The organism is Bacillus sp. N1(2025), from assembly GCF_053470005.1.
In genome coordinates, this window is sequence record NZ_JBLTJB010000004.1 from 111,981 (window position 1) to 166,007 (window position 54,027).

Sequence of the window (54,027 nt, forward strand, 5' to 3'; positions counted from 1 at the left end):
CTGAAAACGGGAACTTATCCGTAAATAAAAGCGGTGAATCGGTTCCGTCCGCTGCAACCGGCCATTGCAGTGAATTGTAGCCTTCGAGACGTTCGTAAGTGACGCCTGCATAGAGCGGCGAAAGCATTGCCGCTTCTTCCATAATGTCTGCCGGATGTTCATAGTGCCAATCAGCGCCCAGACGGTTGGCGATGTCCGTAATGATCTGCCAATCAGGCTTTGAATCTCCCAGCGGTTCAAACACTTCGTAAAGGCGCTGCACCCTTCGTTCCGTATTCGTAAACGTCCCTTCTTTTTCAAGGCTCGGGCTTGCCGGAAGCACGACATCGGCGAACTCGGCCGTACGCGAAAGAAAGATATCCTGCACAACGAAGAAATCCAGCTTTTCAAATGCGGCATGAACATGGTTAATATTGGAGTCGACAAGCCCCATTTCTTCTCCTTTTAAGTACATGGACTTCAGTTTTCCTGAGTGGATGCCTTCGATCATTTCATGATTTGTCATTCCGATTTCTTTCGGCAGGTCTGTTCCCCAGCCCTGTTCATACTTTTTGCGGGCTTTTTCATCCGTTACTTTTTCATAGCCGGGGAAGCTGTCAGGCATACTGCCGAAATCACTGGCTCCCTGCACGTTATTATGGCCACGAAGCGGATATGAGCCTGCGCCGGGCTTGCCGTAATTTCCGGTCACGAGAAGCATGTTGGAAATGGCCGTGCTCGTATCACTTCCTCCGATATGCTGGGTGACCCCCATCGCCCACAGTGCGCACACGCTGCCGGCTTCATGAATCATCCGGGCCACTTTGATTAGGGTATCCTTGTCCACACCGGTATGTTTTTCCGCATATTCCATTGTATAAGGTTCAAGACTTTTCACGAATTCATCTAATCCGTTCACTCTCTCATTCAGAAATGCAGTATCCGCCAAATCGTGATCAAGCAGATATTTCGATACGGCATTCAGCCAGACAATATCTGATCCGGCACGCGGCTGGAAAAACACATCGGAGCGCTCGGCCATTTCATGTTTTCGCAAGTCAGCGACGACGAGCTTCTGTCCGTGCAGCTTATGAGAACGTTTAATGCGTGTGGACAGGACGGGGTGAGACTCAGACGTATTTGAACCGATAATCAGCACGAGCTCAGCTTTTTCTATATCTGTAATCGATCCTGAATCACCGCCGTATCCGACCGTTCTGAACAATCCGGCCGTGGCGGGAGACTGGCAGTAGCGTGAGCAGTTGTCGACATTATTTGTGCCAATGACAGCTCTTGCAAGCTTCTGCATCACGTATGATTCTTCATTCGTGCATTTGGAAGATGTGATAAAGGCAAGTGCATCCGGGCCGAAATGTTCTTTTATATCGGTAAATTTATCAGCGATCAGCTGCAGCGCTTCATCCCATTCCGCCTCCCGAAACGAGTCTCCTTCCCGGATAAGCGGTTTGGTAAGGCGCTTTTCACTATTGACGAAATCCCAGCCGAATTTCCCTTTCACACACGTCGAAATGCCATTTGCGGGCGCCTCGGCCTGAGGCTCAACCTTTAAAATGTCTCTTCCTTTCGTCCATATATCAAAACTGCAGCCGACACCGCAGTAAGTGCATACGGTTTTCGTTTTTTTGATTCTTTCATCCCGCATGGCCGATTCCATGTCCGATATGGCCAAAATCGATCCGTACCCGGTTTCGACCCCTTTTGTGATGTCAATCATCGGCCGAAGCGTCTCTTGGTTAATGCCTGTTAAATACCCCGCTTCGCCTTCCATGCCTTTTTCCATCATGGCATTGCACGGACATACGGTCGAGCAATGTCCGCAGGAAACACATGATGATTCATTGATCGGCACATCCTGATCCCAAATGACCCGCGGGCGTTTCCTCTCCCAATCAATGCTTAACGTTTCGGTTACCTGTACGTCCTGACAGGCTTCGACGCAGCGTCCGCATAGGATGCACTGATCGGGATCATATCGGTAAAACGGATTTGATTCATCTTTAGGATACGGTTTTTGATCGAACGGAATGCTTTGATGATTGATTTTCATTTCCTTTACGGTATTATGTACTTCGCAGCTCCCATTGTTGTAATCACAGACCGTGCAGTACAATTCATGGTTGTGCAAAATGTTGTCCATGCCGATAATCTGCGCTTTTTTCACATCGGACGAAAGCGTATCGATGACATCTCCGTCCTTTATTTGCGCGGAACACGAACGCACCAGTTCCCCGTTAACATTGACGATACAGGTATCGCACGTTTCAATCGGCCCGAGACTCGGATGATAACACACGTGCGGCACGTCAATTGAACTATTGTTCAAAAGCTGCAAAACGGTTTGACCGTCCCGAGCTTCCATTTCAACCCCATTGATTGTAACCTTCTTTGTATCAGCCATTTTCTTTTCCCCTTTCTGTACCCCTCTATACATCCTCTATGATTCCCAACCGGCCTTTCACTAAAACATCTCGTTTATCTCAGGAAACATGCGGGTATGAGCGGTAAAAAGGAGGCGTTCACATATGTTGAAGAAAAAAACACTCGCCACGGGATTATCGGCAGTGATGCTCACGGGATGCGCATTCGGCGCAGAAGCATTTTCGGTTACACAGCCCGTCCATGCCGCAGCCGCTTCAAAAACGGAAAACCAACGTGCACAAGAACTGGTGAACAGCCTTTACCAATCGGCGTTTAAAGGGGAAATGCCGCAAAATGTGAAAGGCCTGAAAATCAACCAAAGCACAAGACAGGACGTTTACGATAAAATCGGCGAGCCGGAACAAAAAGCAGACAGCCGCAATCCATTTGATTTATACAGCTGGAACATGGGAAACCCCGGTTATGGATTTTCCTATCATAAAAACGGAAAAATCTCGGAAATACGCTATTTCGGAACAGGGGTCGAGCGGCGCTTAAACCTCGGAAGCGTCACACCTGACGTCTTAAGCAAACAAATCGGCAGCGCTGACAAAATCCTGACAGTGCCAAAAACGGGCGAAACAGATTACGTCTACCATACGGGGCAGTATGAGCTCCGCTTCGTCATCGGCAGTGACCAAAAAGCAGACCATGTCAACCTAAAAGCCAGATAACGCAAAAAAAGCGGCCTCCCGGGCCGTTTTTTCATAGACAGCTTCTCCGTCGTTCCTTACAATACATGGGAGTACAAAAAAAGGGGAACAGTGTGAAGTGAATAGACATCCATTGACATACGGAATATGTACTGTTTTTATCATCGCCCTCGGTTTGCTGTCCAGAACCGCATACATCACCGCCCTATTGCCCGGCATCATAAAAGCTTATTTAGGAGATGCCTTGTGGGCGGCAATGATTTTTACAGGATTCGGGCTTTTGTTTCGGCACATCCGGACGGAAACAGCCGCATTTTTGAGCCTCTCGTTTTGCTGTCTGATTGAATGCAGCCAGCTGTATCACGCGCCTTGGATTGACGCAATCAGAAGCAGCACGCTCGGCGGGCTGATCCTCGGCTGGCAATTTGTCTGGAGTGATATTTTCGCCTATACCCTCGGGGTATGCGCCGCCGCATTTTTAGAATGGGCCGTAAAAAGAAACCGCCAGTCCCCTTCATAATCGGAGCATGCCGCCGATATGAAGGGATAAGGAGGTGGAAGCTATGGATATCCCTGCGTTATCAATCGCTATGCACCAAGCATCTCTGGCGCAGAATGTAAATATCGCTTTAACAAAAACGGTCATGCAGCAAGCACAGGCTGCGGCGGAAGAAACAGTGAAAATGCTGCCGTCCCAGCACCCGACTGCCGGACATTCAATTGATGTGAAAGTGTAAAAAAAGATGCCGGATGATAACCGGCGTCTTTTTTTTGCCCGTTGTACGTACACCATACCGGGCATACAGGAATAAGGTAAACGGAACCAAACATTTGAAAAGGAGGTTTTCCTCTTGTACGATCCTTTCTATCATGAATACACAGCCGAGAGCCACGAACGGGTGCCATATCATTATCCGCGGCCGCCTTATTATTTCCCCAGACCGTATCCATACTATCCGCGGCCGCCTTATTATTATCCTAGACCATATCCATACTATCCGCGGCCGTATATCCCGTTCTATCCTTGGTATTAATGTTTGAAAAGAAATGACTGCAGACAGGAGGCTTCCCCTGTCTGCTATTCAACTTTGACCGACAGGATATACGGGAGGGCTTGAACTTTTTCCATTACCGCCGCTTTCCCGCTTTTGCTTTTCACCCTTCCCTTCACTTCAAGCACCGCCTTATTCAATTCATAGGACGTAATAAGAATTCCTTTTTCCTCAAGAGAAGTTAAAATATCATGCATGACGGCTTTCTCCTCAATCCTGAAACTGACAGACAAAGAATGCGCCGCCGGTTTAAACAGAAAATTTAACAGTTCAAGCCCGATTAACGCCAAAATCGTGCCGCTGATGCCGATGACATACATACCCGCCCCGATCGTCAGCCCGATCCCAGACGTAGCCCAAATCCCCGCGGCCGTCGTAAGCCCCCGCACGACATGCCGCTGCAAAATAATCGTGCCGGCTCCTAAAAATCCGACGCCGCTGACGACCTGCGCCGCCACCCGGCTCGGATCAAAGGACGTATGGCTGTTGGATAACAAATCAAAAAAGCCGTATTTGGAAACGATCATCATCAAGGCGCTGCCGACGGCCACTAAAAAATGCGTCCTCAAACCGGCTTCCTTCGCCCTGAATTCTCTCTCCAATCCAATAAGAGCCCCAAGCAGACCCGCAACCGCCAGACGAATCACAAAATCAAGTTCCATCCGTCTCTCTCCTTTCCTTATCTTCTTACCCGCTTTTTATCCCCCGTATCTTTTTCAATCAGCACAGGACTGCCCAGCTGAAAAAAAACTGCATTTGAATATATACTTTGGTTCTTTATCATATTGTCAGTGCTCTTATTTATATGCGGAAGGTATGAAGTTGACGTTTCTAAAATAAGGAAAATAACTTATTGAGAGTATATTAAACAAGTTTATTCGTTGAAGCTGCGGCCGCTTGTCTCTTCCAATCTTCTAAAAACAGAACGAATGCCGCTCCCTCATGCTCAAAAATTGCTTTCAATCCGCAAAAATATATCGTAATATAAGATATAATCTCAATAAACGATGTAAGGTGGATGATGATGTCAAACGAAATCATGCGATTAAATGACCTCTGGACAGATATTTACTACCGGCTCCGTTATCAGCACCATGAAAAAATCACTCACCAAGGTGTACGGATTCTGCAAGTCATTCAAAAAGAGAAGGCAGTCGGAATAAAAGACATTGCCGAAGCGATTCAAGTATCACATAATACCGCTTCGGAACATATAAAGCGGTTACTGCAGAAAAAGTACGTTTATAAAACCAGAAGTGTTGAGGATGAGCGGAAAGTCATTTTAAAACTTACCAGTTTGGGGGCGGATGTCCTTTACCGGCATTCCGGTCTTGATGAAGAAAAGCTTAAACAGCTTCTTTTTGACAGCATGAATCATGAAGAAAGAACACTTGTCTTAAAAGCATTCAGTTTGATGAAGGAGCGTGCTGAAGATGTTTACGATCGTTAAAATCATTGTCTCCGCTGCTATTATTGGGATTATCACTGAAATATCAAGAAGAAGCCCGAGTTATGGAGGTATTATAGCGGCTTTACCAATTGTCAGTATGCTGAGCATGGTTTGGCTGTACATCCAAGGCGAAACGAAGGAGACATTAAGTCATTTTGCATTCAGCGCGGCTTCCGGCATCCCCTCCACAGTCATTATGCTGGTCATTATCGGCATCGCCCTTCGCCATTCACTGTCTTTCATTGCCGCATCAGGGCTTGGACTTACAGGATGGCTGGTTTTCTTGTATGCTCAGGATTTTATCGTAAAACATATAAACAGTCAGCAATAAGAATCTTAGCGCTTGTTTGTAAATACGAGGAATTTAAAAAAACAGGGATACCCCTGTCTTAAAAGTGACTCCGATTAAAAAGCGAACCCCCTTTCTTCACGAGAAGCAGACACCGCCGAACACAAAAACATCCCGTGTTGCGAACGGAGTCCGCAGCCTGTACAGCCATATCGGCATAAAAAACCGGCTGATCTCTCAAACAGAATGTCCGGCAATCACCTCAAAAAACGAGGTGAAATCTGTCAGTATCCCGTCATCCGCCAGCTGCTTTTCTTCAAATAGCGCGCGGTTTTTTCCGAGCGGGTCAATGGCCATAATCTTGCCTGCACCTGCTTTTTTCGCCGCTGTGAGCCCCGAAAAGGCATCTTCAATGACTAGGCAATCTTCAGGTCTGAGGCCTAACTTTTCCGATGCGATGAGAAAAATATCCGGCGCCGGTTTTCCGGGGAAGCTCCCGTCATCAAACGTGACTTTGTCAAAATCAAACCACCGATCCAACTGAAAGACGTCAAAGTAAAACTCGACATTTTCCTTTACCGTAGCCGTGGCAATGGTCATTGGCGTTTCTGATTTTTTCAGATGGTTCAATACGCCGGTCAGTCCCTTCGTCAGCTTTAACTCATCTTTGTTTTCAAGGCATAATTCTCTGTAGTAGGCTTCTTTTTCAAAAGACAGCTTCTTGATTTCTTCATTTGTTAAATCGCCGGAAATAAAATACGTCAGGATTTCACTGTTTGTTCTCCCGTGAATGTTAACGAAAATCTCTTCATCAGAAATGGTTTTCGGCGCGTATTTTTTCACCATGAAAAACCATGCTTTTTCGTGCAGATGCGAATCTTGAAACATCGTGCCGTTAAAATCAAAAATAACCCCTTTCATTGAACCGCCCGCCTTTTTTATTTTTTTGCGATTTTGACATCTACATATTGCTCGTAATGAATTTGAACATCTTTCATCACTTTATCATCCGTAATCAGATAATCCATATCATGTAAGTTATAGAACACGTAAAAATCTTCCCGGTTGAATTTTTTATTATCCGCCAGCAAAAATTTCGTCCGCGAATTATTCAGCGCGATTTGATGAGCTTCCCCTTCTTCAATGCTGTAAGAAGAAATCTCATCATTATGTATGCCGTTGGCGCTGATGAAGGCTTTCGTAAAATTGAATTTCTGCAGATTGCCGTTCACGATGGGCCCGACGAAGGCACCGGTATTTTTTCGGAAATCGCCGCCAATCAGGATGGTATCCGCAGTGTCACCATGTTTTAAAATATCAAATACGGGATAGTTGTTTGTGATAATCCTGATTCGCTTATGCAGCAGGTGTTTGGCTAAAAGTTCAATCGTCGTGCCGGGCCCTAAAAAAACGGTATCGCCGTCATTTACATATGAAGCTGCGAGTTCCGCGATCTTCCCCTTCTCATCCATTTGAACACCCAGTTTTTCATTATGCGATAATTCGTGATCAATGGAATAAGATATGCTCTGTGCGCCTCCGTGAATACGTACGATTTTTCCGGCCTTATCCAGCTCGTCCAGATCTCTTCTCACTGTCATATCAGAAACATCCAGTTCATCGATAATATCACTCACCGTAATAAACCCCCGCGAGTTTACGATATCGATGATTTTTAAAAGACGCTCTTTTTTTAACATGTTCAATCATCCCCTCAACTTTACACACAATCTAACACACCGCGGCTATCCGGTCAACAAAAACAAACACTAACAAACAACATAATCAACATATAAAACAACGAAAAACTTATATAACCCCTATGAAAACAGATTTTATTTCTTTATGAAGCTATTGACAACAAAAATGTATGCGTTTACTATTAAACAAAAGATAACAATTACAAACATTAACAAACTTCAATTCACACATTGGCGAAGGAGGATTCAGTAATGCTCAAATTACCTCATGACTTTATTTTCGGCGGGGCGACTGCGGCATATCAAGCGGAAGGCGCCACAAAAGAAGGCGGCAAAGGGCCTGTGGCCTGGGATGAATTTCTTGAAAAACAGGGAAGATTCAGCCCTGATCCGGCAAGTGATTTTTACCGCCAGTTTCCGGAAGATATTAAACTATGTGAAAAATTCGGAATAAACGGCATCCGCCTTTCTATAGCCTGGACGAGAATTTTCCCTGACGGCACGGGCAAAATCAATCAGGAAGGTGTTGATTACTATCATCGTATTTTCTCAGAGTGCCATAAACGCAACGTCACCCCTTTTGTCACGCTGCATCATTTCGATACACCGAAAGGATTATTTGACCAGGGAGATTTCCTCAACCGCGCTGCAATAGAAGCGTTTGTCAGCTATGCGGAGTTTTGCTTTAAAGAATTCAGCGAAATCAGATATTGGAGCACGTTTAACGAAATTTATCCCACAGCCACCAACCAGTATTTACTCGGGGTTTTCCCGCCATCTGTTAAAAGTGATATCACAAAAGTCATTCAATGCCTCCATCACATGATGGTAGCGCATGCGATGACCGTCAATCTTTTTAAAGACGGCGGCTATCCGGGAGAAATCGGTGTCGTCCACTCATTGGAAACAAAATATCCCGCCAGCGACTCAGAAGAAGACCGCCACGCCTGTTTTCTGGATGACGCGTTATCAGTGAGATTCCTCCTCGACGCCACCTACCTCGGCTATTATTCTGAGGAAACCATGCGGGCTCTGGATGAAATCTGTGAGGCAAACGGCGCTTCATACAAGTTTTCAGACAGTGACTTTGACGTGATGAAAAAAGCTTCAACGCGCAATGATTATCTCGGCATCAATCATTATCAATGCCATTTCGTCAAAGCGTACGACGGAGAAACCGTTATTCACCATAACGGAACGGGCGATAAGGGCACTTCGGTCTATAAAGTAAAAGGAATCGGCGAAAGAATTTACAAAGAAGGCCTGAAACGGACCGATTGGGACTGGCTCATTTATCCTGAAGGCATGTATGACATGCTGATGCGCATCAAACGGGACTATCCGCAATATAACAAAATGTACATTACCGAAAACGGCATGGGCTATAAAGATGAGTTTGAAGACGGCATCATTATGGATAAGGCAAGAATCGACTATTTAAAAGTCTATTTAGAAGCCGTCAGTAAAGCGATTACCGACGGAGTCAATGTAAAGGGGTACTTCTTATGGTCCTTAATGGATTTATTTTCATGGACCAACGGCTACAACAAACGTTACGGTCTTTTTTACGTCGACTTTGACACCCAAAAACGATATCCGAAAGAATCGGCCTACTGGTACAAACTTGTAAGTGAAACAAAAACAATCATTTAACGATCATACATGGTGAAAAGAGTCTCTTTTCATCATGTGTGCCGTCTTTAGGAGGTTTTTTTCATGACAAAGGAAGAATTGCAGATGCTCGGTTTTGAAATCGTCGCCTATGCCGGCGACGCCAGAAGCACTTTATTGAAAGTCCTGAAAGAAGTCCGTGCCGGAAACTTCGAAAACACGGAAGCAGCATTGAAAAGCGCCGATGAAAATTTAACCCTCGCCCACAATGCGCAAACGAAAATGTTAGCTGAAGAAGCTGACGGCAAGGACATGGAATTAGGGTTTATTTTCGTTCACGGTCAGGACCACTTGATGACAACCCTTTTGCTCCGTGATCTTATTCAGGATTTTATAGAACTCTACCGAAGCCGCCGATAAGGAGTGGAAAAATGAACGGTATCATCAAGCAAATCGAAAAGGGAAAACCGTTTTTTGAAAAAATCTCAAGAAACATTTATTTAGGCGCGATCCGCGACGGCTTCTTAACTGCCATGCCTGTTATTTTATTCGCCAGCATTTTTATCCTCACCGCCGCTGTGCCGGAAGTGTTGGGTTTCACTTGGCCTAAAAGTGTTTCTGAATGGCTTTGGAAAGTTTATAACTATTCAATGGGCGCCCTCGGTCTGATCGTTGCGGCAACAAGTGCGAAATGCCTGAGTGAATCAATGAACCGAAAAATGCCGAAAAACAAAGGGATCAACCCCGTTTCAGCGATGCTTGCTTCAGTCGTCGGGTTTCTCATTTTAAGCGTCACTCAAATCGACGGCGGATTCTCCACGGAATACCTCGGCACAAAAGGTCTTTTAGCCGCTTTTGTATCCGCTTTCATAACAGTGAACGTTTACAGATTCTGCGTGCTGAAAAATATTACGATTAAAATGCCGAAAGAAGTACCGGGTACCATTTCACAAACATTTAAAGATGTTTTTCCGTTCGCTTTTTCCGTTTTGGCCATGGTGATCGTTGATTTATTGATCAGGAATACGCTGAACGTATCTTTTGCAGAGGCTCTCTCCTCTCTCTTATCGCCGTTTTTTACCGCCGCAGACGGTTATCTGGGGATTTGTGTCATTTGGGGAATGATGGCGCTGTTCTGGTTTGTCGGCGTTCACGGTCCTTCTATTGTGGAACCGGCCATCGCAGCTATTATTTACGCAAATGTGGAGGCGAACCTTCAGCTTCATAATGCCGGTGAGCAGGCGTCCAACGTGCTGACCGTCGGACTCGGGAACTTCGTCGGCACAATGGGAGGGACCGGCGCAACCCTTGTTGTTCCGTTTATCTTTCTTCTTTTCGCGAAATCCAAGCAATTGAAAGCAGTCGGAAAAGCATCCGCGGTTCCGGTGTCTTTCGCAGTAAACGAACCTCTGCTCTTTGCTGCGCCGATCATTTTAAATCCTTATTTTTTCATTCCGTTTGTTGTAACGCCGATGGTGAATGTCTGTCTGTTTAAATTTTTCGTGGATGTCATCGGAATGAACAGTTTTATGTATGTTCTTCCGTGGGCCACCCCGGCGCCCGCCGGCTTGATTCTCGGAACCGGCATGGGGCTCTCGGCTTTTGTGCTGACGGCTGTATTAATCATTGTCGATTTCCTGATATACCTGCCATTCTGTAAAGCTTATGACAAAGTATTAGCGGCGAAAGAAGCCCAACACACCGAGCCTGAAACCGCGCCGCAAACATTACAGCCCGCCATGGCCGGCGCCTCCGAAGACGCGTCCTCCGTCATCAGCACAAATCTTCAGGAATCCTCATCCTCCTTGGAACACAGCACCAATGTGTTAGTGCTGTGCGCCGGAGCGGGAACGAGCGCCATGCTTGCGAACGCACTGACAGAAGGAGCCGAAGAATATAACGTGCCGATTACCGCCTCAGCAGGCGCCTACGGATCCCATTACGACATCATGAAAGACTTCGATATGATCATTTTGGCTCCGCAGGTCGGCTCTTATTACGATGACATTAAAGAAGATGCGGACCGCCTGCAAGTGAAACTCATCGCAACGAAAGGAGCGGAATATATCAGCCTCACCAGAAATTCACAAAAAGCCATTCAGTTCATACTGGAGCATACCTCAAAATAGAATCGGAGGTTTATCATGGATGCCAAACTTTTAAAATCAAGATTCGAAGACATTTTCAAGAGAAGTAACGGAGAACTGTTTTTCGCACCCGGCCGGATCAACCTGATCGGGGAACATACGGATTATATAGGCGGCCACGTTCTTCCATGCGCGATCACGATCGGAACTTATGCCGTATGCGCAAAACGCGGAGATCACCAGATCCGGTTATACTCAGAAAACTTTCCTGACAGCGGCATTGTCTGCCTTGATCTTTCCGCCACAGCATACAAAAAAGAAGACGGCTGGGCCAATTATCCGAAGGGGATGATCCATTACCTTCTTAAAGTCGGCGGCCAAATAGACAGCGGAATGGATATTCTTTTTCACGGTACGATTCCAAACGGAGCCGGTTTAAGCTCCTCCGCTTCTATTGAAATGTTAACAGGTTCCATTTTAAGAAAGTTATTCAGCCTGGATGTTTCCGATACTGAACTGGCGCTTATCGGAAAAAGAGTCGAAAATGAATTTATCGGCGTGAATTCAGGCATTATGGATCAATTCGCAGTGCAAAAAGGCAAAAAGAACATGGCCATTCTGTTAAACTGCGATAAGCTTGAGCACGAAATGATTCCGGCTGCTTTTAACGGATATAAAATCGTCATTATGAATACGAACAAGCGCCGGGAGCTGGCGGCTTCAAAATATAATGAACGCCGCAGCGAATGTGACGAGGCTCTTTCAGAACTGCGGCAATATCGGAATATCGCCTCACTTGCGGAATTGACGGGAGAAGAATTCAACGAACTCGAATCCCTTCTCTCCTGTGAAACTTTGCGTAAAAGAGCCCGGCACGCGGTCAACGAAAACGAGCGGACCCTCTCAGCCGCGGAGGCTCTCAAATCGAATGATTTGAAAACGTTCGGCGAGCTGATGAATGCGTCCCACCGTTCTTTACGCGATGATTATGAAGTGACCGGTGACGAATTAGACGCGCTGGCTGAAGCAGCCTGGAAAGAAGGAGCACTCGGAGCGCGGATGACGGGCGCGGGGTTCGGCGGCTGCGCCATAGCCATTGTGGAAAGTGAAGAAACCGCCGGCTTTATCCGGGCCGTTTCATCTCACTACCGCAGCAGGACAGGTCTTGAAGCTTCTTTCTACATCGCGGATATAAGCGATGGCGCGGCTGAATGGAGGGAAAAATAAATCATGGCGATTCTCGTTCTCGGCGGAGCCGGCTATATCGGTTCTCATGCGGTTGATCAATTATTAAACAAAGGATTTAAAACGATAGCTGTGGATAATCTCCAGACAGGCCACCGGAAAGCTGTTCATGAAAAAGCAGTTTTTTACCATGGAGATATCCGTGAAAAACCGTTTCTTCGCTCTGTGTTTGCGAAGGAGAACGTAACAGGCGTTCTCCATTTTGCCGCTCAATCCCTTGTCGGCGAATCAATGAAAGACCCTCTTTCATATTTCAATAATAATGTGTACGGTACGCAAATTACGCTGGAGGTCATGCAGGAATTCGGAGTGAAACACATTGTGTTTTCTTCATCCGCCGCTGTATACGGCGAACCTGAAAAAGTGCCCATCACAGAAGACATGCCCGAAAAGCCGGAAAGCGCATACGGCGAATCAAAACTCATGGCAGAAAAAATGCTGAAGTGGTGTGAAACCGCCTGCGGCATAAAATATGTCTCGCTTCGGTATTTTAACGTTGCCGGCGCGAAAACGGACGGTTCCATCGGAGAAGATCATCATCCGGAAACCCACCTTATCCCTATCCTTTTACAAACCGCGCTCGGTCAGCGCGAGGAGGTTTTGATATTCGGCACTGACTATGATACAAAAGACGGCACGTGCATCCGCGATTATGTCCATGTTTCCGATTTAATCGATGCCCATATTCTCGCTCTGGAATATTTGCAAAACGGCGGAGACAGCGGCATTTTCAATTTAGGATCAAGCAGCGGGTTTTCCGTATCAGAAATGGCGGAAGCGGCCCGGCAAGTGACCGAAAGAGACATAAAAGTAAGAGCGGCCGCAAGAAGACCCGGTGATCCAAGCACCCTCATCGCTTCCAGCGATAAAGCGCGGAACATTCTGGGCTGGAATCCGAAACAAACGGACATATCGGAAATCATTGCGTCAGCATGGAATTGGCATCGGCAACATCCAAACGGATACAAGGACAAATGAAATGGAGGCGGCGGTCATTGAAGTTTTTGAATCAGTGACAGGGTTTCTGAAAGAAAGCACTGTCTTAGGCGACATAAATGAAACAGATGTGATTTATACAAGAAACAGACTTCTCGATCTGCTCGGACTGACGGATTATGCAGAACCGAAACATATCAAGAAACAAAACAGGCTCCACTATTTGGACGAAATGGTGAAAGACGCGGTAAAACGGTCAATCATAAACGATACACCGGCTGAAAGAGACATGCTGGGAAGCAGAATCATGGACGTGATCACACCGGCCCCTTCTCTGATCAATGCCGCATTCAGCAAATTGTTATCAGATTGCCCGAAAAAAGCAACAGATTACTTTTACCGACTGAGCCAAAACAACGACTATATTAAGACGCGGGCCATTCGAAAAAATATCGTGTACCGCTCACCAACACCTTTTGGGGAATTGGACATCACCATTAATTTATCAAAGCCCGAAAAAGACCCTAAAGACATCGCCGCGGTAAAAAACAGTCCGGAAAACCGGTATCCGAAATGCCTGCTTTGTATGGAAAACGAGGGGTATGCCGGAACACCGCATCACCCCGCCCGTTCAAATCACCGCATCATCAGGCTTGACTTAGCGGGAGAACAGTGGGGGTTTCAATACTCCCCTTATGCGTATTACAGCGAGCATGCCATCTTTCTATCAAGCGTGCACAAGCCGATGAACATCAGCCGCGACAGCTTCAGAAGGCTTCTGGCCATAACGGAAATCTTCCCCCACTATTTCGCGGGATCAAACGCAGACTTGCCGATCGTAGGAGGTTCCATTCTTTCTCACGATCATTATCAAGGCGGCGCCCATGAGTTTCCGATGGCAAAAGCGGGTTCCCTCTACCCTTTTCATATGCGTCATTTTCCAGACGTTCAGGCCGAAGCCGTGAAGTGGCCGGTATCAGTGATCCGCCTTCGCGCAAAAGATCCGGATTTGCTGACAGATGCCGCTGCGTATGTTTTTGAAAAGTGGCGGGAATATTCAGACGAAACCGTCAGCATCATCGCAAAGACAAATGAACCCCATAATACCGTCACTCCAATTGCCAGACGCAGGGGAACGGATTTTGAAATCGATCTCGCTCTCAGAAACAACCGCACCTCCGAAGATTATCCGGATGGCATTTTTCACCCGCATCAAGATGTCCATCACATCAAAAAAGAAAATATCGGTCTGATTGAAGTGATGGGACTCGCCGTTTTACCTCCCCGCCTGAAAGATGAGCTGGCAGAAGTGAAAAAGTATGTACTGAATGAACCTCATGACATCAAAGACATTCATCTTCCGTGGGCCGAAAACATCAAAGCGGATGAAGACGTGACACCGGAAAATGCAGCCGCTGTTTTACAAAAAGAAACCGCGAATGTATTTTTACGCGCGCTGACCGATGCAGGCGTTTTTAAAATGACACCCGAAGGAATTCAGGCGTTTCAGCGTTTCACGACGTTATTGGAGAATGGCAGCTGAAACATTCAGAGTGAAATCAATCAACAATCTTTTTTATCAGGAGGTATTGTGATGTTCAAAAACCGATTGAAACGTGTATTTGTAAACGCAATCTGTCTTTCTCTCATTTTCACTGCTTTTACATTCTTTGAGAAGTCTCCTAAAGCAAAAGCGGATGCCCCGTTTGCCTATGGCGCTGATATAGGATGGCTGAAACAAATGGAGGACGAAGGTGTGCGCTGGCTGGATGACGGCGGAAAACAGAAAGATGCCTTGCAGATTCTTAAAGATCACGGAATAAATGCCGTGAGACTGAGAGTGTTTGTGAATCCGCCAAGCAGCTATTATTGGCTGAAAGACGGCACAACATGGACCATGCTCGGCTATAGTGACAAAGCGGGCGTACTTGCGGCGGCCAAAAGGGCAAAAGCGTTAGGAATGAAGGTAATGGTTGACTTCCATTACAGTGATGTGTTCGCTGATCCCGGCCACCAGATCAAGCCGAACCAATGGACCGGCTATTCAAGCAGCCAGCTGCAGGCAGCCGTGTATAACCATACGTACGATGTCATGAAAGAACTTAAAAATCACGGCATCTCCCCTGATTGGGTGCAAGTAGGGAATGAAATGAATTCAGGAATTTTACTGCCCGACGGCAGCACGAACGATTTCAGCAAATTGACCGCCTTACTGAACAAAGGCTATGACGCCGTGAAATCCGTCAGCCCGGCCACCAAGGTCATCAGCCATTTGGCACACGGCACGGACAACAGCCTATTCAGATGGTGGTTTGATCAATTCTTTAAAAACGGAGGAAAAACCGACATCATCGGCGTTTCGTTCTATCCCTATTGGGAGGGTAAGCCGTACTGGGAGCTCACCGGCCAATTATCATCTAATTTGAATGACATCGCCTCACGCTACAACAAGGAAGTCATGGTGGTTGAACTGGGCGGAGATGAAAATAATCCGAAAGATTCCTACTGGACCATAAAAGACACCATAAAACTGGTGAAAGCGGTTCCGAACGGTAAAGGAACCGGCGTATTTTACTGGGAGCCCGAGGCTCACTCCAGCGTTCTGTCAGACGCGTATCCATTAGGCGCAACCGCCAAAGTGTCTAAAAACGTCTTGAAATACACAACCGCAATCGACGCTTTTCATGACGCCGCAACAGGAAAATGATTGATGCGAATCTCAAGCAGGCTCTTTTCGCAGCCTGCTTTTTTATAAGGCTGTAGAGTTGGCCTGTTATGAAAAAGAGCAAGTAACGAATACGGAAAGAAAAATACCCGAAAACCCACGTTTCGGTTAAAAAGCCGCTTTTTAAATAGAATACTTCTTCTGTTCCCCCTCCTTCTTATTTCTGCGCACTATCTCTCAGTTCCTAAATAATAACTTTACGATTGTTGAAAAAGAAACAAAAATTTTATAATATTGTGTAAGCACCACCGAGCAGGAGGACGGGACATGGACAAAAAAGAACAGCTCCTCACGGATTTCAGGGACTTTTTTAACAAGATGGTGTGGCTGAATAGGCTGAAGATGGAAGAAAGCCTTAAGGGGCATAAACCTTCTGAAGTGCATTGCATCGAATTCATCGAAAAAATTGAAGACGCCAATGTGACAAAACTTGCGGAGTCTCTTTATATGACAAGAGGCGCCATAAGTAAATTAACGAAGAAGCTTATCAATAAAGGCCTTATCGAAAGCTATCAGAAGCCGCTTAACAAGAAAGAAATCTATTTCAGGCTTACCGAGCAAGGAAAAGTCATTTATAAAGTTCACGAGGAATTGCACAAAGAGTTTCAAGAACGCGACAAAATCGTGTTTGAACAAGTAACTGATGAACAATTTGACACAATGCTGAACTTCGTGGAAACATACAGCAGGCATTTAGATTCAGAAATAAAGAAACTTGGTGCAGACATGAAATCGGAATAAATATGAATAAAACCATAGGCAGCCCTGCTCCATGAAAACGGGCTGCCTTTTTATATCCCTCTTATTGTTGACAAAGAAACAAAATCACTCTATTATTTTGTTGACAAGGAAACAAAGACAGCGATTTTGAGAGGAGAATAATATGTCAACACATAAAAGAAAGGAACTTCGGCTGCCAAAAGAAGTTCTCACAGCCGCCTGGGCTATTGCACTGGGAGCAATCGCTCCAATGCTTGACTCTACGATGGTAAACATCGCCATCGACAAACTGACCAAAGACTTCAACACGACATTGGATACCATTCAGTGGTCCGTTACAGGCTATGTCTTAGCACTTGCAATTGCAGTACCCGTATCCGGCTGGCTTATGAATAAATATAACGGTAAGAAAGTCTTCATCGGCTCAGTCATCGCCTTTGGTGTCATTTCTGTTTTTGCGGGAATGAGCCGTGACGTTTCCAGCTTCATCGTCTTCCGTTTGCTTCAAGGATTCAGCGCCGGTATTATGACTCCGCTTATGTCAACACTCTTGGTTAAAACGGCAGGTCCGGAAAACCTGGGAAAAGTGATGGCAATCGTCAGCACCCCTATGATCTTCGGCCCGATCTTAGGACCTGTCATCGGAGGCTTCATCGTCCAAGGCGCTTCATGGCATTGGATTTTTTACATCAACGTGTTCATCGTTTTGATTGCCGCACCGCTTATGATGAAAACCATTCCAGACTTTGAACCATTCAACAAAGATCGTAAACTCGATATTTTCGGGATTATCAATTTGTCATTAATGAGCGCGGCATTGATTTACGGTATTACGAAAGCGGCGGATCATGCATCATTTAACAATAGCGACACCATTTTATGGGCGGGCATCGGTCTTGTTTCAGCAGCCATTTATCTTGTATATAATCTGATCAAGAAAAACCAAACCGTGCTGCCTATGAATTTGTTTGCAAACAAAAGCTTCTTAGCATCTTCGATCGGGTTGTTCTTAGCGAATGTTGCCATCATGGGGCCGATGTTAATACTTCCGCTGTTTTTTCAAAACATTCGTCAGTTCACGGCAGTCGGAGCAGCACTCGCTTTAATCCCTCAAGGAATCGGAATGCTCGTGACTCGTCCGCTGATCGGAAAAATGATTGATAAGATCGGTGCGAAATACGTGGTTACGGTCAGTCTTGTTCTTTCGCTGATCGGATCTATCCCGCTTATTTTTATCACCGATAACACAAGTATGATTTGGATTTCCGTCGTATTATTTATCCGCGGCACCAGTTTTGGAGGAATGATGCTCCCATTAATGAGTGACGCTTATACAGGCCTTGACAGCAAACAGCTTCCGGAAGCGGGTGTCGGTATTCATATGATTGAAAACCTCGGTTCCAGCTTTGGGTCAGCTGTGATCGCAACCGTTACCGCAACTGTCATACAAGGATTGCAGCCGACGATTCCGAACAGTTTAAAAGGCTACCATGCCGGGTTCTTAGTATCCGTCATCATCCTTGCGGCCATCTTCATTCCAAGTCTGTTCCTTACCCATAAAAAGACTGCGATATAAAGAACTTTTTAAAGTAAAAAACCCTTGCGCAGCAAGGGTTTTAGTGAACGAAACTGATGATTGCTGTTGACAGAGTCGGCCAACAATAGACAAAGCCTTTTACTCATTCACATTGCTTTTCATTAACCATTCTACTTCCGTTAATTCTTGTTTTTGAACGTCTTTTGTATGTTTTTTCGTAAAATGGACTTTAACAGCTTCTTCGTTTTCCCAAATCTCCCAAAGCATGATTTTGCGTTCTGATGGTTCGAGCGGATGAGCATGGAACTGAATACAGCCTTCTTCTTTGTTCGTTTCTTCCTCAAGTTTTTTGAATTCCTTCATTATTTCATTAAGGTCTTTATCACTGATGATTTTTAAGCATGCCGTTATGTAATGCATCGAAATTCCCCCTCTTCCCATCTTTTTATGGCTTTACATTATAACATCGAAACCGGCATACCGCATTCTCAACATATAAAAAACCGTCCATAAAAAATGAACGGCAATGTTTATTTAAGGGCATTTAGAGCGACTTTTGCAGCCTCAGCGATAAGAGCATTATTATAATTGGCATCTTCCGTAAACCGGTTTGACAGGATTGCCAAAACAATTGGGGCTCTGTCAGGCGGCCAAACGATCGCAATGTCGTTTCGTGTGCCGTAGCTTCCGGCTCCGGATTTATCGCCGACTTCCCATCCTGCAGGAGCGCCTGCCCGAATCAGTTCGTCGCCGGTAGCGTTGCCCCGCATCCAATCCGTTAAGATCGTGCGCTTGTCAGTCGTTAGAGTGTTACCCAAAGCGAAAGTCTTAAGATCAGTTGCCAGTGCTTTTGCGGTGCTTGTGTCACGACGATCCCCGGGAATCGCCGAGTTTAGATCCGTCTCGAATCGATCAGCTTTCGTTACATGATCCCCGATCTGTTTCAATGACTTTTCAAAACCTTTAGGGCCGCCAAGCTGCTGCAGCAATAGGTTCCCGGCGGTATTATCGCTGTAACGGACAGCGGCTTCTGAGATTTCTTTCAGGCTCATGCCTGTATCCAGATGTTTTTCTGTGATTGGAGAATATGTAACTAAATCGTCTTTGCTGTAGCGGATGATGGCATTAAGTTTTTCATTTGAGCTTTTCTTCAGAACAGCAGCTGCGGCCAGAACTTTATAGGTTGATGCGTAAGCAAACCGTTCATTCGGCCGATAGGCGATTGTCTTGTTTGAACCTGTATCAATCGCATAAACCCCAAGCCTGGCATCAAATTTTTTCTCAAGCTGAACAAATTTCTGATTCGTTATACAGCTTGTCATTTTTGTGTTTTCTATAGACTTCGCTTCAGCATGCGCTGAGCCGAATAAAGGATTGAAACCAGTAAAGCTTAAACATAAAAGTCCAATGCATATTCCAAATTGTATTCCCGCTTTATTTTTCACGTTCATCAGGCCTCCTCATTAAAATGATTTTGTATACATCTTCTAATTAACATTACAAACAGGATGAAAGTCAATATATTTCCTGTGAGATGTTGTCCATGACAGTTAGGAAATCAGCTGAAAATTTAATTGAAAACACCCCTGAATCTCTTCAATGGATAGTGTTTCTTCCGGCAGATATTTCGAGAAAAACCCGTGTGATACAGCGTTTGGTTTCTTGCCGGAGCCCCCTCCGCTGTTTCCTAATGCGTTTTTGCTGCCGGGTTGCCCGCCTATTTTTGTGTGCATCTTTTCCTTTCCCAACCATGCCGCTGTTTTTACGATTTAATGGTGTTCACTGACACCCCATATTTCTCGGCAAGATCCTTGTATTTCATACCTTTGACGTAATCCTTATACGCCTGAATATGCTTTTCAGCCATCTTCATTCACCGCCGCGCCCCCTTCTGATTCGTGTTTGTTTTTGAAAAGATATTCCCTCTAAACCGCCGCCGCACTCAGACCGTTAACCGCCAATTGTTTTTCTGAGATTTACCGGAATCAGTTTACAGAGAATATAAAAAAGACACCTCTAAGGTGTTTTTAGAGGTGCTATGTGATTTTGTGATACTTTCTATATAACTTCAGATAAGTTTTGGAGGTACTATCTAAGAAAACCAAAAAATGTTTGTATTTTAGGTAATACGCCTCTTCGAAATAAATTTCTGCTCCCTCACCTTCCAAAAACAGCCCCCAAATATGTAAATCATCCGCCTCTAAAAGATGAATATTCTCTTCAATTAGAGGCTTAACCAAATCAATGGCAGTCCCAAGCGCTGAAATTAGGTTCCCGTAATGGTTCATTATTTTTACGAAAAATATCAGCTAAATCTAAGCTATCATAAACTTTTAATTTAATAATATACAGTTTATTATATAATAATTTCAACTTATCCTTTTCTAATAGCTGAACATGACTTCTTTTCTCTTGCCAAACTTCCTTAATTAAGGTTATGCCGGTAGTAAAAAGTATGGTAAAGGCGGAGGCGAGAATCGGAATACCTACTAATTTAAAAACATCTATCAAATTTACACCTTCTTGAATTTTATTAAATCACTTTAATTCTTGAGAACAAAAATTTGATTATCTATTTTTCCAGTTCTCCGTTCTGACTCATTAAAATCCATTTTGCAAAATTTCAGTTTCTCATTCGTTTCCATTACAATTTTTATAACAATCTTATAAATATAATCCAACTCCGTTTTTTGGAACACTTCTAATTGAATCTCATCAAGATCTTTTTTTGTATAATATTCATGACAGTACCTGTATCCTACTGCTAGTTTTAATAATTCTTGTGATGCATATTGTTTATTTCTCATGATTAGCGCAATTATATTTTTTTTGTCAAACCTAGTTATCGCGGTCTCTACATCTTCTCCTATTACTTTTTCTTCTCCTGTAACCAAATTGGTTTGTATTTTTTTAATTCTTTTAGCCAATTCTATAAAGGGAACCTCCTTCATAGAATTCAGCTCATCAATGTGATGAAACTTCCTTAAAAACTCCGATTGACATACTATCGCATAAAGTTCCTTATATAACTCATTAAGCTGCTTATAGTAATGATCTCTTTTGAATTGTTTTATACTTACCATGAAATCAGTTTTATTTTGAACCAATTTAAATAAAATGTTAACTATAAGCGTTAATATAGCGGTAGCTATCGCAAGGCCTAAACTATCTGCTAAATCCATTATTTCACCCCTCTCCCTCTTTATTATCTGCAAAAGAGAGTGACAATGGAACCACTTGCGAAATTTGTCGAACGATTTAATCAGTTTACAGAAAACATAAAAAGCACCCCGAAGGATGCTATAGACTCAAGAAATTAGACTTATTAATAATTCTTGGAAGTTGTCCTTTTCTAGAACTGTCTCTTTTCTATCACTTTTTGACCTATTATCAACAAGTAACCATGTCCCCTGTCGAATTTCTAAATAGAGATCACTTACAGGTACAGTCGTTCCTCCTAATACGAAGCGGACTTTAATTTCATCTTTCTTCTCAAAGTCTTTCATAGGCGAAACTATCAGTATCTTTTTTTTCTCAAAATGAAGGACAAGACCGATTACATCTTCATACAATCCAAATTGATGGTTTGAATCATCGAATTTGACGAAACCATTATTTTTTGTCTCTTCAAGCCACAGCTTCATGGAACTTATGACACTTCGAAATTTTTCTAAGTTGTTATCCTGTGTTAGCTGGATAATATTTTGCGCATTTTCTTCTTCTCTTTTTTTATCTGCTAAGAAATCAGTTAACTTATCACTCATCTTTTCACCTCCCACCTTATTATCGGTTAAGGATATGATAAAGGAATTATTCGCAAAATTTGTCGAACGAAAGTGTCTTTCATAAATAGGTGGTAACCGTAAGACAAAAAGGCAACCTATTGAGTGCTTGAGGATTCGTCCTGTTTATTTTGTTTTTTTAATTCTTCATATTCATCTTTACATTCTTCGAGTATATCTTTTAGATAGTTCCTTTTATCAATTTTTCCAGCCATTCTGTACAAATATAAACCATATCCGATTGCAATAATTAGAAAACATAAAAAAACATAGAACACTGCCACTTGAAAAACAGGTGAGTAATCTATTGATTTTGTAAGACTTAAAAATTTTTCTTTACTTAATTTTTCTTCACCTAAATAACTTCTTAATAGAGTATTGTAGAAGGTAAGAGTTACAGTTATTAATGCTATCGCCATTGTTGCTACAATAGATAACAATACTGCGAAAAAAGTAAAAGGAATGTTATAAATAGGTTGACTATCTTTGGCACCTTCAATTGACGACTTCGTCCTACGCAACATTCTCTCTATATCGGTTAAATCGTGATCCATTACTATTGACTTTCTTAAGTCTGCTTGTTCATCAAATGTTAAATTGTAAATTTCCCCATACCTGTTTTCCAAATATTTTTTTACATATTTTGATTTCCCAAACTCTCTAGTCATTTTTTTCGCCTCCCATATTATTATCGGTAGCCAGGGAGCGTATTAGAAGCTATTGCAAAATTTGTCGAGAATTCCCTAGTATAAAACACCCTTATGACAGGGAGCTCATTTACGCCTATGTTTTTGAAAATCCAAAATATCCTCTTTCAGAAAAAGCCTGTCCCGAGGCATTTCTTTCATCGGCTCGAATTCCCCGTTTTTAACTAACTGGTTTATGTATTGACGAGTGAAGCACAATATTTCAGCTTCGCTTGTATTAACGATTTCCTCATTTAAGAACCGTTTGATTGCATCACGTTCTTTAAGATTGTACGTTAACATCATCCTCTTTGAATTCCCTAAATTGTAATGGTAAACAACACCATTATACCTATAACAATAGTATTCTTTAAAGATTTTTTGAAAACCTTTCTTATGTTTCAATAAATAAACAACCTATTCATGCTAAACAGAATAGGCTGTGATCTGCTCTATTTTTCATTTTCATGCGGGAACGCTCAATATTCTTCTGCATAGTTCCTTTTTTAACCCCTAATAACTGCGCTATCTCTTCGAATGACATGTTTTGCACAGCATGCGTCTTTTCACTTTCTGTGAGGACGGAAAGGGCGTCAGCGATTCTTTCCTTATCCCAATCACTTACCTCTCCCTCAGCTTCTTGAACGATTGCGTATTCTTCCGGCAGCGCATCAATTAAGCGCGGATTAGCAAGAATCTTCCTTTGGTCTCTTCTGTCAGCGCCTCGGCATGCGCCGAGCTGTCTTCCGTTCTGCAGTTTCTCTTAAAGCTCGTTTGTATTCAATGATTAAACCTTGCATTCTAATTCCTCCCCTTATTTGCGCTTAAATGCGCCGCCCTTGCCTCGTTTAAGTGTTTGCATGTTCGTGTTCATCATTTGTTGCCAGAAACGATCTGAGCGCTCCTGCGTGTTTTTATTGGGCTTTTTCTTTTTCTGCTTCATGTCATCTCTCCGCTCAAATAAAAAACGGACACCAATCAGAGCACAGTAATTCTGTGCAATGATCAGTGCCCGCAGGCTTTCCGTCTTGGACTTATTTAATTTGGAACTTTTTTTGATGGCGAATGATTTTTCTCTGATATATTTGAAATATTTAATTTCCCAGGATCAATTCCCATCAAATTAAAGGCTAATTGAGCCTGTACTAATGAACGCAATTTTTCATCTTGAATTTTACCAGCTAAGGCTATGGATTTATTACGATTAGAGTTTTCCATTAGATTATCGTGGTATTCTTTAACCCGTATACGTAACTTTTGTGACTCCTTTAAGAACATAAGTGAAATCCCCTCAAAAATTAAACTTCCTATGACGCTAATTGCACTATTGATAGTGTTATCAGAGCCAATAGAAAAAATGATAATACCTATTAAAAGGATAAAACCCACTATTGACATTGTTAGACCAGCATAGAACTGCAAATTCGAATGAGTAGTTGCTTGTTGTTCATATATATCCAGTGTCTTTTCATCAGATTTTACTTCATGTTCTTCTTTCACTACATTTTTTTGTTTTTCCGGCTCTGGATAGCCTAGTTTAGAATCTTTAACGACTGTTGAATTGCTTAGTAAATCTTTTTTGTCGTTCTTAGCTTTTTGAATTTCCTTCAAATACATCAATTGCTGTATATATCTTTCTTCACGTCTGTTCTTTATTGATGTCACATATGAAAGTAAAACTGCAGTAATTGTGATAAATAAAGTCATAACAGAAAGAAGTATTACTGATGAATTTTCACCGAATACAGACAAAACATCCTTCAAACCATTTTCCTCCTGAAACCGATTATTTACAGTAAATCCTATTTTATCATATCGGCTATATTAGGATTTAAATCAAGTGAAGAATGAAGAATTTATATCAGCTTTAATTATGATCGCCTATCTCTTTTTCTCTCTATACTTATCAATATCTTGAAAAAACGCCGCGGCCGTGAATGCGATGATTGCTCCTATAAACGTGATGTTCGCTTTCATGTCCGGTCTGTATTCGTACTGGAAATAAAACCAGAATCCTACCCCCCTCAGCCCCAAAACTATTCTCAGCGCCATCGAATCCCCCTTATTTGATTTGACAATTGACTGATTCAAATGTTCCGATATAGTTCCCCTTGCCGGAGTCCAGCCGAATGGCATAGGTCCCCTTTCCGGTCTTATTCCAGATTGTTTTCACGTTGAATAATTTCAGAGGCGTTGCCGTTTTATAACTGCCCCGCTGTGCTTCTAGTATATGTCGGAGAATCCGTGAACACCCGGCCGCTCTACACGGATTCATTTTGCCAGCCGGACCAAGCCGCGGAAGCAGACGGCTCAATGGCCGCCGCTCCCGTTAGTAATACCGCTGATAGAATTTTCCTTGTTATTGCTTCCCCTGTTTTTTGTATTCTGCGATTTCCTTAGGGGTAGCCTTCCGGACTCCGTCTGCGTCTGTCCTGTTTGCCACTTGAACGCCTTCCATGTTTTTTATCTCGCTGACTATTCCCAAATGCTCTAAATACACATGATCACCAATCTTGAAACGATTCTGTTTGGCCCGCTCCTCGGTCATGCTCCTGTATTCAGTCGCGGCTTTCATTTTTAATTCAGCCAGACACATTTGACAAAGTGTTACTGTTACAGAATTGCCGTTAAAATCAGTAAACGAAACCGATCTGACAGATTCCTTTTCCGGGTGCATCGTGCATGTTTTCTTCATAGGTGATGGCCGTGTAAATTCAATCATTCCGCTTCCTCCTCAAAAAAAGTCTTTTCGTCCCTCTCACTTAACTCCGGATGAACGGGAAGTTCCATACACTCGCATTTCGAACTGTCACGACACCGCCATCTGACGGATTTTCATACATCCTTCATAGCTGTAAGCCTATATTCCTTTATATTCCCAATGCTTGCCGTACTTCCCTGTTAGGATGAAGTTTCTAAAGCTGTTGACCAGTTGCCGCATGTTGGTTCCATGCGAAAAGCCGTATCCCAATTCATACGGGTGAATTTCAGCCCTCTCATATGTGTGCATGCTTTGTAAAGGAGGTGCATCACATGATGTTCTAACAACCGATTCAACCTGAACAAAGTGATTTAGTCGACAAAAAGATTGCCGAGAACAAAAAGAACTGTGAATCTAAAAACAATTGACCTTTCTGAATATGAATTGCTAGTCAATGCATATTCCAAATTAATAAGATAAATAAAAAAGACCCCTTCACAGTTAATGGTGAGGGGGTTATTTAGTAAGTAGCCGATATTTTTATTGAACTCCAAATGTCTGCATCTCAATAGTGTCTGCAGATATACTTTTTCTAGTTTGAAATATTTAAGCACGGATAAGGTAACAACTGAATTAGAGATGCAAAGATGGATTGAAGAGGTGATGATTTTGCCGCCATGTTAATATACAAATATTTAATTAAAAAGGAAAAGAATTAAACTAGGGGTTAGATGTTTCAAATTAACGTACTTCAGAGCTATGGAGAAGAATCATAAAGTACTTGCTTAATTCAGATTCTTCGATTTTGTAAGTACCCTGCAAGAACCATTTTCTTTTGTTCTCCGCACCTTTTTATTCACACCCAGCAACTCGAGCAAGGTCGTCTTCTTCCTAAGTTATTAAAAAAGAGATGTGTTTTTTGGAATAACTACAAAACGCACTGGCCAAAAAGGCCTTGTATGATGACACGCCAATACGCGCATATTCACTGTTTAATCAAAATGAATTATTGTTGATTGTTGCGCGATTATTTGTTGCAGCCCTTTTATCATTAGTCGGAGTTAAAGCGATATTAAGCAAACAAAAACTGTCTGGATATTTACTGTTTGGAACAGCAGCTTTCTTACTCGTTGTAAACGGGGTGAAAATCATGATTTAATTTAATGTTTTAATTATAGGAATATTGAATCCCAGAACCAAAAAATTAACGCGGCTACAATACTCATAATGTAGTACTCAAGGCTTCTGAATACGGTAAGAACGTTTGGGGGATAATCAAAAAATCAGAACAAAAACACAGCTAAAAAGGCTACTGCAATATAAATTAAAAAATTGTTCAAATTGAATTTTCTAGGCCTTCTTCTTAGCCACACCAAAGAGACAGCAAACACCAAGTAAGTGATTAAAGCATAAAATCCTATGATGCCAATAGTGACTAATGCGATTGCCATAAAGCCAGAGTAAACAACATATACAGACCAAAGATTAGGCCATATGACAAACTAGAGATTATCAGAGTATAAACATAACTGTTTACCATTTTATTAGATAGCAAGTTTATCCTCCCGTCTTAGAAAAACCTATAACTTTGAAGAACTTTACTTAAGCCAAATAGCTTTAGCAGCATCTATTACTCTAGATTTTTCATCAAGATATACATATTTTCTATCCCACTCGCTCTTTCTCCAAGCCTCTTGGTTTGCAAATGATGGTTTAATTGGTTGTGGGTACTCGTCCTTTGACCAGTCGTCTTCAATATGATTCAACTTAGGGTCATTATCATCGTAATATTTATACCAACCAGTAATCATTTTTAACATTATTGTCCCACCTACTGTCCTTTAAGATCGTAGTTTGTCATTCATCTTTTTTTAAAAAGGCTGAGAATTTTTTTAAATATGTTGTCTTGTTTCCCTTTCAATTCACTTTTGGATTCTTTGCTTAACGGTTGTTCCTTTTGCTCTTTTTCATAGCTTTCAAATAAAATGCCTTCTTGATCCTTCCATCCCCCTGTTTTCTTTGGTTGCAAATCGACAGGAGTATTTGAGATTTCATATGTTTCATTTTTCATATTATCTTTATTATCATTTTCTTTATTTTCAACCACAAACGTTGCCTTACTCTTTTTATTGTCAAATGTCTTATTATCATTTCTTACAATTATTTTTGATGGATCATTTTTTATGTTACTTGTTTTCGGTTCATATTCGTAAATTCTATATTTAATGTCTATATCTTTCACTAATACTCTAATAATGTTACTGTCTTTATAATTACCTAAGAAAGAACCCTTTACAATAGCCATTTTTCGACTTTCTTTATTTCTATCCTTAATCCAATTTAAAAGAAACTTTAATGTCCTCTCGAAGCCAGATTTCCCATTACCTCGTTGAACTAGCATTATACGCTTAGTATCTTTTTGTTTATTTGCAGTTGGATACAAATAAACATATCCCTTATTTTCTAGGGTACCAATATCTCGAATATCAAGGAACCCTTCAACTAAAAAAGTATTCCCAGAAGCCATATCAGTCCAAGCTTTGTTATAGTCATCAATAGAGTAATATTGATTATTTGCTTTCAATTGACTCTTTACATAATTGATTACTTCACGGTTACTGCAGTTTAAAAATTCAACGAAATCAGTCACAAACCTTATGTACTCTACATTTATTCCTACAGTAGGTTTCCTAAGAGTATTTTTCAGACCACTTCGGTAATTGTAATTCTTTTTCTCATCACTACCGAAATTCGATACTCCTTGTTTTATAGGTGAAAAGATATCGCTGTTATCAATTTTTATGACAGTTTTCTCTTCTCTAGATTTCCCTTTTATTCTTTCTCTTAAGGGTATATATGGTGTGCTATATCCGCAATCCAAAGCATGTTCTTCTCCTGGTAATAGAGAGAAAAATCCCTCTTTACGATTGACTACCTTTAGCTTTGCATAGCATTTAGATTTGAAATAGTTTTTGCAATAAAGTGTATAACCTATCTCTTTCTTAATATCTCTTTTGATTAATGCTTCCTTTGGATCTATCGGCTTTGCTTTTCCATTTTTCATATAAATTGCATCATACATAGAGTCACTACTTTGCCCCATATCCACCCTCCGTTTCCCTAAACAACATGGATTCTATATAAAAGAATGATTTTATGTACACCTAGAAAATTTGTAGTAATTTACTTTTGTTGTAAATTTAGTATATAACGATCACTTTAAGTGTTCGATATCTTTTTAATCTTTTTTGTAAATCAACAGCTCATGCAGCTCAATGTCTAAATATGTACAGACTTTATCAAGTAGATCCCTTGGATACCGCTCCATTTCATCATGATAAAGCTTCCTAACTGTGTTAAAACCATGGTCAATATCATTGGACAGCTTTCGAATACTGATATTCCTTTCGTCTATTATCGGCTTTAAATTTGATTTAATCAATTTAACTACCCCACATTCATTATGTATGATCACTTTAAATTATCATCATATACATAAAAAAGGTCAAGGATATACCTTGACTATGTTTTAAAGCTTACCAATCTTCATCCGGCTCATCATGTTCGAATCCATAAAAGCCTTTAATCCGGACGTCACCGTAGCCGGCTCCTTTAGTGATACTTAAGTAATGGTTTCTGTTTGCGTCTCCATCCACCTTATCTGTTGAGCTCAGGTTCAATTGATTACCCGTGAAATTCTTTTCACTCTGCCAGTGTTATTCTCTGCAGTTTAAAATTCAATGTGCACCCTTCAGCATTGTAGATGGTGAACCTGTATCCCAATTTAGTTGGCCAATATTCGAGATAGGTGTCATCAGCCATAAAAAAGCCCGTTTCATTCTCTGTCATTTTAAAGTTGACCCTATGTTCATCTTTGGTAATTTTGGCCGAAACAGCTCCGCCTGCTCAAACACCAGGTTAAAAAGACTGTTGCAATACTCAAACCCAACTTTTTCTTATTCATTCCCCCTTCTTCCAAATTATACAACATTAAAAATGAAGAGGAGAGAAATAGTTAATATGAAATGGTGTTTTTATTATAAAGCCCGTCTTATTTGTTGTCTGCGTCAGTCATTATAAAAGTCTCTCATACTCTATATCAAAAGCATCTACAAACGCTTTTTTAGCTATGGCACTTGTGATAACTAAATCGTCTTCACTCGTTTTGTCTACTCTTCTAAAAACATTCTTTTGGCTAACTCCCCTATTCCATTTTCACTAACATCAATCATAAAATCCCTAAGTTCTTTTGTGTTCACTTTATAACCTCCTCAGCTTTCAATTTCTTTATGTAACCAAACAATCTATCCCCAACCTCTGTATCATGCCAACCCCAATCTTCAGCAAGAGATTTAATTTCTTCAGACAAAATCTTAGCAAATAGTTTGTATTTCAGAATTACTTGGCACTCTTCTATAAGCATCTACAAAACAGTCGTTTATTTGATCTTCCATGGCATTCAATTGATTAAACCTCCCTAAAATAATGTTTTATTTAATCTCAGCTTCAATTTGTACAAACTCTCCCAGTGGCTCAACACATGCTACTTCGTACATACAGTCGTCATATGTATTGAGTAGCACAGTTGTATCCTCCTTTATTCCACCTTTCTCCAACATGGTTTGCAATGAATCAATTAATTGCTTTACGCTCATAGACATAAAATCATCCTCCATTTTTTAAATTTGAGTGTTTTCTTGATTAGTTGCCTTCGATAGTTTCAAGAAACATACAAACACATGGGAATATTTTCAGTTTCCCTGTAGAATACCGATACGCTGGGGCCACCTTGTTTTTAATTAAAAAATCACAGATAGTCTCTGGATTTTTAACACCACTATTATATAACTTTCGTATCATTTCTTTTTGAAAATCATTTAGAGAGGAAACTGTTGAAGTTATTTTTGACTGCTCATTATTTAACAAGATATTGTTTGATACTTCACGTGTATTTAAATTAACTGTCTTGTTTGCCGAGATGATCTTTTGATTAACTTCTTTTCTTAAAAAATTAACCTGTCTAGCCGATAAGGCTAGACCCATATCTAATTGTTTCTTAATATTGTCTGTTGTATTGAATTCAAAATCATTAGGAATATTAATCTCATATTCAATTGACCACTTCATTTTTGTTCTTTCTAATATTTCTGTTATTTCTTTTTCTATTAGATCAAATTCATCTTTTATTTGTTTGAAAACATGTTTCTTTAAAGAGATATGTTCTTCAAAATGACTTATTCCCAACCTTTTGATTTCTCCACCATTTTTGTTTTTTACGATGTATTGATATCTTAGGGGTCTTCCACACTCACATGGTGTGTTTTTGTTTACATAACCGTTGTCGATGTAGTCAATTAAGACCCATTCCTCTTTCAATTGCATATTCTCACTTGAAGCATACTCAAGTCCTGCGGATACATAAGTTTTTTCCTTCTGAACCCTATTAAATGCTTCAACCTTTTTTGTTTTAACAAAGTCCACTAAATACTGTTTCTGCTCATCATTAAGAAATGAAGTTTCTTTAAACAAGTTCTCTCATCCCTCCATATAATTTTCGATTGATATGTACAAAAGTTGCTGAAAGCAGTATGTCCTAATCTGTTATAGTCATTTATCGTCTGTTCCCTTTATTATACAGTTTGATCATGTTAGATTAAACTGCGTTTTATTTTATGTCAGAACACTTGTATATATCCATCGATGCACCTGAATACACCCCACACCAATAATAAATTTCCTATTACATTCCTAGATTCTTCTTCATTGACTCCGATTACATATAAAAAGTTTTGCTTTATTTCCAACATCTTATAGTGAGTAGCACTATTATCAAAATCACAGTGTCCAGCAGTCTTGTTAATTGACTTTACTTTGTCATCAACTTTAAAATTCATTGAGCTCTCTCCCCTCTTCGCTTTAGTATCGGCTAACAAGTCCCTGTGAAATTGTTGGTTTTATCTAATTTAAAGGTATTAAGTTGTGAAGATCAACGCCCCAACGAGTTTCCCCTTCAAAACTTTTACCATCACTTCTTGAGATTATAGGTCGGTCTCCAAAAAAATTAGCACAGGCAACCACATAATATTCAGCAGTGATATCTATTATAGGAAGACCGCCACTTAAGATGAGATACCCATTTAATCTATTAACTTTGTATTCATCCATTGGCGATTCTCTCCATTCTGTTTAAAATTTTTAACCTTTAGCTTTCCAAACTTGCCAACCATTCGACTCAGCAAAGGAAGATTTTACTTTCTCCCAATCCCATTCAATATCTGCATAATCTTTGCAGGTTTCTGACCTATTTTATGATTGAGACACCAGAGCTTTGGATACGATATTTCTGTGTTTAGTGATGATCTCACTGAGAAATTTAATGCACTGTTGGCATTTCTAACTGCCATGGGAATTGTAGTGGATTCAACCACTACAGGTATCTCAGATAGTGATCAAGCAATGGAATACACAGAACCAAAATAGCTTGGGGAGTTTATCTCCCCTTTTTTTCATTTTTAATTAATGATTATTGATCATGCAAATAGGATCTGGATATATCGGGAGCCCAATGCTTGAGAAGTCAGAATCTAACCATGAAGTAATCCCTTCTCCACATGAGACATGGACGATTAAATATTCTTTCTATAAGTTCAGCTTTACAAATGATCAGGAATGCCACGTATCAATCAATGGTGGCGATCCTATCTATTTAAGAGCTGGACAAAGCTTTCAAATGGACGCTGATGATTCACCTATCACAAGCTTCAAGATTTCTGAGTCAGGAATAACATATAACTTTTTGGGGCGCATAAATGAGCTTCTTCAATCCAATGGTTAATGTCTCAATTGTCACTGGGAAGTCTGCTTATGATATTGCTGTGGACAATGGTTTTTCAGGAACTGTAGAGGAGTGGTTAGCTTCACTAAAAGGTAAAAAAGGTAATACTGGTGCAAACGGAGCTAAAGGTGCTACCGCTCTACTGGTAAAGATGGAAAATCAGCATATGAATTAGCTGTTCAACAAGGTTTTCGGGAACATTAGATGAGTGGCTTGCCCACTAAAAGCAACGCCTAATTGATCACGTACCCTTCTCCAACGAGGAGGGTATTTTATATTGTCATACGTTTGCCATCTATTTGCGCGAATTCAAAATGACTACAAAACTTGTTTTTATTGTAATTTAATAAGGAATAATGTAGAATTATAGGCAATTAATGTCCTGTAGGGGGGGAGTTTCTTGCCAACTGAAAAAACAGATGAGTTTGATTTTGCATACATTGAAGACGTGTTCGTGCCCCAAATAGTTCAAACTAAAGATGGGGTTAGCTATGTTATTGAAACAGAAGACATAATCAATCTTACTGAAGAACAATTCAAGCAAGTGGAGAGTGAAGTGTTAAAAAGAACATCTTCCTCTGTTGAAGAAAAAGGCGTGGATATTAAAACATTAACTCATGAACAAATAGAGGCTATCTTAGGCGAGATTTTGAATATAGTAGGAGAGTCTGAAAACCCTTTTGCTGAAGGTTTAATAGATCTTAGTGCTCATGTAGAATTTGATCACATGAACAACCCAAGGTTATTAAAACATAGAGGTTGGTACCATGAGGACAATGATGAAATTAGAAAAGAAATAGAAAGTGCTGTGAAAGAAGCATTTGATGTAGAGAAAGCTAAATTAAAATTTAATCCAAAAACTAAAAAGACCAAGCCAACGTTTACTTTTACAATTCTAGGGTATAAACGAAATAAGGATAAAGGTAAATTATCGGTTGTTGTAATCAAGGATTCTGAGGACTCTGTTCTTGTAGTAACCATTTTATGATGGTATCATTGTGTAAAGACCCGAATGGGGAGGGGAAAATATGGCGACACTGACTGTATCAGCAAGTAAAGTTGGTGGTAGTATTAGACCTGCTGAAAAATTATGTGAATGTGGTGAAAGAGCACCTCTTGGTTACTTTAATAAAGTTGGGCGTTTTGGTGAGACCTTCGTGACGGTGAAGAATGTGCCAGTCTATAAGTGCTCAGAATGTGATGAAGAAATCGTCAGAGGCGCAGATTCATTAAAGTTTTTTGAAAAAACTAAAGAAGCAGTAAAAAAAGGATTAACTGAGATTGAATTTGAATAAATTTTCCCTACATAATTGCGTAATTTTTGAGCGCTACTCCCTATAGGAGTAGCTTTTTCATTTAATAACTACCTTTTTATGACTTATGTCCTCCTGTCAAACCTGCTCTGTATAACGCCGTACCCCCAGGTGTATATGAAACAGCTCGTAAGATCGTTTTAGATCCGTATTTATTTTTTATCCTGTCCATAACAAATCCAAGCTTTCTTCTCTTCTCATTATCCTTTTCAAACAGACTTAATTGTTGATTCACATCGTCTTCAATATTGGATAAAGTCACTGAAACACTTCGTACCTTTTTGCCTATATAGAATTTCTCAAAAAGCATCAAGCAATATCGATAAATATCCATTTTGATATTTTTAAAGCAGCTTGATTTACCTGATATCCCACTCCACAACCTTAGACACTCTCACGCATCCCTACTGTTAACAAAGTTTCATCCTAAAGTCGTTCAAGAAAGGTTAGGGCATAAGGATATCCAAGTTACACTTAACACCTACTCGCATTTAATGCCAAACATGCAAAAGGACGCTTCCACATTTATCAGTGGCATCTTACAAGGCAAACAAAAAAGAGGAATCACATTAAATTGTGACTCCTCTTTTTTGTGACTCCAGTGTGACACGAGTAAGTGTCCAACACGTTGAAACCCTTGATGATTCCGACTGGGCTCGAACCAGCGACCTCTACCCTGTCAAGGTAGCGCTCTCCCAGCTGAGCTACGGAATCATGATATGTATGTGTTGCTGGGTATGTTGTTGTCTCTCTGACATTTATAATTATATATCCTGATTTCTCATTCGTCAACACTTTTTTTATCTAAAATAAAAAAGGGCGCGTCGCAAAATTGGCGGCGCCCTTTTCGTTTATGATCTCACTTGGGCGGGGGTTATTTTTTTCAATGCCTGTTCGAAGTCCCGTTCTAAATCTTCGGCGTTTTCGACTCCGACGCTCAGGCGCAGAAGGCCGTCTGTGATGCCGCGTTTCTCCCTCTCTGCTTTCGGCATGGCGGCATGCGACATGGCTGCAGGGTATGAGAGAATGGACTCGACGGCGCCGAGGCTGACGGCAAATACCGGAAGCGATACGTTTTCGACCAGCTTTTTGACGGCTTCTTTGCTTTCCAATTCAAAAGACAGGACGGCGCCCGCTCCGCTCGCTTGACGTTTATGGGTATCGGCTCCCGGGTGTCCGGCAAGGCCGGGATAGTAAACGTTTTTGACGGCGGGATGCCTGTTAAAATAGGCAGCCAGCCGCTCAGCCGTCCGGCTCGCTTTTTCCAGTCTGACCTGCAATGTTTTTAAGCCTCTCAATACGAGCCAGCAGTCCTGAACGCCGAGCACCGCTCCAAATGAGTTTTGCAGCTTATACAGCTGATTGCCGAGCTCTTCATCTTTTACGGCGGCAAGGCCTGACAGCACATCACTGTGTCCGCTCAGGAATTTTGTTGCGCTGTGAAGCACAATACCAACGCCGAGATCAAGCGGACGCTGCAGTGCAGGTGTCATGAATGTATTATCCAGAAAGGTCAGACAGCCGTTTTCTTTTGCAAGCTGGACAACCGCTTTAATATCAGTAATTCCAAGTGTCGGATTTGACGGTGTTTCCATATAAATGACCTTTGTGTTCGGCTGGATATTCCGCGCCACTTCGTTGATATCCGTCATATCGACAAAGGTATGTTCGATCCCGAAACGGGACAGAACCTCAGTCACCATGCGGAATGTTCCGCCGTACACATCCTCCGTGACGAGAACATGGTCGCCTTGGGATAAGAGCAGAAATGCCGTCGAAATCGCCGCCATACCGGAGCTGAAAGCAAAACCTCTCGTTCCGCCTTCAAGACCTGCGATCGTTTCTTCAAGCGCTGCTCTTGTCGGTGTGCCTGAGCGGCTGTAGTCATATGTCCCGAATTCTTCAAATGAAGACTGATGGAATGTGGAAGCATGCTGGATCGGCACGCTGACGGCTCCGGTGGCTCCGTCTGTTTTAAATGGATTGTGCACAAGCTGGGTTTCCAGCGTCCAATTGTGATTACTCATATGATACGGCCCCCTCTTTTACTTGCTGTAATGCCTGCTTGACATCCCGCTTCAAATCTTCTGCATGTTCAATGCCCACTGAAAAACGCAGCAGACGGTTGCAGACGCCGTTTGCGATACGGATAGCTTCCGGAATGTCCATGTGCGTCTGCGTCGCGGGATATGTAATAAAGCTTTCCACCCCGCCGAGACTTTCTGCGAAACAGATCGTTTTCAGCGCCTTTAAAAACGGATTGACCCATTCCTCTATTTGCAGCCGGAAAGACAGCATCCCGCCTTTTCCGGGATATAACACGTCGGCGATTTCTTCTTCCTGTTCTAAAAATTCTGCAAGTTCACGGGCGTTTTCTTCATGACGGCGCATTCTGAGTGCGAGTGTTTTCATCCCTCTCATTAAAAGCCACGAATCAAACGGCGAAAGAACGGCACCGATCGCATTTTGGTGATTAAACATGATCTCGCCGAGCTCTTCATCCTTAACGACAGCCAGACCGGCAAGGAGATCATTGTGCCCGGCTAAATATTTTGTGGCGCTGTGAATGACGATGTCCGCTCCCAGTTCAAGCGGGCGCTGGAGCACCGGGGTATAAAACGTATTATCCACAATTAAAAGCAGGCCGGCTTCTTTCGTAATCCGGGCAATTTTTTCAATGTCCGCCTCCTGCATTAACGGGTTTGTCGGCGTTTCAACAAATACCGCTTTCGTGTTTTCCGTTATTTTGGAGCGTAAACAGTCTTCATCGCTGAAATCATCGTAAATAAAGCTTAAGCCGTATTTTCTCCATTCGTTTTCAAACAAACGGTACGTGCCTCCGTATAAATCGGAGGATACAATCAATTCATCCCCGCTTTTAAACAAAGCCATAATGGTTTGAATGGCTGCCATTCCCGAGCTGAAGGCAAATCCTCTCGCACCGTTTTCCAACACGGCGATGGCGTCTTCGACGAGCTGGCGTGTCGGATTTTTCGTGCGCACGTAATCAAAACCTGTAGATTCTCCTATTCCTCTATGGCGGTAAGCGGTGGACAGATAAATCGGCGGACTGACCGTTCCCGTTGCTTCTTCGCTTCTATTTCCGATTTGGGCTAATTTTGTATCAACATGCTGCGTCATCAGTAAGCACCATCCTTTTTCAAAAATAAAAAAGCCCCCTCTTCATAAGAAGAAGGAGCTTTTCTCTTCCTCTTATCTTCCAAGCATGTGAATCGCTTGCTGGATTTAGCACCTTGGCACTTTGCCTTCCCGCGGCAAAGCAAACCGGTTGCTGAGGTTTCAAAGGGCCAGTCCCTCCACCTCTCGTGATAAGAATATTGTTTTGTATTTTCTGATTGTTCTATATTAACGCACAATAAAATGGATTTCAACAACTTTTTATTTATCTGAACTCTCGCAAGAAGCGCATCTGAAGAAAGAAATTTCTAATAATTCATGGTACAATAGGAAAAAACCATCAAGATAAGAAGCGGGCTGGAGGAATGCGAAGTGGCATCAAAAAACGGAATCATTCATGAGAAAAAACTTTTCTCCCATGAGCTTGAAGAGGAAATGACCGTTTTGGTCTACCTGCCCGCCACCTTCTCCCCCCTGTATAAATATCATACGGTCATCGCTCAGGACGGCCATGATTATTTCAGATTAGGGAGAATCGGGCGGCAGGCGGAAGAGCTTATGTCAAAAGGGGAAATTGACCGCTGCATCATTATCGGCGTCCCTTATAAAAATGTGCGGGAGCGAAGAAACACATACCATCCAGAAGGCTCTAAGTTCGCCTCATATAAGCGGTTTATCGCCAATGAGCTCGTTCCTTTTATCGACAAAGAATACCCGACTTATCAAGTCGGATACGGCCGCACCATGATCGGGGATTCCCTCGGCGGAACCGTTTCGCTCATGACGGCGATTGACTATCCGAACATGTTTGGAAACGTCATCATGCAGTCTCCGTATGTTGACGGGCACGTGCTGGATGCCGTCCGGCAGTCGGAGGATCTCAAACAGATTTCCGTTTATCATCAAATCGGAGAAAAAGAAACCGGCGTTCACACGACGGACGGCCAGGTTCTTGATTTCACCGCGCCGAACGAAGAGCTCAAACAGCTGCTGGAAAGCAAACAGTCCGAATACACGTATGAAACCTTCGACGGGGATCATAAATGGACCTACTGGCAGCCGCTCATCACGCCGGCGCTGAAAAAAATGCTGTAACCATTCATTTAAGGAGGGAACTTTCATGAAATACGGTATTGTTTTATTTCCATCAAAAAAATTACAGGATCTCGCAAATTCGTACCGGAAACGCTACGACCCGAGCTATGCGCTCATTCCGCCGCATCTGACGGTAAGAGATCCGTTTGAAGCGACAGAACAGGAAATCGAGCAGGTCGTATCACAGCTGAGACAGACGGCGAAAGAGTCGCATCCGCTCGTTCTGAAAATCACAAAATACAGCTCGTTTTCTCCTGTGAATAATGTGATATATATGAAAGCAGAGTCGACGGAGGAATTAAAATCCCTGAGTGAGAAATGCTACTCAGGAGCATTATCCGGCGAGCCGGAATACAGCTTCGTTCCGCATGTCACGGTCGGCCAGAAGCTGTCGTCAGATGAACATTCCGACGTACTCGGACAGCTGAAAATGCAGGACATTTCCCACGAAGAAGTCATCGACCGTTTTCACCTGCTCTATCAGCTGGATAACGGCTCATGGACTGTGTACGAAACATTTTTATTAGGCGGAGGAGAATAACTGCTTGGAATCCATCATCGCAAAAACTGAAAAACAGCTGAACGACGCTTTTTTCGTCAGAAAAGAGGTCTTTGTTAAAGAACAGCACGTTCCGGAAGAAGAAGAGATTGATCAATTCGAGGACACGTCAGAACATATAGTCATATATGACGGCGGCCAGCCGGTCGGAGCCGGCAGATGGCGCATGAAAGACGGGCATGGAAAATTAGAACGCATCTGCGTGATGAAAAGCCATCGTTCTTTAGGCGTCGGAGCCGTCATTATGCAGGCGCTTGAAAAAGCGGCGGCAGCCAAGGACGCCGACAGCTTTCTCTTACATGCGCAGACGCAGGCGGTTCCGTTTTACGAAAAACAAGGATACCGCGTCACATCCGGCGAAGAATTTCTCGATGCGGGCATCCCCCATCTGGAAATGATAAAGGAACACAAACGATAAAATCAAAAGCACCCCTGTTTATAGCAGGAGTGCTTTTTTTATGAAAATAATACTATTTCATGAATTTTATTGCATTTTATGGAAGGTTAATGTATGTTTAGTATACGAAGTATTACAATTCATACAAAAAATACAATTCATATTTCGGAGGGATAAACATGACGGCACCAAAAGGAAAACACATATTCGGGACTGTTAAAGTGGGTACAAAAGGACAGATTGTCATTCCTAAAGAAGCAAGAGATGTTTTCGATATAAATCCGGGGGACTCACTGCTTATGCTCGGGGATGACCAGCAAGGTATCGCACTTGTAAAACAAGAACTCTTTTTCGAATTTGCAAAAGATATTTTAAACGCTAAGCAAATCGATGAAGATAGCGAGGATGAGTAAATGCACGCGATTGAGCTGAAGCAATTAACGAAACATTATAAAGAAACCGCCGCCGTTGACCGTCTTGAGTTCTCAGTTGAGAAAGGGGAATTTTTCGCTTTACTCGGTGAGAACGGAGCCGGAAAAACGACATTAATCAGTATGCTTTGCGGACTTCTTTCTCCGGATGAGGGTGATGCATCAGTGCTTGGACACAGTATTTTGACTGATTTGGATAAAATAAAACCGAAATTGAATATGTCCCCGCAGGAAACAGCCATCGCTCCTCATCTAACCGTACGGGAAAACTTAGAGTTTATAGCCGGAGTCTACGGAATTCCGAAAAAAGAAGCAAAAAAAAGAACGGATGAGATGCTCGAATTGTTTCAATTAAAAGAGAAAGAAAGAGCAAAAACAAAAACATTATCAGGAGGAATGCAGCGCCGCCTCAGCATCGCAATGGGAATGATCACCAAGCCGGATATTTATTTCTTAGATGAACCGACATTAGGGCTGGACGTCCGTTCACGCCGCGAGTTGTGGAAAAATCTTGAGGCATTAAAGGGAGACATGACGATTATATTAACGACACACTATTTAGAAGAGGCTGAAGCCCTGGCAGATCGTATTTGCATTTTAGAAAATGGGACTTTAAAAGCACTGGGCACGGCGGAGGCTCTGAAAAAGCAAACTCATTCAGCCACATTTGAAGATGCCTTTTTAGCGATTTGTGACGGGGAGGCGGGTCTTTATGCTTGATTTCGCCATTCGCAACCGCAAAGAAATTTTTCGTGACCCCCTGTCTATTATCCTTGGAATCGCACTGCCTGTTATTCTATTGTTTCTGTTTACGGCGATTGAAAAAAATGCGCCGCTTGATACCTTTAAAATTCAGCACTTAGCACCTGGACTCATTGTTTTCGGTTTCGCTTTCCTTACAATGTTCTCTGCATTGCTGATCGCAAAAGACAAACAGACCGCCCTTTTGACCCGTTTGTTTGCTTCCCCTTTAAAAACAGCCGATTATGTCATCGGTTATGCAATGCCGATGCTGCCGTTAGCCATTTTACAAATCGTCATTTGTTTTATCGCAGCAGCGGCTGCCGGTTTATCCGCCGAGTGGATGAATCTTCTCGCAGGTATCGCTGTCTTGCTGCCGATTGCGATGATGTCCGTTTTCTTCGGTTTATGTTTAGGGGCTGTGTTTACGGACAAACAAATTTCAGGTATCGGAACGATTTATATTACACTCGTGCAATTTCTGGGCGGGGCTTGGATGGAGGTGAGCCTGCTCGGTGACACATTCAAACATATCGCTTATGCCTTACCGTTTATTCACTCGATCGAGCTGGCCCAGGAAGTCATATCCGGAGATTATTCTTCCTTTCATCAGCATATTTGGCCGATAGCGGGATATACCGTTTTGGCGCTTGCACTTGCTTTCCTCAGTTTTATGAAAATCAGGAAGAAATAAAAAAAGCCGGCACTCCGTAATGGGAGCGCCGGTCTTCTTTATTACGTTTCTTTCAGAAGGCTTATCGTATGCGGCAGCAGACGGTCATCCCCCGGACTGCCATGGCCCGGGACGACAATGCTGATGTCCTGATATCTTTTCATGACTTTGCGGACGGCGCGCGGCCACTGATCCGGATAAAAGCCCGGAGTAGGCACGATTTCCTTTGTTTCTAAAGCCTTGATTAAGCATCCGCCGAATAAGAGCTTATCCTCAGGCAGCCAGACGGTCATATTGTCTTCCGTATGCCCTTTTCCCGGATAAAACGTTTCAATTTTCATATCGCCAAACTGCAGCTTTGTCACGTTTTTCAAATCTCCGAGCGGCCGGTCATATCCCTGCTGTCGGGCGAAGTCGGCGGTCAGCTTCGCGCTGTGCACCTTTACACCGTATTTGTACAGGGTGTTCAGCCCGCCGATACGATCGTCATGGGCGTGTGTCACAATGGCATCGGTCATCCTTTTGCCGGGAAACCGCTTTTTTATTTGTGTCATTAATTGCTCTGTGAGACTGTCATTCCACGGAGTATCAATCAGTACGATTCCTTTGGAAGTCTCAAGAAGCAATCCGTTCGCAGGGACGGGACTTCCGTCTGCCGTACCGGTGCTTGTATGCATCCAGACATGCGGCGCCAGCTGTGTGAGAGTGACATCTTTTGCTGCGGAGCCCTCCGCCGCGTCTGCCGGTTTCATTCCGGCAGTAAAGAGGCCGAATAGAAATAACCCCGCAATTAATAATGAAAGCTTTCTCAAATTGAATCATTCCTTTCCGCATCTTTCATATATACGACTCAAAAAAAAGCCGGATATATCCGGGCTTTTTCACACGTATTGATTTATCAACCGGCCTTTTCCCATGATTTGCGGCAGACGGGAAAGAGAGCGCTTACGTTTTTCCTCAAGTACTTTCTTTTCTGCGGCTGCGGTGTTTTCCTGGCGGCGTTCCACCTCTCTGTACACCCTGTCATTGGCGAGGGCGGCTGCTTTCGTAATGCCGGCGTAATCAGGCTTATAACCCGCTGCCCGGTTTGCGTATTGAGAATACTGCTGGTTTTGAATCCGTCCTGCATAAATCATATGTACCCCTCCCCTTCGCTTTTCATTTCCCTTAATCTTACTTTTTGAAACGCGGTTCTTTTGTTATGATATTCTTTGTCTATCAAATGGATGAACACCTTTTAATGGGAGGACCCCTTTTTGAAATGCGCCCGAATGAATAACCGAACGATACATTTACATAAATATTCTAGAGAACATTACCAATTCCTTTTTGAAGAAGCTCAGAAAGGAAATATTTTTTGCGCACATTGTGACCAGCCCGTCTTGATGCGGCTTTCGATTTTAGAGCAGCCGGCATTTTATCACCGGCAAAAGGGAGACTTCACCGCCTGTGAAAAAGCATGCGCGGCCGAGGAACCGCAAGCGGAGAAAGAAAAAGAAGAGTATAAGGAAGCCGGCATGTTCCGCCTGCCGAAAGGAAAAGCGATTTCAGAGAATCCGAAACCGATCGTCTCAGAATGGAAAAGCCCGAAAAAAGTGCCTGCGGCCGAACCGTTTTCACCAACATCCGAGGCGGCTGACACATCTTTGTTCCCCGGCATCGGCCTGAACCGTGAACAGATGAAGGCAGTTACTGAAACGGACGGACCTTTGTTAGTGCTTGCCGGAGCGGGAAGCGGAAAAACAAGGGTGCTGACAGCACGCGCCGCCCATATGATTGAACACCTCGGCATTTCACCTGAGCATATGCTGCTTGTGACCTTTACGACAAAAGCCGTCGCCGAAATGAAAGAGCGGATGGCGAATGAGTACGGTCTGGCAGCCGGAAAAGTCTCCCGTCTCGTGACCGGAACATTCCACAGTTTTTTCTATAAAATACTCTATCATTATGATTCTTCAAAATGGAACGGCAGCCAGCTTTTAAAAATGGAGTGGCAAAAAGAGCAATATGTGAAAAAGGCGCTCTATGAAGAAAATTTGGATGAAAAAGAGTTTCCCGTCGACCAGGCGCTTCAGCTTATCGGCTGCTGGAAAAACACATATCTCCCCCATGAGACCATTCCGCTTGCGGACGACTGGGAGAAAAAAGTGTACAGGCTCTACGAACATTACGAACGGCAAAAGCGGGAAAAACGGCAATTTGATTTTGATGACATGGCCCAAGGCTGTTATGAACTGTTTCAAAGCCGGCCTGATATTCTCGCACAGTACCAAAACAGATTTTCTCATATTTTGATTGATGAGTTTCAAGATATCAATCCTGTCCAGTACAACATTATGCAAATGATCGCAAGCCCTGAGAATAACCTGTGCTGCGTGGGTGATGACGACCAATCCATTTATGCATTCCGCGGCAGCAGCCCGTCTTTCATTTTAGATTTTCAAAAGGATTATCCGGCTGCAAAGACCATTTACTTAACGGCAAATTACCGATCGCCGCATCCGATCGTCTCAAGCGCTCATGCCGTCGTAAAGAAAAATAAAAAACGGTATGAAAAAACACTTTCTGCCGTCAAAGACGGCGTTCACAATCCCGTGATATTTTATCCTTACGATGAAGAAGAAGAAGCGACCATGATCGTTTCGGATATGAAAGAGAAGATTCAAAACGGGGCGAGTCCTGACGATTTTGCCGTGCTTTACCGGACAAACAGCGCCGGACGGGCCATTTATGAAAGACTGCACCAATCATCGATTCCTTATCATGCCGACAGGGGTGTGCAGACGTTCTACAGCCGCAGAATCGTACGCCAGATCCTCGCCTACTTATATGCGAGTCAGAATGAAGATGATCCGGATGCGGTGAAAGACCTGCTGCCCGCCTTATTTTTAAAGCAATCCGCCCTGCAAACGTTAAAGGCGCTGTCAATCACGGAAGATTGCACGATGGTTAAGGCACTGACGAAACTGCCTGACCTGAAGCCTTTTCAAATAGGGAAGATCAAGCAGATCGTTCCGTTTTTCGCAAGCATCCGGACAATGAAGCCGGTTGAAGCCATCACCTTTGCAGAAAGCAAAATGGGTTTTTCCGAGTATTTAAAAAAACGGGGCAATGAGGGGAACAAACTGGAAAAAGGCTCTGATGATCTCAGGGATGTCAAAGTGGCCGCCAAAAAATTCAAAACCATTCCCGATTTTCTTGCGCATGTCGATCATATGCGCGCCGCTGAGAATCTGAAAACCGATGAAAACGGCGTCGAACTGCTGACCATTCACCGCTCTAAAGGTCTTGAATTCAATACGGTCTATATTTTAGGCGCGGCTGACGGCTCGATCCCCCATGACTTCGCGCTTGAGACGGCGAGACAGGGCGATCCCGCTCCGCTCGAAGAAGAAAGACGGCTTCTGTATGTCGCAATGACAAGGGCCATGCAGCATTTATATGTATCTTGTCCCGCATACAGGCGGGGAAAAACAGCGCGCAGCTCAAGATTTCTCGAGCCCCTTCTTCGGACGGACAGACGGAGCGCACTCAGGATATAAAGAACCCGGCAGATCGCTGCCGGGTTCTTCTCACATAAAAAGGCCTTTTTAGCAAGGCCGGCTGATGCCTATTTATTGTTCAGCATTTTAGAAATGGTGCCAAAATCAAGTTTCTCTTTACCGCTTGTAATAGATTGAACGATTTTGTCTTCCAATTCTTTCGGAACACGCTTGTTAGCCAGCTGGGACACCTTCTGAATGACGCCTCTCACCGTGTTTTCATCTTTGAAATTGGCATTTTGCAATGATCCTGCAAGGTTCATGACATCCTTCATGCTGACGCCTGTTTTCTTCTCAATATTTTTGAAAAATTGATTATCCATGGTGTGCCTCCTTTTGTGGAGTAATACGATATTGTATGAATAAAGAGCGGAACATGTGCCCGTAAGACAAGGAAAAAATTCCGAGTGCCCCGTCTCTATACTCCTTCATACATCAGGGAAGCACGGGACTGAACGGTCCCGCGCTTATCCAAGGTCTTGCTAAGGTTTAGCCAAAAAAGGATGCACCGACAATGATCAGAAGGATGAACAATACGACAACAAGAACAAATGTTGAGCCGTATCCGCCTCCGACATAGCCGCCTCCGTATCCGCCGCAGCCGCCATAACCGCCGTAGCCGCCGCCGAATCCGCCATATCCGAATCCCATATCTAAGCACCTCCTTTACTCTCTATACTCTATGTGAGCCGACTTGTTTGGCTTGGATAAATGCATAGGGCCGGTGCGGATTTCATTCATTTTAATGAGAATGCTCATTTTTCTTCAGTTTTGCTTCTGTTTCGGCGGCAAACACATCTATCCATTCCTCAAAGCGCGATCCCGCTTCATCAAACTCAGACAGCTGTTTTTCAATAGATAAGATATATTTGTCATGCTCCCGCTGGTTTTGATTGTGCCGGCGGTATTTACCGTTTATGAATGATTCAAATATATTCATAACATCCCCTCCTCCTATGATCTATGCCGAACAGAGGCCGGCGTTCGGCAAAAAACAAAAAAAACCGGAAGCTCCGGTTTTTTAGAGAACGGCTATTTCGGTTTTTTCTTTTGGCCGCAGCCGCAGCCTTTTTTCTTAATTTTTTTTTCGTAAGGCTGATGCACAGTTGACTTGTATGGAGAATGTTGGGAAGGTTTGCTTGATTGATTCATGGTGATCCTTCCTTTCCTTATGTCATATATGCCAGTTTATGCCGAAAGTGACGGTAAGTTGCTGGTGGAACCGCCTTATTCCTGCAGAAGACGAGAAACCGCAGCTTCAATGATCCCGGCCGCGCCGGCTATGGCTAACAGCAAAATCAGCCATTGCGCAGCCTCGGGTACCACAATCTGCGCCGCAATTAAAAAGGCGGCGCACCATACGCCCGTACACCAATAGCAGCTGAGAAGTTCACCGATAAATGCCCTGATGCCTTTTCCTTTTATGACAATGTAGGTTTCTGTCGTGCCGTCTGGTGCGGTTTCTGTTTTTTCATCGTGAAAAAGGCTCCGAAGCGGCGCCATAATGGTGTCAAATACGAAAAGCCTGGCCAGCCGGAAAACGGCAAACGATAACAGAATAAATGAAAGCCAATTGATAACCACCTGTTCACTCCTTTTCAAAACTTGACCTCTTTATACATATGCGAAAACCCTGATCTTCATGAATCGCACCTTGTCCGGTAAAAAAATAGGTGCGATTTAGTTGTTTTTCTTATTCCGCTCGGCGTTTCATTTGCATTATATAAAGTATGAATGAGAAAGGAGTGAAGGTTATGTCGTTTGAAGAAAAAGTCGAAACACTGCAACCGCAAATATTCGAACAATTATCCAACGAATTCGAGCAGAAGATCGAAGTGATTGATTGCGAAAATGTCACAATAGATACAACACTTATAACGGCCGCTCTTTCAATACAAGCTTCAGTTACTGCGGCGATTATCCTTGCGACACAGCTCGCGATCGCAGATGAAGACACAGCCGACCAAATGGCAACCGAACTGCTGATCCTCGATGATTGCCAAATAAAAAAGCGAACCCTCATTCAAGTCATTAACAGCCGCAATGTCAAAATCACACTGACAGCAGACGATATCATGGCCTTTGTACAAACTTTATTTCAATTATTAAATATACTTTTTGCTGAACTAGACATCCTTTAACCTTTCTTTTCAAATATTTAAATAGAGGTGAGAACAAATGGCAGATAACGAAAAATTAAAAAAAGAACTCGAAAGTCTACCAGAAGTGGATCCGCTTTTAAAAGTGCTTGTCAGCAATGTCTTCAAAAAACACGGCGTGACAAAGGATAAAATGCGGGATATCCCTGATGAAGAAAAAGAAATGCTGATCGCATTAGTCAAAGACATGCAGGCGAAATCAGAAGCTTTTCTTGAAAGCCAGAAACAGAAAAAAGAGCAGGAAAAAGCGCAAGAACAGCAGACAAATCCGCAAACCCGCAGAGAACAATTAATCGAACAGCTCCGGCAAAGACGCCAAAATCCCGGTCAATAACTAAAAAATAGTGATTTTTATCAGGATAGATGCCTGAGTCAAAGTAAGGGGCCGGCTCATTTAATATTAGTAAAAGAAAAGGAGGAATAGATATGGAAAGCAGACCATACTCTTGGGTTGCACTTGATCCTGAATGCGAACATCCGCGAGAAGAAAAAGAAGAAAAAGAAGGCAGAAGATGCAGTGTTTGCTGTAACGGAAACGGATTCGGCGAAGATAATGCCTTCATCGACCAGGACCTGGCTCAAGCGAATCTCAACAAACAAGTTTCTGAAGAAGCGATTATTATCAGAGACTCTTGTGATATTAACGTAACGTCAACAGACGTTCAAGCAGTCGCTTCAGTCATGACAGCTCTTAATGCAGCAGTCGTAACAGCCACTCTCACTTCAATCGCTGACGGAGTCATCGCTGAATTGGTCGCACAAGACTTATTGCAGCTAACAGCTAACAAACAAATCAACCGTCAAAAACTGCTCATCGAAAACTCCCGCGGCGTAAACGTGACAACAGTAGATGCCGATATCGCAGTGTTGATCTCAACAGCGACAAATACACTGGTTGCCATCTTAGTCATCACCCTGATCCTCTAAAAAGAAAAAGCAGAGCTAAAAATGCTCTGCTTTTTCTTATTTTCTCCGCATATGATGAATATATAGACGTTCACCCACACCAAGTGAGGCTCGCGTACATATGTTGTTAAAGACAAAAGTCAAATACCCTAAAAGAAGGAGCTGAAATCCATGAGCTGCGGAAAACACCATGGCCGAGATGAAAGTTGTGTATGCGATGCAGTCGAGAAGATTTTAGCAGAACAAGAGGCTGTTGAAGAACAATGCCCGACTGGATGCTATACCAATCTGTTAAGCCCGACGGTTACCGGTAAAGATACCATCCCGTTTCTCTTGTTTGATAAAAAAGGCGGTTTGTTCTCCACATTCGGGAACGTCGGAGGATTTGCGGATGACAGCCAGTGCTTCGAGTCTATTTTCTTCCGGGCAGAAAGAGTTTGTGATTGCTGCGCAACGCTTTCAGTATTGCGCCCCGTAGATGTGCACGGCGACACCCTCAGCGTCTGCCATCCTTGTGACCCGGATTTCTTCGGTTTAGAAAAAACAGATTTTTGCATTGAAGTTGATCTGAGCTGCTTCAGCGCCATTCAATGCCTTTCACCGGAGCTTGTTGACCGGCCTGCGCCGCACAAAGAGAAAAAGCATCACGGATAGTCATTGATTCGCATCTTTCCTAAAGAAGAATCCCCTTCCAACCTTCTATTACAGATGCAATCATCAGCCCGCCCGGACTTCCGGGCGGCTGACTCTCCGATATCGTTTAATCCGGTATATAAAACGTGAAGTCAGGAGGGATATTATGAGCAAGCATACAACATACTGTGTGCGTGAAGCGGTAGAAAATATTGAAGACCTGCAAAATGCGGTCGAGGAAGATTGCCCGGCCGGATGCTATTCCAACCTTTTATCGCCGGGTTTTTCATTAGGCGATACAGTGCCGTTTGTGCTTTTCACTTCTAAATCATCACCGTTTACCGCATTCGGAAATGTCGGCGAGCTGGATAACGGTCCGTGTTTTAACACCGTTTTTTTCAGAGTTGAAAGGGTCTGTGACGGCTGTGCCACATTAAGCCTGCTTATTGCTTTTGACGAGCATAAGCACATTCTTGATTTTACAGATAAAGACTCTCTCTGCGATGTATTCCGTTTAGAAAAAACGAACTATTGCGTTGAAGTCGATCTCCATAGCTTCTGCGCCATCAATTGTCTGAACCCGAGACTGATCAACCGCACACATTCTTAAATCAAAAAGCATAAAAATAAGCTGCCGGATTAAAGAATTCAGGCAGCTTTTTGTATGGTTAAAATCCAAGCGGATGCAGCGAGGTAATATCGTCTATCGCGAGTTCTGCCGGCGCTCCGTTGCTTGTCGTCCGCAGGAAGATCGCATTATTTTTTCTGCCGACGATTACGCCTCTGTAGGTTTTCCCGTTGGCTTCTATCAGACAAAGGGTCCGCGGCATATTATGCGGCAGCTTCGTTAAGAAATCAATTTTTTCAAGAATAGACATTCTGCTCATCGGCTTTTTCACGCGCTTTGGCGGAACCTTTTCCTCTGGGGCGGCATTGTGAACCGCTTCAGGCTCTTTTTCAGCGGTATCAGGCTCTTTTTCAGCGGCGTCAGGCTTGGCAGTGTCCTGCTCCGCTTGCGCCGGAACTTCTTGAACGGCTTCTTCTGCGCGGCTGTGCTGTTCAGGCACTTGCTTTTCTGGTTCGACAGCCGCTGCTCCTTCAGGCTGAGATTTACATTCTTCCTCCCGCTTTTCATGCATCGGCTCTTCTTCCGGCGGCTGAGGCGCTTTCCTTTTTTTGATTAATATGTCCTGCATTGATGATTGCGTGTCTGAATAATCCGCCTGAACAATATACATGAGCGGTTTTTTTTCCGCGTTTCTGTTTTGTTTTGACATCTTCATCCCTCCGATTCTGTCATGTTTTATTTATATGACGGAATGATTAAAATCAGAAGAAAGAAAAAAGCAATCCCTGAAAGGGACTGCTTGTTATTTAACGAGCGGTAATATGGAATCCTGAATCAACGTGAAGATTTTCGCCCGTGATGCCTCTTGACAGGTCACTGAACAAGAATGCAGCCGTGTCGCCCACTTCTTCAGGTGTTGTCGTGCGGCGCAGCGGCGCGCGCTCTTCAATTTCTTTCAGGATAGAGTTGAAATCACTGATTCCTTTTGCAGACAGCGTACGGATCGGTCCTGCTGAAATGCTGTTGACGCGGATGTTTTCTTTTCCTAAGTCAGCGGCTAAATATCTGACGCTCGCATCAAGGGACGCTTTTGCCACACCCATTACGTTATAGTTTGAAACGACGCGCTCTCCGCCGAGGTAAGTGAGTGTAACGATGCTTCCGCCTTCAGTCATAATCGGACGCGCAGCTTTTGCGACCGCTGTCAGAGAGTAAGAACTGATGTTATGCGCAAGCAGGAATCCTTCGCGGTTCGTATTTAAATATTCGCCGACAAGCTCTTCTTTGTTTGCGAACGCGATGCAGTGCGCGATGCCGTGAATCACGCCGACCTGCTCTTTAATGCTCGCAAAGCAAGTTTCGATCTCAGCGTCATTTGTCACATCACACGGAAGGATGATGGAATCATTTCTTTCTAATGTAGCCGCAAGGTCATGAACTGATTTTTCCAAGCGCTCTCCCGCGTAAGTGAAAATGAGGCGCGCTCCGGCTTCATGCAGCGAACGGGCGATTCCCCATGCGATACTGCGTTTATTGGCAACGCCCATCACAACGATGTTGCGGCCTTTAAGTGAGAAATTCATATGTATAAAGCCTCCTGTAATCGTCTTAAAGACATAGTTTTAGTACCTGATCTTAATTTTTATCATATCATAACCTTGTCCAGATTGAAAGCATGGGAAAAAGACCGCGGATGTTGAAGCGGTCTCTTTTTTATCTCGTCTGCAGACTGTTCCTTTTAAAGGCAAAATGATTGGTCGGGCCGTGTCCCTCTCCGATGCCGAGCGTATGTTCCACGGCTTCCCGCACAAAATTGACGGCTGTCTCAAACGCGGTCTGAATGTTTTTCCCCTTTGCCGTTTCCGCCGTCAGCGCGGCTGCGAACGTGCAGCCTGTTCCGTGGGTGTGTTTGGTGTCAATATAAGCGTGGCTGATTTGGGTAAAAGACGAACCGTCAAATAATAAATCAACGATTCTCCCCTGTTCAGGCTGGTGTCCGCCTTTTATGATGACATGCTTTGCACCAAGCTTGCAAAGGCATTCGGCCGCTTTTTTCCGGTCCTCAAACGTTCGGATTTCCATTCCCGTCAATACCTCAGCTTCCGGAACATTCGGCGTCACCGCATAGCTGCGCGGAATTAACAGCTCTTTTAACGCGGCCTGAGATTCCTCACGCAGCAGGGAAGCGCCTCCTTTGGCAATCATGACGGGGTCGGTGATGACATGATCAAGCCCGTACTGATCCGTTTTTTCCGCAATTTCCGCAATCATTTCCGCGCTCCACAGCATTCCCGTTTTTACAGCGTCAGGCCGCAAATCTTCCGCCACCGCGTCAATCTGGCTGCCCAGCGCTTCCCGGGTGAGCGGATAAATGCCGTGAACGCCCAAAGTGTTCTGGGCGGTTACCGCTGTAATGGCTGACATCCCGAAAACGCCGAGCTCCTGAAAGGTTTTGAGATCCGCCTGTATACCGGCACCGCCTCCTGAATCTGATCCGGCAATCGTCAATGCTTTGCATATGCTCATGATGTTTTTCTCTCCTTTCGCATTATCCGATCCATTTATGATAAAAGGATTTCGCTCTGCTGATATCACTTGTGCCGTGTATTAATGCTCTGCCGTCACGAAACAGAACCATCTTGAACTTGTCTGTGCAAAACGAAATTAAATACGGGTTGGCTGAAACATCAAGCCCTGTCCGTCTGAGCTGTCCCGCAAGTTTTTGCAGATCAAACTGTTCGGAGATCCCCGTTCTGATCTGCACCGTGTTCCGCCCGCACAGAACCGCCGCTTTTGTCTGATTTTCATAGGATAAAAACGGATAATCGTTTGTGCCGCAGCTTGGGCAATCAGCCGACTTAAGACGGGCGACGTTTATTTCTGACCGTTCATTTTTCCATAAATCAAAGGAACGGAGAACATGCTCGATAGATCCGCCCGTTAACAGCTTCAGCGCATCTGCTGCCTGAAAAACGGCCGTCTGCAATGCAGCCGGGCTGATGATTCCTGCCGTATCGCATGTCATACCGCCTAGAGGCAATGTCTCAAGCAGACAGTGAAGGCACGGCGTGACACCGGGAATGACGGTAAAAGAGAGCCCGTAGCTGCCGACACAGGCGCCGTACAGAAAGGGAATCCCTTTCTGCACAGCCGCATCATTCACAATCAGCCTCGTTTCAAAGTTGTCGGCGGCATCCACGATGAGGGAGGCGTCACGAATCAATCCGGGTGCGTTTTCCGCAGTGACATCCATGACAAATCCCTCGACTTCTACATCACTATTAATAGATCGAAGCCGTTTTTCAGCCGCCGCGGCTTTCGGCATTTCCTGTCTGACATCGTCTTCGGTATAAAGCTGCTGGCGCTGGAGATTACTCCACTCCACATAATCTCTGTCAGCGATCGTTACCTTCCCGACTCCTGCTCTGACAAGCATCTCCGCACTTGCCGTCCCAAGCGCACCCGCGCCGATAATCACGGCATGAGACGACCGGAGCTTCTCTTGGCCGGAGGGACCGATCGGCTGAAACAGCTCCTGTCTGGAATATCTGTCCGTCATACCGGAAGACCGTCTCGCGGACTGCTTGCAGTTCCGTAATCTTTCACCGGAATTCTCCCGGCTTCATAAGAAAGGCGGCCCGCTTCTACGGCAAGCTTCATCGCCCGGGCCATCTTGACCGGATCATCAGCGCCTGACACAGCGGTATTTAACAGCACGCCGTCAGCCCCGAGCTCCATCGCGTAGGCGGCGTCTTTTGAAGATCCGACGCCGGCATCGACAATAACCGGCACCTTCGCCTGTTCAATGATAAAGGATAGATTCAGCGGATTTAAAATTCCCTGACCGGAACCGATCGGGGAAGCGCCCGGCATAATGGCATGCACTCCGAGCTCCTCAAGACGTCTTGCGAGCACGACATCGTCTGACGTATACGGAAGCACGATAAATCCCTCTTCGAGCAGCTGTTCTGATGCTTTCAGCGTTTCAACCGGATCAGGCAAAAGTGACCGGCTGCATCCGATGACTTCTACTTTTATCATGTCACAAAGCCCTGAAGCTTTGGCAAGCCTTGCGATTCGGACCGCCTCTTCAGCCGTTGCGGCACCGGCCGTATTCGGCAGAAGCGTGTATTTAGACAAATCAAGCTGTTCGAGAAAGTTAGGCTGAGACTCTTCAAAGATGTTCATCCGCCGCACCGCAAAGGTTAAAATATCTGATTCCGAGATAGCCACCGCCTCTTTCTGAATCTCAAAACTCGGATATTTTCCCGTTCCTAACAGCAATCTTGACTGAAACTGTTTTCCGCCTATTGTTAACATCCTCATCCGCCTCCTACAAAATGGACAATTTCTATGACATCGCGGTCACACAAACTTGTATTTTCATAATTCTTTTTTTCAATGATTTCTTTATTTCTCTCCACAACTACGATTCTTTGATCAAGCTGGTACGATTCAAGCAAATCCTGAACCGTCCCCTCATTTCGATTCCAATCAATTTGTTTTCCGTTCAGCTGAAGGATCATATATGAACAGCCTCCTTGCGATCAATTCGAAACGCTTCTTCCCATTCCTGTTTAATCTGTCTTTCCAGGATCATATCCCGCACCATTTCAGCCGTTGCCGGCGCCAACAGGATGCCGTTCCGAAAATGGCCGGCGGCGAAGATGATGCCGCTGTCTTCAGGATGCCGCCCGATAAACGGCTTTCCGTCTCTAGTTCCCGGCCTGAGACCCGCCCAAAACCGGTCTATTTTCATATGTTCGATGGCGGGAAGCATTGTTTTCGCTTTTGCAATGACGGCCTCAATTCCTCCGATGTCAGGCGTATCGCTCCAGTCGCCCTGTTTCATCGTGGCGCCGATGACAAGCCGGCCGCTTTTTCTCGGGACGACATAACAATGATCATGGTAAAGGGTTTTGGTCAGCGGGATATCGTCATTCCACACGGAAAGGCATTCTCCTTTCACAGGAAAAAAAGGCTGTCCCAAGCCGAGCTGGCTGAAAAACCGGCCGCTCCATACACCGCTTGCAACTGCGACTTTGTCAGCATAGACATCCCCGCCGGATGTTGTGATGCAATATTCTCCGTTCACCCGTTTTACGGAGGTGACTTGTGTATGCTCATATATGTCAGCGCCATAGCGCCGCGCTCCTTTTGCATACGCTTTGCAGACATAGTACGGTTCGACATGGACATCGTCTTTTATAAAACTTGCGCCGAGAATGTCTTTTGAAGCGTAAGGCTCTTTTTCAAGGGCATCTTCCGCTGAAAGCCAGGTGACGGAAGGCAGATCATCCATCTTCCGTAGACGGGCGATATCTTCTTCGGTATACGCCAGTTTAAGCATTCCGCCGTTATGGCGCCTGATGTCAATGCCGCAAGCTTCCTCAAGCTCTTGCCCCGCCGCTTCATACAGCCTTTGACTGTGCATGGCAAAATCAA

71 protein-coding genes, 1 tRNA gene, 5 pseudogenes and 1 riboswitch (2 of these 78 running past the window's edge) are annotated in these 54,027 nt (G+C 43.5%); of the genes and pseudogenes, 33 read left to right on the top strand and 44 right to left on the bottom strand.

The features are described from left to right. Positions 1–2,398, bottom strand: the 5' portion of a protein-coding gene (gene fdhF, locus ACNFN4_RS10835) for a formate dehydrogenase subunit alpha (protein WP_448200166.1). 560 nt of this gene lie to the left of the window's left edge; the window shows 2,398 of its 2,958 coding nt (coding positions 1–2,398); its start codon is at positions 2,396–2,398; its stop codon lies off the left edge, out of view. Between the two features lie 124 nt (positions 2,399–2,522). Here fdhF and ACNFN4_RS10840 point away from each other — a divergent pair, with 124 nt between their 5' ends. The 4 genes from ACNFN4_RS10840 (at position 2,523) to ACNFN4_RS10855 (ending at position 4,105) form a co-directional block, all read left to right on the top strand. Then, positions 2,523–3,092, top strand: a complete 570-nt coding sequence (locus ACNFN4_RS10840; protein WP_015417262.1) for a YjgB family protein — start codon at positions 2,523–2,525, stop codon at positions 3,090–3,092. Positions 3,093–3,189: 97 nt separating this feature from the next. After that, positions 3,190–3,591, top strand: coding sequence for a ribosomal maturation YjgA family protein (locus tag ACNFN4_RS10845; RefSeq protein WP_047935626.1), 402 nt, complete (start codon positions 3,190–3,192; stop codon positions 3,589–3,591). Between the two features lie 43 nt (positions 3,592–3,634). Continuing rightward, positions 3,635–3,808, top strand: a complete 174-nt coding sequence (locus tag ACNFN4_RS10850; protein ID WP_007407314.1) for a YjfB family protein — start codon at positions 3,635–3,637, stop codon at positions 3,806–3,808. Positions 3,809–3,922: 114 nt separating this feature from the next. Then, a complete protein-coding gene (locus tag ACNFN4_RS10855) occupies positions 3,923–4,105 on the top strand; it encodes a hypothetical protein (RefSeq protein WP_076851211.1) in 183 nt (60 codons plus the stop codon). 283 nt (positions 4,106–4,388) lie between these two features. Here the strand turns inward: ACNFN4_RS10855 and ACNFN4_RS10860 are convergent. Beyond that, positions 4,389–4,785 (bottom strand): annotated as a pseudogene (locus ACNFN4_RS10860) (MgtC/SapB family protein); the annotation flags it as partial. Positions 4,786–5,147: 362 nt separating this feature from the next. Between ACNFN4_RS10860 and ACNFN4_RS10865 the strand changes: the two are divergent. Both ACNFN4_RS10865 and ACNFN4_RS10870 read left to right on the top strand, forming a co-directional pair. Beyond that, positions 5,148–5,573, top strand: a complete 426-nt coding sequence (locus tag ACNFN4_RS10865; RefSeq protein ID WP_025649618.1) for a MarR family winged helix-turn-helix transcriptional regulator — start codon at positions 5,148–5,150, stop codon at positions 5,571–5,573. Continuing rightward, positions 5,557–5,904, top strand: a complete 348-nt coding sequence (locus ACNFN4_RS10870) for a DUF3147 family protein (protein WP_032863792.1) — start codon at positions 5,557–5,559, stop codon at positions 5,902–5,904. Before ACNFN4_RS10865 ends, ACNFN4_RS10870 begins: the two co-directional genes overlap by 17 nt. A 195-nt stretch (positions 5,905–6,099) precedes the next feature. Here ACNFN4_RS10870 and ACNFN4_RS10875 read toward each other — a convergent pair whose 3' ends face one another. Beyond that, on the bottom strand, positions 6,100–6,783 hold the full coding sequence (locus tag ACNFN4_RS10875) for an HAD family hydrolase (protein WP_124693093.1): 684 nt from the start codon (positions 6,781–6,783) through the stop codon (positions 6,100–6,102). Between the two features lie 17 nt (positions 6,784–6,800). Further along, the gene (locus tag ACNFN4_RS10880) at positions 6,801–7,562 is read right to left on the bottom strand and encodes a DeoR/GlpR family DNA-binding transcription regulator (protein WP_007407321.1); all 762 of its coding nucleotides are present in this window, start codon (positions 7,560–7,562) and stop codon (positions 6,801–6,803) included. 252 nt (positions 7,563–7,814) lie between these two features. Here ACNFN4_RS10880 and lacG point away from each other — a divergent pair, with 252 nt between their 5' ends. From lacG to ACNFN4_RS10925, 9 genes are all read left to right on the top strand, one after another. Continuing rightward, on the top strand, positions 7,815–9,215 hold the full coding sequence (lacG, locus tag ACNFN4_RS10885) for a 6-phospho-beta-galactosidase (protein ID WP_448200167.1): 1,401 nt from the start codon (positions 7,815–7,817) through the stop codon (positions 9,213–9,215). A 63-nt stretch (positions 9,216–9,278) separates the two neighbouring features. Further along, the gene (locus ACNFN4_RS10890; protein ID WP_007407323.1) at positions 9,279–9,593 is read left to right on the top strand and encodes a PTS lactose/cellobiose transporter subunit IIA; all 315 of its coding nucleotides are present in this window, start codon (positions 9,279–9,281) and stop codon (positions 9,591–9,593) included. An 11-nt stretch (positions 9,594–9,604) separates the two neighbouring features. Continuing rightward, the gene (locus ACNFN4_RS10895; RefSeq protein WP_007407324.1) at positions 9,605–11,302 is read left to right on the top strand and encodes a PTS lactose transporter subunit IIBC; all 1,698 of its coding nucleotides are present in this window, start codon (positions 9,605–9,607) and stop codon (positions 11,300–11,302) included. Positions 11,303–11,317: 15 nt separating this feature from the next. Further along, a complete protein-coding gene (locus ACNFN4_RS10900; protein WP_108725036.1) occupies positions 11,318–12,487 on the top strand; it encodes a galactokinase in 1,170 nt (389 codons plus the stop codon). Between the two features lie 3 nt (positions 12,488–12,490). Further along, positions 12,491–13,483, top strand: a complete 993-nt coding sequence (gene galE, locus ACNFN4_RS10905; protein ID WP_007407326.1) for a UDP-glucose 4-epimerase GalE — start codon at positions 12,491–12,493, stop codon at positions 13,481–13,483. Position 13,484: 1 nt separating this feature from the next. Beyond that, entirely contained in the window at positions 13,485–14,984 is a 1,500-nt protein-coding gene (galT, locus tag ACNFN4_RS10910) for a UDP-glucose--hexose-1-phosphate uridylyltransferase (protein ID WP_335395481.1), read from the top strand. 51 nt (positions 14,985–15,035) lie between these two features. After that, a complete protein-coding gene (locus tag ACNFN4_RS10915) occupies positions 15,036–16,148 on the top strand; it encodes a glycoside hydrolase family 53 protein (protein WP_151140238.1) in 1,113 nt (370 codons plus the stop codon). Positions 16,149–16,433: 285 nt separating this feature from the next. Next, positions 16,434–16,907, top strand: a complete 474-nt coding sequence (locus ACNFN4_RS10920) for a MarR family transcriptional regulator (RefSeq protein ID WP_022553522.1) — start codon at positions 16,434–16,436, stop codon at positions 16,905–16,907. A gap of 142 nt (positions 16,908–17,049) precedes the next feature. Further along, on the top strand, positions 17,050–18,462 hold the full coding sequence (locus tag ACNFN4_RS10925; RefSeq protein WP_448200168.1) for an MDR family MFS transporter: 1,413 nt from the start codon (positions 17,050–17,052) through the stop codon (positions 18,460–18,462). 99 nt (positions 18,463–18,561) lie between these two features. Here ACNFN4_RS10925 and ACNFN4_RS10930 read toward each other — a convergent pair whose 3' ends face one another. The 14 genes and pseudogenes from ACNFN4_RS10930 to ACNFN4_RS10995 all read right to left on the bottom strand — a co-directional run bounded on the left by ACNFN4_RS10930 (position 18,562) and on the right by ACNFN4_RS10995 (position 25,613). Next, positions 18,562–18,843, bottom strand: a complete 282-nt coding sequence (locus tag ACNFN4_RS10930) for a putative quinol monooxygenase (protein WP_003154950.1) — start codon at positions 18,841–18,843, stop codon at positions 18,562–18,564. 110 nt (positions 18,844–18,953) lie between these two features. Continuing rightward, positions 18,954–19,874, bottom strand: coding sequence for a class A beta-lactamase (bla, locus tag ACNFN4_RS10935; RefSeq protein WP_448200169.1), 921 nt, complete (start codon positions 19,872–19,874; stop codon positions 18,954–18,956). 141 nt (positions 19,875–20,015) lie between these two features. After that, a pseudogene (locus tag ACNFN4_RS10940) lies at positions 20,016–20,290 on the bottom strand (phage terminase small subunit); the annotation flags it as partial. 374 nt (positions 20,291–20,664) lie between these two features. Then, complete coding sequence (locus ACNFN4_RS10945; RefSeq protein WP_191389668.1) at positions 20,665–20,934, bottom strand: hypothetical protein; 270 nt, start codon at positions 20,932–20,934, stop codon at positions 20,665–20,667. Positions 20,935–20,966: 32 nt separating this feature from the next. Beyond that, entirely contained in the window at positions 20,967–21,605 is a 639-nt protein-coding gene (locus tag ACNFN4_RS10950) for a hypothetical protein (protein WP_448200170.1), read from the bottom strand. 126 nt (positions 21,606–21,731) lie between these two features. Continuing rightward, on the bottom strand, positions 21,732–22,187 hold the full coding sequence (locus ACNFN4_RS10955; protein WP_029973113.1) for a hypothetical protein: 456 nt from the start codon (positions 22,185–22,187) through the stop codon (positions 21,732–21,734). 116 nt (positions 22,188–22,303) lie between these two features. Next, positions 22,304–22,873 carry a hypothetical protein gene (locus ACNFN4_RS10960; RefSeq protein WP_029973115.1) on the bottom strand — a complete coding sequence of 190 codons (570 nt, stop codon included), beginning with the start codon at positions 22,871–22,873 and terminating at the stop codon, positions 22,304–22,306. A gap of 105 nt (positions 22,874–22,978) precedes the next feature. Then, positions 22,979–23,194, bottom strand: coding sequence for a transcriptional regulator (locus tag ACNFN4_RS10965; RefSeq protein WP_029973117.1), 216 nt, complete (start codon positions 23,192–23,194; stop codon positions 22,979–22,981). Between the two features lie 118 nt (positions 23,195–23,312). Continuing rightward, complete coding sequence (locus tag ACNFN4_RS10970) at positions 23,313–23,444, bottom strand: sigma factor-like helix-turn-helix DNA-binding protein (RefSeq protein WP_370530881.1); 132 nt, start codon at positions 23,442–23,444, stop codon at positions 23,313–23,315. 261 nt (positions 23,445–23,705) lie between these two features. Beyond that, complete coding sequence (locus ACNFN4_RS10975; RefSeq protein ID WP_003155870.1) at positions 23,706–23,834, bottom strand: hypothetical protein; 129 nt, start codon at positions 23,832–23,834, stop codon at positions 23,706–23,708. Positions 23,835–23,929: 95 nt separating this feature from the next. Further along, a complete protein-coding gene (locus tag ACNFN4_RS10980; RefSeq protein ID WP_029973118.1) occupies positions 23,930–24,655 on the bottom strand; it encodes a hypothetical protein in 726 nt (241 codons plus the stop codon). Between the two features lie 117 nt (positions 24,656–24,772). Next, positions 24,773–24,943: a hypothetical protein gene (locus tag ACNFN4_RS10985; protein ID WP_205160676.1), complete on the bottom strand. Its 171-nt coding sequence runs from the start codon at positions 24,941–24,943 to the stop codon at positions 24,773–24,775. 10 nt (positions 24,944–24,953) lie between these two features. Next, positions 24,954–25,254: pseudogene (locus ACNFN4_RS10990) on the bottom strand (hypothetical protein). After that, positions 25,251–25,613, bottom strand: a complete 363-nt coding sequence (locus ACNFN4_RS10995; protein WP_029973119.1) for a hypothetical protein — start codon at positions 25,611–25,613, stop codon at positions 25,251–25,253. The pseudogene ACNFN4_RS10990 and the gene ACNFN4_RS10995 overlap by 4 nt, the downstream one beginning before the upstream one ends. A gap of 919 nt (positions 25,614–26,532) precedes the next feature. On the opposite strand from ACNFN4_RS10995, the gene ACNFN4_RS11000 reads away from it, so the two are divergent. Then, positions 26,533–26,751: a hypothetical protein gene (locus tag ACNFN4_RS11000; RefSeq protein ID WP_160183194.1), complete on the top strand. Its 219-nt coding sequence runs from the start codon at positions 26,533–26,535 to the stop codon at positions 26,749–26,751. Between the two features lie 13 nt (positions 26,752–26,764). Here the strand turns inward: ACNFN4_RS11000 and ACNFN4_RS11005 are convergent. From ACNFN4_RS11005 to ACNFN4_RS11045, 9 genes and pseudogenes are all read right to left on the bottom strand, one after another. Then, a pseudogene (locus ACNFN4_RS11005) lies at positions 26,765–27,132 on the bottom strand (UPF0715 family protein). A gap of 58 nt (positions 27,133–27,190) precedes the next feature. Then, complete coding sequence (locus ACNFN4_RS11010; protein WP_448200171.1) at positions 27,191–27,412, bottom strand: hypothetical protein; 222 nt, start codon at positions 27,410–27,412, stop codon at positions 27,191–27,193. A gap of 41 nt (positions 27,413–27,453) precedes the next feature. Continuing rightward, positions 27,454–28,695, bottom strand: a complete 1,242-nt coding sequence (locus ACNFN4_RS11015) for a hypothetical protein (RefSeq protein WP_448200172.1) — start codon at positions 28,693–28,695, stop codon at positions 27,454–27,456. Positions 28,696–28,830: 135 nt separating this feature from the next. Then, positions 28,831–29,034, bottom strand: a complete 204-nt coding sequence (locus tag ACNFN4_RS11020) for a helix-turn-helix domain-containing protein (RefSeq protein WP_095272808.1) — start codon at positions 29,032–29,034, stop codon at positions 28,831–28,833. Between the two features lie 94 nt (positions 29,035–29,128). Further along, on the bottom strand, positions 29,129–29,272 hold the full coding sequence (locus tag ACNFN4_RS11025) for a hypothetical protein (protein ID WP_160182578.1): 144 nt from the start codon (positions 29,270–29,272) through the stop codon (positions 29,129–29,131). 810 nt (positions 29,273–30,082) lie between these two features. Next, positions 30,083–30,253, bottom strand: a complete 171-nt coding sequence (locus ACNFN4_RS11030; RefSeq protein ID WP_191389662.1) for a hypothetical protein — start codon at positions 30,251–30,253, stop codon at positions 30,083–30,085. A 40-nt stretch (positions 30,254–30,293) separates the two neighbouring features. Then, on the bottom strand, positions 30,294–31,121 hold the full coding sequence (locus tag ACNFN4_RS11035) for a hypothetical protein (RefSeq protein WP_448200173.1): 828 nt from the start codon (positions 31,119–31,121) through the stop codon (positions 30,294–30,296). Positions 31,122–31,267: 146 nt separating this feature from the next. Next, complete coding sequence (locus ACNFN4_RS11040; RefSeq protein WP_160182576.1) at positions 31,268–31,486, bottom strand: hypothetical protein; 219 nt, start codon at positions 31,484–31,486, stop codon at positions 31,268–31,270. 64 nt (positions 31,487–31,550) lie between these two features. Next, positions 31,551–31,757 (bottom strand): hypothetical protein, encoded by a 207-nt coding sequence (locus tag ACNFN4_RS11045; RefSeq protein ID WP_160182575.1) that lies wholly within the window; start codon positions 31,755–31,757, stop codon positions 31,551–31,553. A 147-nt stretch (positions 31,758–31,904) separates the two neighbouring features. On the opposite strand from ACNFN4_RS11045, the gene ACNFN4_RS11050 reads away from it, so the two are divergent. The 4 genes from ACNFN4_RS11050 (at position 31,905) to ACNFN4_RS11065 (ending at position 33,722) form a co-directional block, all read left to right on the top strand. Continuing rightward, positions 31,905–32,072, top strand: coding sequence for a phage holin (locus tag ACNFN4_RS11050; protein ID WP_160182574.1), 168 nt, complete (start codon positions 31,905–31,907; stop codon positions 32,070–32,072). A gap of 329 nt (positions 32,073–32,401) precedes the next feature. Beyond that, entirely contained in the window at positions 32,402–32,602 is a 201-nt protein-coding gene (locus ACNFN4_RS11055) for a hypothetical protein (RefSeq protein WP_224759933.1), read from the top strand. Between the two features lie 225 nt (positions 32,603–32,827). Then, positions 32,828–33,415, top strand: a complete 588-nt coding sequence (locus ACNFN4_RS11060; protein WP_160182573.1) for a hypothetical protein — start codon at positions 32,828–32,830, stop codon at positions 33,413–33,415. 40 nt (positions 33,416–33,455) lie between these two features. Then, on the top strand, positions 33,456–33,722 hold the full coding sequence (locus ACNFN4_RS11065) for a YgiT-type zinc finger protein (RefSeq protein ID WP_160182572.1): 267 nt from the start codon (positions 33,456–33,458) through the stop codon (positions 33,720–33,722). Between the two features lie 76 nt (positions 33,723–33,798). Here the strand turns inward: ACNFN4_RS11065 and ACNFN4_RS11070 are convergent. Further along, a pseudogene (locus ACNFN4_RS11070) lies at positions 33,799–34,083 on the bottom strand (DinB/UmuC family translesion DNA polymerase); the annotation flags it as partial. On the opposite strand from ACNFN4_RS11070, the gene ACNFN4_RS11075 reads away from it, so the two are divergent. Beyond that, positions 34,076–34,336, top strand: a complete 261-nt coding sequence (locus ACNFN4_RS11075; protein ID WP_224759932.1) for a tyrosine-type recombinase/integrase — start codon at positions 34,076–34,078, stop codon at positions 34,334–34,336. The pseudogene ACNFN4_RS11070 and the gene ACNFN4_RS11075 sit on opposite strands and share 8 nt — an antisense overlap. 45 nt (positions 34,337–34,381) lie before the next feature. Here ACNFN4_RS11075 and ACNFN4_RS11080 read toward each other — a convergent pair. The 3 genes from ACNFN4_RS11080 to ACNFN4_RS11090 all read right to left on the bottom strand — a co-directional run bounded on the left by ACNFN4_RS11080 (position 34,382) and on the right by ACNFN4_RS11090 (position 36,881). Further along, a tRNA-Val gene (locus ACNFN4_RS11080) sits at positions 34,382–34,454 on the bottom strand. A 137-nt stretch (positions 34,455–34,591) separates the two neighbouring features. Beyond that, on the bottom strand, positions 34,592–35,767 hold the full coding sequence (gene metC / locus ACNFN4_RS11085) for a cystathionine beta-lyase (RefSeq protein ID WP_448200174.1): 1,176 nt from the start codon (positions 35,765–35,767) through the stop codon (positions 34,592–34,594). Next, a complete protein-coding gene (locus tag ACNFN4_RS11090; protein ID WP_448200175.1) occupies positions 35,760–36,881 on the bottom strand; it encodes a methionine biosynthesis PLP-dependent protein in 1,122 nt (373 codons plus the stop codon). The genes metC and ACNFN4_RS11090 overlap by 8 nt, the downstream gene beginning before the upstream one ends. 69 nt (positions 36,882–36,950) lie before the next feature. After that, positions 36,951–37,076: riboswitch (SAM riboswitch) on the bottom strand. Positions 37,077–37,250: 174 nt separating this feature from the next. On the opposite strand from ACNFN4_RS11090, the gene ACNFN4_RS11095 reads away from it, so the two are divergent. The 6 genes from ACNFN4_RS11095 (at position 37,251) to ACNFN4_RS11120 (ending at position 40,795) form a co-directional block, all read left to right on the top strand. Next, positions 37,251–37,973 carry an esterase family protein gene (locus ACNFN4_RS11095; protein WP_007409075.1) on the top strand — a complete coding sequence of 241 codons (723 nt, stop codon included), beginning with the start codon at positions 37,251–37,253 and terminating at the stop codon, positions 37,971–37,973. 25 nt (positions 37,974–37,998) lie between these two features. Then, on the top strand, positions 37,999–38,514 hold the full coding sequence (locus ACNFN4_RS11100; protein WP_159354018.1) for a YjcG family protein: 516 nt from the start codon (positions 37,999–38,001) through the stop codon (positions 38,512–38,514). A gap of 4 nt (positions 38,515–38,518) precedes the next feature. Beyond that, positions 38,519–38,950 carry a GNAT family N-acetyltransferase gene (locus ACNFN4_RS11105; protein ID WP_061862078.1) on the top strand — a complete coding sequence of 144 codons (432 nt, stop codon included), beginning with the start codon at positions 38,519–38,521 and terminating at the stop codon, positions 38,948–38,950. A 158-nt stretch (positions 38,951–39,108) separates the two neighbouring features. Next, positions 39,109–39,342, top strand: a complete 234-nt coding sequence (locus ACNFN4_RS11110) for an AbrB/MazE/SpoVT family DNA-binding domain-containing protein (protein ID WP_007409078.1) — start codon at positions 39,109–39,111, stop codon at positions 39,340–39,342. Beyond that, positions 39,343–40,080 (top strand): ABC transporter ATP-binding protein, encoded by a 738-nt coding sequence (locus ACNFN4_RS11115; RefSeq protein ID WP_061862077.1) that lies wholly within the window; start codon positions 39,343–39,345, stop codon positions 40,078–40,080. Further along, positions 40,073–40,795 (top strand): ABC transporter permease, encoded by a 723-nt coding sequence (locus ACNFN4_RS11120; RefSeq protein ID WP_022553543.1) that lies wholly within the window; start codon positions 40,073–40,075, stop codon positions 40,793–40,795. Before ACNFN4_RS11115 ends, ACNFN4_RS11120 begins: the two co-directional genes overlap by 8 nt. A 41-nt stretch (positions 40,796–40,836) precedes the next feature. Here ACNFN4_RS11120 and bla (ACNFN4_RS11125) read toward each other — a convergent pair whose 3' ends face one another. Both bla (ACNFN4_RS11125) and ACNFN4_RS11130 read right to left on the bottom strand, forming a co-directional pair. Continuing rightward, the gene (gene bla, locus ACNFN4_RS11125) at positions 40,837–41,586 is read right to left on the bottom strand and encodes a subclass B1 metallo-beta-lactamase (RefSeq protein ID WP_448200176.1); all 750 of its coding nucleotides are present in this window, start codon (positions 41,584–41,586) and stop codon (positions 40,837–40,839) included. A gap of 69 nt (positions 41,587–41,655) precedes the next feature. Further along, entirely contained in the window at positions 41,656–41,910 is a 255-nt protein-coding gene (locus tag ACNFN4_RS11130; RefSeq protein WP_014417440.1) for a hypothetical protein, read from the bottom strand. Between the two features lie 120 nt (positions 41,911–42,030). Between ACNFN4_RS11130 and ACNFN4_RS11135 the strand changes: the two genes are divergently transcribed. Continuing rightward, positions 42,031–44,316: an ATP-dependent helicase gene (locus tag ACNFN4_RS11135; protein ID WP_448200177.1), complete on the top strand. Its 2,286-nt coding sequence runs from the start codon at positions 42,031–42,033 to the stop codon at positions 44,314–44,316. 68 nt (positions 44,317–44,384) lie between these two features. Here ACNFN4_RS11135 and ACNFN4_RS11140 read toward each other — a convergent pair whose 3' ends face one another. The 4 genes from ACNFN4_RS11140 to ACNFN4_RS11155 all read right to left on the bottom strand — a co-directional run bounded on the left by ACNFN4_RS11140 (position 44,385) and on the right by ACNFN4_RS11155 (position 45,900). Continuing rightward, the gene (locus ACNFN4_RS11140; RefSeq protein WP_003154986.1) at positions 44,385–44,639 is read right to left on the bottom strand and encodes a stage VI sporulation protein F; all 255 of its coding nucleotides are present in this window, start codon (positions 44,637–44,639) and stop codon (positions 44,385–44,387) included. 166 nt (positions 44,640–44,805) lie between these two features. Beyond that, positions 44,806–44,967: a YjcZ family sporulation protein gene (locus ACNFN4_RS11145; protein ID WP_007610678.1), complete on the bottom strand. Its 162-nt coding sequence runs from the start codon at positions 44,965–44,967 to the stop codon at positions 44,806–44,808. A 91-nt stretch (positions 44,968–45,058) separates the two neighbouring features. Continuing rightward, on the bottom strand, positions 45,059–45,256 hold the full coding sequence (locus ACNFN4_RS11150) for a hypothetical protein (protein WP_012117306.1): 198 nt from the start codon (positions 45,254–45,256) through the stop codon (positions 45,059–45,061). Positions 45,257–45,543: 287 nt separating this feature from the next. Continuing rightward, entirely contained in the window at positions 45,544–45,900 is a 357-nt protein-coding gene (locus tag ACNFN4_RS11155) for a DUF1360 domain-containing protein (RefSeq protein ID WP_202331697.1), read from the bottom strand. A 170-nt stretch (positions 45,901–46,070) separates the two neighbouring features. On the opposite strand from ACNFN4_RS11155, the gene ACNFN4_RS11160 reads away from it, so the two are divergent. The 5 genes from ACNFN4_RS11160 to cotZ all read left to right on the top strand — a co-directional run bounded on the left by ACNFN4_RS11160 (position 46,071) and on the right by cotZ (position 48,624). Then, positions 46,071–46,457: a spore coat protein gene (locus ACNFN4_RS11160; RefSeq protein ID WP_022553545.1), complete on the top strand. Its 387-nt coding sequence runs from the start codon at positions 46,071–46,073 to the stop codon at positions 46,455–46,457. 37 nt (positions 46,458–46,494) lie between these two features. Further along, entirely contained in the window at positions 46,495–46,809 is a 315-nt protein-coding gene (locus ACNFN4_RS11165; RefSeq protein WP_014417435.1) for a hypothetical protein, read from the top strand. A gap of 92 nt (positions 46,810–46,901) precedes the next feature. Continuing rightward, the gene (cotX, locus tag ACNFN4_RS11170; protein WP_014417434.1) at positions 46,902–47,402 is read left to right on the top strand and encodes a spore coat protein CotX; all 501 of its coding nucleotides are present in this window, start codon (positions 46,902–46,904) and stop codon (positions 47,400–47,402) included. Positions 47,403–47,552: 150 nt separating this feature from the next. Next, on the top strand, positions 47,553–48,035 hold the full coding sequence (locus ACNFN4_RS11175) for a CotY/CotZ family spore coat protein (RefSeq protein WP_029973132.1): 483 nt from the start codon (positions 47,553–47,555) through the stop codon (positions 48,033–48,035). Positions 48,036–48,180: 145 nt separating this feature from the next. Continuing rightward, positions 48,181–48,624 (top strand): spore coat protein CotZ, encoded by a 444-nt coding sequence (gene cotZ / locus ACNFN4_RS11180; RefSeq protein ID WP_003154997.1) that lies wholly within the window; start codon positions 48,181–48,183, stop codon positions 48,622–48,624. Positions 48,625–48,682: 58 nt separating this feature from the next. Here cotZ and ACNFN4_RS11185 read toward each other — a convergent pair whose 3' ends face one another. The 7 genes from ACNFN4_RS11185 to thiO form a co-directional block, all read right to left on the bottom strand. Further along, positions 48,683–49,291: a CotO family spore coat protein gene (locus ACNFN4_RS11185; RefSeq protein ID WP_094295682.1), complete on the bottom strand. Its 609-nt coding sequence runs from the start codon at positions 49,289–49,291 to the stop codon at positions 48,683–48,685. Between the two features lie 97 nt (positions 49,292–49,388). After that, positions 49,389–50,165, bottom strand: a complete 777-nt coding sequence (gene fabI / locus ACNFN4_RS11190; RefSeq protein ID WP_053285050.1) for an enoyl-ACP reductase FabI — start codon at positions 50,163–50,165, stop codon at positions 49,389–49,391. A gap of 130 nt (positions 50,166–50,295) precedes the next feature. Continuing rightward, the gene (thiD, locus tag ACNFN4_RS11195; protein ID WP_014417432.1) at positions 50,296–51,108 is read right to left on the bottom strand and encodes a bifunctional hydroxymethylpyrimidine kinase/phosphomethylpyrimidine kinase; all 813 of its coding nucleotides are present in this window, start codon (positions 51,106–51,108) and stop codon (positions 50,296–50,298) included. A gap of 22 nt (positions 51,109–51,130) precedes the next feature. Beyond that, a complete protein-coding gene (gene thiF, locus ACNFN4_RS11200; RefSeq protein ID WP_205160686.1) occupies positions 51,131–52,141 on the bottom strand; it encodes a thiazole biosynthesis adenylyltransferase ThiF in 1,011 nt (336 codons plus the stop codon). Then, positions 52,138–52,908, bottom strand: a complete 771-nt coding sequence (gene thiG / locus ACNFN4_RS11205) for a thiazole synthase (protein ID WP_099721942.1) — start codon at positions 52,906–52,908, stop codon at positions 52,138–52,140. The genes thiF and thiG overlap by 4 nt, the downstream gene beginning before the upstream one ends. Further along, positions 52,905–53,108, bottom strand: a complete 204-nt coding sequence (gene thiS, locus ACNFN4_RS11210; protein ID WP_007409096.1) for a sulfur carrier protein ThiS — start codon at positions 53,106–53,108, stop codon at positions 52,905–52,907. Before thiS ends, thiG begins: the two co-directional genes overlap by 4 nt. After that, on the bottom strand, positions 53,105–54,027 hold the 3' portion of the coding sequence (gene thiO / locus ACNFN4_RS11215) for a glycine oxidase ThiO (protein WP_103526993.1). Its footprint extends 187 nt past the window's final position; the window shows 923 of its 1,110 coding nt (coding positions 188–1,110); its start codon lies beyond the right edge, outside the window; the stop codon is at positions 53,105–53,107. Before thiO ends, thiS begins: the two co-directional genes overlap by 4 nt.

Coding starts and splice junctions, on each gene's coding strand:
- ACNFN4_RS10890 (WP_007407323.1), top strand. CDS start 9,279: ATGACAAAGGAAGAATTGCAGATGCTCGGTTTTGAAATCGTCGCCTAT.
- ACNFN4_RS10955 (WP_029973113.1), bottom strand. CDS start 22,187: ATGAGTGATAAGTTAACTGATTTCTTAGCAGATAAAAAAAGAGAAGAA.
- ACNFN4_RS10975 (WP_003155870.1), bottom strand. CDS start 23,834: ATGAAGCAGAAAAAGAAAAAGCCCAATAAAAACACGCAGGAGCGCTCA.
- ACNFN4_RS11030 (WP_191389662.1), bottom strand. CDS start 30,253: ATGTCTATGAGCGTAAAGCAATTAATTGATTCATTGCAAACCATGTTG.
- lacG (WP_448200167.1), top strand. CDS start 7,815: ATGCTCAAATTACCTCATGACTTTATTTTCGGCGGGGCGACTGCGGCA.
- ACNFN4_RS10995 (WP_029973119.1), bottom strand. CDS start 25,613: ATGATTGAATTTACACGGCCATCACCTATGAAGAAAACATGCACGATG.
- ACNFN4_RS10850 (WP_007407314.1), top strand. CDS start 3,635: ATGGATATCCCTGCGTTATCAATCGCTATGCACCAAGCATCTCTGGCG.
- ACNFN4_RS10880 (WP_007407321.1), bottom strand. CDS start 7,562: ATGTTAAAAAAAGAGCGTCTTTTAAAAATCATCGATATCGTAAACTCG.
- ACNFN4_RS11100 (WP_159354018.1), top strand. CDS start 37,999: ATGAAATACGGTATTGTTTTATTTCCATCAAAAAAATTACAGGATCTC.
- ACNFN4_RS11115 (WP_061862077.1), top strand. CDS start 39,343: ATGCACGCGATTGAGCTGAAGCAATTAACGAAACATTATAAAGAAACC.
- cotZ (WP_003154997.1), top strand. CDS start 48,181: ATGAGCAAGCATACAACATACTGTGTGCGTGAAGCGGTAGAAAATATT.
- thiS (WP_007409096.1), bottom strand. CDS start 53,108: ATGATCCTTCAGCTGAACGGAAAACAAATTGATTGGAATCGAAATGAG.
- ACNFN4_RS11165 (WP_014417435.1), top strand. CDS start 46,495: ATGGCAGATAACGAAAAATTAAAAAAAGAACTCGAAAGTCTACCAGAA.
- ACNFN4_RS10875 (WP_124693093.1), bottom strand. CDS start 6,783: ATGAAAGGGGTTATTTTTGATTTTAACGGCACGATGTTTCAAGATTCG.
- ACNFN4_RS11110 (WP_007409078.1), top strand. CDS start 39,109: ATGACGGCACCAAAAGGAAAACACATATTCGGGACTGTTAAAGTGGGT.
- ACNFN4_RS11010 (WP_448200171.1), bottom strand. CDS start 27,412: ATGTTAAAAATGATTACTGGTTGGTATAAATATTACGATGATAATGAC.
- ACNFN4_RS11120 (WP_022553543.1), top strand. CDS start 40,073: ATGCTTGATTTCGCCATTCGCAACCGCAAAGAAATTTTTCGTGACCCC.
- thiG (WP_099721942.1), bottom strand. CDS start 52,908: ATGAGGATGTTAACAATAGGCGGAAAACAGTTTCAGTCAAGATTGCTG.
- thiD (WP_014417432.1), bottom strand. CDS start 51,108: ATGAGCATATGCAAAGCATTGACGATTGCCGGATCAGATTCAGGAGGC.
- ACNFN4_RS11015 (WP_448200172.1), bottom strand. CDS start 28,695: ATGGGGCAAAGTAGTGACTCTATGTATGATGCAATTTATATGAAAAAT.
- ACNFN4_RS11040 (WP_160182576.1), bottom strand. CDS start 31,486: ATGAATTTTAAAGTTGATGACAAAGTAAAGTCAATTAACAAGACTGCT.
- ACNFN4_RS11055 (WP_224759933.1), top strand. CDS start 32,402: ATGAGCTTCTTCAATCCAATGGTTAATGTCTCAATTGTCACTGGGAAG.
- ACNFN4_RS11160 (WP_022553545.1), top strand. CDS start 46,071: ATGTCGTTTGAAGAAAAAGTCGAAACACTGCAACCGCAAATATTCGAA.
- ACNFN4_RS11065 (WP_160182572.1), top strand. CDS start 33,456: ATGGCGACACTGACTGTATCAGCAAGTAAAGTTGGTGGTAGTATTAGA.
- ACNFN4_RS10840 (WP_015417262.1), top strand. CDS start 2,523: ATGTTGAAGAAAAAAACACTCGCCACGGGATTATCGGCAGTGATGCTC.
- metC (WP_448200174.1), bottom strand. CDS start 35,767: ATGAGTAATCACAATTGGACGCTGGAAACCCAGCTTGTGCACAATCCA.
- ACNFN4_RS11045 (WP_160182575.1), bottom strand. CDS start 31,757: ATGGATGAATACAAAGTTAATAGATTAAATGGGTATCTCATCTTAAGT.
- ACNFN4_RS11145 (WP_007610678.1), bottom strand. CDS start 44,967: ATGGGATTCGGATATGGCGGATTCGGCGGCGGCTACGGCGGTTATGGC.
- ACNFN4_RS11140 (WP_003154986.1), bottom strand. CDS start 44,639: ATGGATAATCAATTTTTCAAAAATATTGAGAAGAAAACAGGCGTCAGC.
- ACNFN4_RS10960 (WP_029973115.1), bottom strand. CDS start 22,873: ATGACTAGAGAGTTTGGGAAATCAAAATATGTAAAAAAATATTTGGAA.
- ACNFN4_RS10930 (WP_003154950.1), bottom strand. CDS start 18,843: ATGCATTACATAACGGCATGCTTAAAAATCATCAGTGATAAAGACCTT.
- ACNFN4_RS11130 (WP_014417440.1), bottom strand. CDS start 41,910: ATGATTTATGCAGGACGGATTCAAAACCAGCAGTATTCTCAATACGCA.
- ACNFN4_RS10870 (WP_032863792.1), top strand. CDS start 5,557: ATGTTTACGATCGTTAAAATCATTGTCTCCGCTGCTATTATTGGGATT.
- ACNFN4_RS11185 (WP_094295682.1), bottom strand. CDS start 49,291: ATGTCAAAACAAAACAGAAACGCGGAAAAAAAACCGCTCATGTATATT.
- ACNFN4_RS10950 (WP_448200170.1), bottom strand. CDS start 21,605: ATGGATTTAGCAGATAGTTTAGGCCTTGCGATAGCTACCGCTATATTA.
- ACNFN4_RS10900 (WP_108725036.1), top strand. CDS start 11,318: ATGGATGCCAAACTTTTAAAATCAAGATTCGAAGACATTTTCAAGAGA.
- cotX (WP_014417434.1), top strand. CDS start 46,902: ATGGAAAGCAGACCATACTCTTGGGTTGCACTTGATCCTGAATGCGAA.
- ACNFN4_RS10925 (WP_448200168.1), top strand. CDS start 17,050: ATGTCAACACATAAAAGAAAGGAACTTCGGCTGCCAAAAGAAGTTCTC.
- fabI (WP_053285050.1), bottom strand. CDS start 50,165: ATGAATTTCTCACTTAAAGGCCGCAACATCGTTGTGATGGGCGTTGCC.
- ACNFN4_RS10965 (WP_029973117.1), bottom strand. CDS start 23,194: ATGTTAACGTACAATCTTAAAGAACGTGATGCAATCAAACGGTTCTTA.
- thiF (WP_205160686.1), bottom strand. CDS start 52,141: ATGACGGACAGATATTCCAGACAGGAGCTGTTTCAGCCGATCGGTCCC.
- ACNFN4_RS10915 (WP_151140238.1), top strand. CDS start 15,036: ATGTTCAAAAACCGATTGAAACGTGTATTTGTAAACGCAATCTGTCTT.
- galE (WP_007407326.1), top strand. CDS start 12,491: ATGGCGATTCTCGTTCTCGGCGGAGCCGGCTATATCGGTTCTCATGCG.
- bla (WP_448200169.1), bottom strand. CDS start 19,874: ATGAACGTGAAAAATAAAGCGGGAATACAATTTGGAATATGCATTGGA.
- ACNFN4_RS11150 (WP_012117306.1), bottom strand. CDS start 45,256: ATGAATATATTTGAATCATTCATAAACGGTAAATACCGCCGGCACAAT.
- ACNFN4_RS10865 (WP_025649618.1), top strand. CDS start 5,148: ATGTCAAACGAAATCATGCGATTAAATGACCTCTGGACAGATATTTAC.
- ACNFN4_RS10895 (WP_007407324.1), top strand. CDS start 9,605: ATGAACGGTATCATCAAGCAAATCGAAAAGGGAAAACCGTTTTTTGAA.
- ACNFN4_RS10920 (WP_022553522.1), top strand. CDS start 16,434: ATGGACAAAAAAGAACAGCTCCTCACGGATTTCAGGGACTTTTTTAAC.
- ACNFN4_RS11175 (WP_029973132.1), top strand. CDS start 47,553: ATGAGCTGCGGAAAACACCATGGCCGAGATGAAAGTTGTGTATGCGAT.
- ACNFN4_RS11090 (WP_448200175.1), bottom strand. CDS start 36,881: ATGACGCAGCATGTTGATACAAAATTAGCCCAAATCGGAAATAGAAGC.
- ACNFN4_RS10985 (WP_205160676.1), bottom strand. CDS start 24,943: ATGGCGCTGAGAATAGTTTTGGGGCTGAGGGGGGTAGGATTCTGGTTT.
- galT (WP_335395481.1), top strand. CDS start 13,485: ATGGAGGCGGCGGTCATTGAAGTTTTTGAATCAGTGACAGGGTTTCTG.